This window comes from Janthinobacterium sp. PSPC3-1, from assembly GCF_049896105.1.
GTDB lineage: Bacteria > Pseudomonadota > Gammaproteobacteria > Burkholderiales > Burkholderiaceae_D > Janthinobacterium.
Genome location: NZ_JAFCTQ010000028.1, coordinates 1 through 57,671 on the forward strand (window position 1 = coordinate 1; position 57,671 = coordinate 57,671).

The 57,671-nt window shown below is 62.3% G+C and carries 50 protein-coding genes; 8 read left to right on the top strand and 42 right to left on the bottom strand.

Annotated features, from left to right (window positions below; all coding sequences use genetic code 11):
- Positions 1-119 precede the first annotated feature (119 nt).
- The 16 genes from ACP7B7_RS23295 to ndk all read right to left on the bottom strand — a co-directional run bounded on the left by ACP7B7_RS23295 (position 120) and on the right by ndk (position 16,948).
- Entirely contained in the window at positions 120-665 is a 546-nt protein-coding gene (locus tag ACP7B7_RS23295; protein ID WP_308925303.1) for a phosphoribosyltransferase, read from the bottom strand.
- 64 nt (positions 666-729) lie between these two features.
- Complete coding sequence (locus ACP7B7_RS23300) at positions 730-2,043, bottom strand: adenylosuccinate synthase (protein WP_308925302.1); 1,314 nt, start codon at positions 2,041-2,043, stop codon at positions 730-732.
- 3 nt (positions 2,044-2,046) lie between these two features.
- Positions 2,047-3,207 carry an ATP phosphoribosyltransferase regulatory subunit gene (locus ACP7B7_RS23305; RefSeq protein ID WP_426078276.1) on the bottom strand — a complete coding sequence of 387 codons (1,161 nt, stop codon included), beginning with the start codon at positions 3,205-3,207 and terminating at the stop codon, positions 2,047-2,049.
- A gap of 241 nt (positions 3,208-3,448) precedes the next feature.
- A complete protein-coding gene (hflC, locus tag ACP7B7_RS23310; protein WP_426078277.1) occupies positions 3,449-4,345 on the bottom strand; it encodes a protease modulator HflC in 897 nt (298 codons plus the stop codon).
- Positions 4,345-5,631, bottom strand: a complete 1,287-nt coding sequence (gene hflK, locus ACP7B7_RS23315) for an FtsH protease activity modulator HflK (RefSeq protein ID WP_426078278.1) — start codon at positions 5,629-5,631, stop codon at positions 4,345-4,347. The genes hflC and hflK overlap by 1 nt, the downstream gene beginning before the upstream one ends.
- Positions 5,632-5,633: 2 nt before the next feature.
- The gene (gene hflX / locus ACP7B7_RS23320; protein WP_426078279.1) at positions 5,634-6,875 is read right to left on the bottom strand and encodes a GTPase HflX; all 1,242 of its coding nucleotides are present in this window, start codon (positions 6,873-6,875) and stop codon (positions 5,634-5,636) included.
- Positions 6,876-6,983: 108 nt separating this feature from the next.
- On the bottom strand, positions 6,984-7,220 hold the full coding sequence (hfq, locus tag ACP7B7_RS23325; protein WP_008450615.1) for an RNA chaperone Hfq: 237 nt from the start codon (positions 7,218-7,220) through the stop codon (positions 6,984-6,986).
- 250 nt (positions 7,221-7,470) lie between these two features.
- On the bottom strand, positions 7,471-8,817 hold the full coding sequence (gene der / locus ACP7B7_RS23330) for a ribosome biogenesis GTPase Der (RefSeq protein WP_034752028.1): 1,347 nt from the start codon (positions 8,815-8,817) through the stop codon (positions 7,471-7,473).
- 5 nt (positions 8,818-8,822) lie between these two features.
- Positions 8,823-9,968: an outer membrane protein assembly factor BamB gene (bamB, locus tag ACP7B7_RS23335; protein ID WP_426078280.1), complete on the bottom strand. Its 1,146-nt coding sequence runs from the start codon at positions 9,966-9,968 to the stop codon at positions 8,823-8,825.
- Between the two features lie 39 nt (positions 9,969-10,007).
- Positions 10,008-10,676, bottom strand: coding sequence for a tetratricopeptide repeat protein (locus ACP7B7_RS23340; RefSeq protein WP_426078281.1), 669 nt, complete (start codon positions 10,674-10,676; stop codon positions 10,008-10,010).
- 69 nt (positions 10,677-10,745) lie between these two features.
- The gene (hisS, locus tag ACP7B7_RS23345; protein ID WP_426078282.1) at positions 10,746-12,107 is read right to left on the bottom strand and encodes a histidine--tRNA ligase; all 1,362 of its coding nucleotides are present in this window, start codon (positions 12,105-12,107) and stop codon (positions 10,746-10,748) included.
- Between the two features lie 65 nt (positions 12,108-12,172).
- Complete coding sequence (ispG, locus tag ACP7B7_RS23350; RefSeq protein ID WP_426078283.1) at positions 12,173-13,447, bottom strand: flavodoxin-dependent (E)-4-hydroxy-3-methylbut-2-enyl-diphosphate synthase; 1,275 nt, start codon at positions 13,445-13,447, stop codon at positions 12,173-12,175.
- 40 nt (positions 13,448-13,487) lie between these two features.
- On the bottom strand, positions 13,488-14,438 hold the full coding sequence (locus tag ACP7B7_RS23355; RefSeq protein WP_426078284.1) for a helix-turn-helix domain-containing protein: 951 nt from the start codon (positions 14,436-14,438) through the stop codon (positions 13,488-13,490).
- A 13-nt stretch (positions 14,439-14,451) separates the two neighbouring features.
- The gene (gene pilW, locus ACP7B7_RS23360) at positions 14,452-15,228 is read right to left on the bottom strand and encodes a type IV pilus biogenesis/stability protein PilW (RefSeq protein WP_426078285.1); all 777 of its coding nucleotides are present in this window, start codon (positions 15,226-15,228) and stop codon (positions 14,452-14,454) included.
- A gap of 11 nt (positions 15,229-15,239) precedes the next feature.
- Positions 15,240-16,415 carry a 23S rRNA (adenine(2503)-C(2))-methyltransferase RlmN gene (rlmN, locus tag ACP7B7_RS23365; RefSeq protein ID WP_308925291.1) on the bottom strand — a complete coding sequence of 392 codons (1,176 nt, stop codon included), beginning with the start codon at positions 16,413-16,415 and terminating at the stop codon, positions 15,240-15,242.
- 116 nt (positions 16,416-16,531) lie between these two features.
- Positions 16,532-16,948 carry a nucleoside-diphosphate kinase gene (gene ndk, locus ACP7B7_RS23370; protein WP_426078286.1) on the bottom strand — a complete coding sequence of 139 codons (417 nt, stop codon included), beginning with the start codon at positions 16,946-16,948 and terminating at the stop codon, positions 16,532-16,534.
- A gap of 231 nt (positions 16,949-17,179) precedes the next feature.
- Between ndk and ACP7B7_RS23375 the strand changes: the two genes are divergently transcribed.
- Complete coding sequence (locus ACP7B7_RS23375; protein ID WP_374694269.1) at positions 17,180-17,854, top strand: Bax inhibitor-1/YccA family protein; 675 nt, start codon at positions 17,180-17,182, stop codon at positions 17,852-17,854.
- Between the two features lie 364 nt (positions 17,855-18,218).
- Here the strand turns inward: ACP7B7_RS23375 and rlmD are convergent, their stop codons facing one another.
- The 22 genes from rlmD to ACP7B7_RS23485 form a co-directional block, all read right to left on the bottom strand.
- Entirely contained in the window at positions 18,219-19,562 is a 1,344-nt protein-coding gene (rlmD, locus tag ACP7B7_RS23380) for a 23S rRNA (uracil(1939)-C(5))-methyltransferase RlmD (protein WP_426078287.1), read from the bottom strand.
- Between the two features lie 142 nt (positions 19,563-19,704).
- On the bottom strand, positions 19,705-20,727 hold the full coding sequence (gene rpoS / locus ACP7B7_RS23385; RefSeq protein ID WP_426078288.1) for an RNA polymerase sigma factor RpoS: 1,023 nt from the start codon (positions 20,725-20,727) through the stop codon (positions 19,705-19,707).
- An 8-nt stretch (positions 20,728-20,735) separates the two neighbouring features.
- Positions 20,736-21,674 carry a peptidoglycan DD-metalloendopeptidase family protein gene (locus tag ACP7B7_RS23390; RefSeq protein WP_426078289.1) on the bottom strand — a complete coding sequence of 313 codons (939 nt, stop codon included), beginning with the start codon at positions 21,672-21,674 and terminating at the stop codon, positions 20,736-20,738.
- Between the two features lie 42 nt (positions 21,675-21,716).
- Complete coding sequence (locus tag ACP7B7_RS23395) at positions 21,717-22,583, bottom strand: protein-L-isoaspartate(D-aspartate) O-methyltransferase (RefSeq protein ID WP_426078290.1); 867 nt, start codon at positions 22,581-22,583, stop codon at positions 21,717-21,719.
- Entirely contained in the window at positions 22,580-23,317 is a 738-nt protein-coding gene (surE, locus tag ACP7B7_RS23400; RefSeq protein ID WP_426078291.1) for a 5'/3'-nucleotidase SurE, read from the bottom strand. Before surE ends, ACP7B7_RS23395 begins: the two co-directional genes overlap by 4 nt.
- Before the next feature lie 86 nt (positions 23,318-23,403).
- Positions 23,404-25,737: a tetratricopeptide repeat protein gene (locus tag ACP7B7_RS23405; protein WP_426078292.1), complete on the bottom strand. Its 2,334-nt coding sequence runs from the start codon at positions 25,735-25,737 to the stop codon at positions 23,404-23,406.
- 11 nt (positions 25,738-25,748) lie between these two features.
- The gene (locus ACP7B7_RS23410; RefSeq protein WP_426078293.1) at positions 25,749-26,354 is read right to left on the bottom strand and encodes a toll/interleukin-1 receptor domain-containing protein; all 606 of its coding nucleotides are present in this window, start codon (positions 26,352-26,354) and stop codon (positions 25,749-25,751) included.
- Between the two features lie 266 nt (positions 26,355-26,620).
- Entirely contained in the window at positions 26,621-28,642 is a 2,022-nt protein-coding gene (locus ACP7B7_RS23415) for an ATP-dependent DNA helicase (RefSeq protein ID WP_426078294.1), read from the bottom strand.
- 61 nt (positions 28,643-28,703) lie between these two features.
- Positions 28,704-28,904, bottom strand: coding sequence for a YdcH family protein (locus ACP7B7_RS23420; protein WP_065310554.1), 201 nt, complete (start codon positions 28,902-28,904; stop codon positions 28,704-28,706).
- A gap of 157 nt (positions 28,905-29,061) precedes the next feature.
- Positions 29,062-29,766 carry a hypothetical protein gene (locus tag ACP7B7_RS23425; RefSeq protein ID WP_426078295.1) on the bottom strand — a complete coding sequence of 235 codons (705 nt, stop codon included), beginning with the start codon at positions 29,764-29,766 and terminating at the stop codon, positions 29,062-29,064.
- 23 nt (positions 29,767-29,789) lie between these two features.
- A complete protein-coding gene (gene zapE, locus ACP7B7_RS23430) occupies positions 29,790-30,887 on the bottom strand; it encodes a cell division protein ZapE (RefSeq protein ID WP_426078296.1) in 1,098 nt (365 codons plus the stop codon).
- Between the two features lie 69 nt (positions 30,888-30,956).
- Positions 30,957-32,387, bottom strand: coding sequence for a dihydrolipoyl dehydrogenase (lpdA, locus tag ACP7B7_RS23435; protein ID WP_308925278.1), 1,431 nt, complete (start codon positions 32,385-32,387; stop codon positions 30,957-30,959).
- Positions 32,377-32,748: a PspC domain-containing protein gene (locus ACP7B7_RS23440; RefSeq protein WP_308925277.1), complete on the bottom strand. Its 372-nt coding sequence runs from the start codon at positions 32,746-32,748 to the stop codon at positions 32,377-32,379. Before ACP7B7_RS23440 ends, lpdA begins: the two co-directional genes overlap by 11 nt.
- Positions 32,749-32,851: 103 nt before the next feature.
- Positions 32,852-34,111 (bottom strand): 2-oxoglutarate dehydrogenase complex dihydrolipoyllysine-residue succinyltransferase, encoded by a 1,260-nt coding sequence (gene odhB, locus ACP7B7_RS23445; protein ID WP_426078297.1) that lies wholly within the window; start codon positions 34,109-34,111, stop codon positions 32,852-32,854.
- Positions 34,112-34,190: 79 nt separating this feature from the next.
- Positions 34,191-37,043 carry a 2-oxoglutarate dehydrogenase E1 component gene (locus ACP7B7_RS23450; RefSeq protein ID WP_426078298.1) on the bottom strand — a complete coding sequence of 951 codons (2,853 nt, stop codon included), beginning with the start codon at positions 37,041-37,043 and terminating at the stop codon, positions 34,191-34,193.
- 333 nt (positions 37,044-37,376) lie between these two features.
- Positions 37,377-38,681: a citrate synthase gene (gltA, locus tag ACP7B7_RS23455; protein ID WP_426078299.1), complete on the bottom strand. Its 1,305-nt coding sequence runs from the start codon at positions 38,679-38,681 to the stop codon at positions 37,377-37,379.
- Positions 38,682-38,802: 121 nt separating this feature from the next.
- Positions 38,803-39,084 (bottom strand): succinate dehydrogenase assembly factor 2, encoded by a 282-nt coding sequence (locus ACP7B7_RS23460; RefSeq protein WP_034752073.1) that lies wholly within the window; start codon positions 39,082-39,084, stop codon positions 38,803-38,805.
- A gap of 126 nt (positions 39,085-39,210) precedes the next feature.
- Entirely contained in the window at positions 39,211-39,921 is a 711-nt protein-coding gene (locus ACP7B7_RS23465) for a succinate dehydrogenase iron-sulfur subunit (RefSeq protein ID WP_426078300.1), read from the bottom strand.
- Positions 39,922-39,930: 9 nt separating this feature from the next.
- Positions 39,931-41,712 (bottom strand): succinate dehydrogenase flavoprotein subunit, encoded by a 1,782-nt coding sequence (gene sdhA / locus ACP7B7_RS23470; RefSeq protein ID WP_426078301.1) that lies wholly within the window; start codon positions 41,710-41,712, stop codon positions 39,931-39,933.
- A gap of 2 nt (positions 41,713-41,714) precedes the next feature.
- The gene (gene sdhD, locus ACP7B7_RS23475) at positions 41,715-42,080 is read right to left on the bottom strand and encodes a succinate dehydrogenase, hydrophobic membrane anchor protein (RefSeq protein ID WP_312436282.1); all 366 of its coding nucleotides are present in this window, start codon (positions 42,078-42,080) and stop codon (positions 41,715-41,717) included.
- A 2-nt stretch (positions 42,081-42,082) separates the two neighbouring features.
- Positions 42,083-42,505, bottom strand: coding sequence for a succinate dehydrogenase, cytochrome b556 subunit (gene sdhC, locus ACP7B7_RS23480; RefSeq protein WP_426078302.1), 423 nt, complete (start codon positions 42,503-42,505; stop codon positions 42,083-42,085).
- A 315-nt stretch (positions 42,506-42,820) separates the two neighbouring features.
- Positions 42,821-43,690 carry a GntR family transcriptional regulator gene (locus tag ACP7B7_RS23485; RefSeq protein WP_426078303.1) on the bottom strand — a complete coding sequence of 290 codons (870 nt, stop codon included), beginning with the start codon at positions 43,688-43,690 and terminating at the stop codon, positions 42,821-42,823.
- A 305-nt stretch (positions 43,691-43,995) separates the two neighbouring features.
- On the opposite strand from ACP7B7_RS23485, the gene ACP7B7_RS23490 reads away from it, so the two are divergent.
- The 5 genes from ACP7B7_RS23490 (at position 43,996) to ACP7B7_RS23510 (ending at position 50,947) form a co-directional block, all read left to right on the top strand.
- Entirely contained in the window at positions 43,996-44,985 is a 990-nt protein-coding gene (locus ACP7B7_RS23490; RefSeq protein ID WP_426078304.1) for a malate dehydrogenase, read from the top strand.
- Between the two features lie 121 nt (positions 44,986-45,106).
- Entirely contained in the window at positions 45,107-46,105 is a 999-nt protein-coding gene (locus tag ACP7B7_RS23495) for an HpcH/HpaI aldolase/citrate lyase family protein (RefSeq protein WP_426078305.1), read from the top strand.
- A 13-nt stretch (positions 46,106-46,118) separates the two neighbouring features.
- Positions 46,119-46,670, top strand: coding sequence for a hypothetical protein (locus ACP7B7_RS23500; protein WP_426078306.1), 552 nt, complete (start codon positions 46,119-46,121; stop codon positions 46,668-46,670).
- A 90-nt stretch (positions 46,671-46,760) separates the two neighbouring features.
- Positions 46,761-49,481: an aconitate hydratase AcnA gene (acnA, locus tag ACP7B7_RS23505; protein ID WP_426078307.1), complete on the top strand. Its 2,721-nt coding sequence runs from the start codon at positions 46,761-46,763 to the stop codon at positions 49,479-49,481.
- Between the two features lie 212 nt (positions 49,482-49,693).
- The gene (locus ACP7B7_RS23510; protein WP_426078308.1) at positions 49,694-50,947 is read left to right on the top strand and encodes a DUF2863 family protein; all 1,254 of its coding nucleotides are present in this window, start codon (positions 49,694-49,696) and stop codon (positions 50,945-50,947) included.
- Between the two features lie 170 nt (positions 50,948-51,117).
- On the opposite strand, the gene ACP7B7_RS23515 is transcribed toward ACP7B7_RS23510, so the two are convergent.
- Positions 51,118-51,582, bottom strand: coding sequence for a CYTH domain-containing protein (locus tag ACP7B7_RS23515; protein WP_426078309.1), 465 nt, complete (start codon positions 51,580-51,582; stop codon positions 51,118-51,120).
- A gap of 10 nt (positions 51,583-51,592) precedes the next feature.
- Complete coding sequence (locus tag ACP7B7_RS23520) at positions 51,593-52,714, bottom strand: M14 family metallopeptidase (RefSeq protein ID WP_426078310.1); 1,122 nt, start codon at positions 52,712-52,714, stop codon at positions 51,593-51,595.
- 310 nt (positions 52,715-53,024) lie between these two features.
- On the opposite strand from ACP7B7_RS23520, the gene ACP7B7_RS23525 reads away from it, so the two are divergent.
- The gene (locus ACP7B7_RS23525) at positions 53,025-53,660 is read left to right on the top strand and encodes a TetR/AcrR family transcriptional regulator (protein WP_426078311.1); all 636 of its coding nucleotides are present in this window, start codon (positions 53,025-53,027) and stop codon (positions 53,658-53,660) included.
- A 12-nt stretch (positions 53,661-53,672) separates the two neighbouring features.
- Here the strand turns inward: ACP7B7_RS23525 and ACP7B7_RS23530 are convergent, their stop codons facing one another.
- Positions 53,673-55,166, bottom strand: coding sequence for a succinate CoA transferase (locus tag ACP7B7_RS23530; RefSeq protein WP_426078312.1), 1,494 nt, complete (start codon positions 55,164-55,166; stop codon positions 53,673-53,675).
- A 151-nt stretch (positions 55,167-55,317) separates the two neighbouring features.
- Between ACP7B7_RS23530 and ACP7B7_RS23535 the strand changes: the two genes are divergently transcribed.
- On the top strand, positions 55,318-56,211 hold the full coding sequence (locus ACP7B7_RS23535) for a LysR substrate-binding domain-containing protein (RefSeq protein ID WP_426078313.1): 894 nt from the start codon (positions 55,318-55,320) through the stop codon (positions 56,209-56,211).
- Between the two features lie 107 nt (positions 56,212-56,318).
- On the opposite strand, the gene fucP is transcribed toward ACP7B7_RS23535, so the two are convergent.
- Entirely contained in the window at positions 56,319-57,626 is a 1,308-nt protein-coding gene (fucP, locus tag ACP7B7_RS23540) for an L-fucose:H+ symporter permease (protein ID WP_426078314.1), read from the bottom strand.
- Positions 57,627-57,671: the final 45 nt, after the last annotated feature.

The following is a 57,671-nucleotide window of genomic DNA, read 5'->3' on the forward strand; positions in this document are numbered from 1 at the left end:
CATGCGACCTTGGACAGCAACGCGCTTCAATAGTGCCCGCGGGAGAGGTAAGCAGAATGTGCCGCCCTAGAAAAAAAGACGATACACGATCGTCTTTTTTTAAGCTACACGAAAGGGAATTACTTGCCCGTTTCGCCTTTCTTGATCCATGCCGCCAGCTGGTGCGGGCGCAGGCCGTCGTAGTCTTCGAACGGCTGGTGGATCCACGGGTTGTGCGGCAGCTCTTCCAGGAAGTAGTCGGGACGCACGACGGAGCAGCCTTTCAGCCAGATCACGGCCGATTTGACTTCGGTCACGCCCGGGAAATTGTCTTTCAGGTGACGCGTGACCTTGTCGAGCGTGACGCCCGAATCGGCCAAATCATCGACCAGCAGGATGCGGCCGGCCAGCGGGCCCTTGGTCATCGTCATGTATTTGGCGATATCGAGGTCGCCCTGGGTCGTGCCCTTGTCTTCGCGGTAGGAGCTGGTCGACAGGATCGCCAGCGGCAGGTCGAAAATGCGCGAGAACACGTCGCCGGGGCGCACGCCGCCGCGCGCCAGGCACAGCACCTGGTCAAACTTCCAGCCCGATTCATGGACCTTGAGCGCCAGGCGCTCGATCAGGCGGTGGTATTCTTCCCAGTTCACCCACAGGTGCTGGTCATTGCTTTGTGGCGTAGTCATGATGTTCTGTCTTTATTCGTTGCTTGAAAAAATCCGCCTTGCGGCGGATTGGGGTGCTACGCGTTTATTCGAACGGGTGGCGCAGGACGATCGTTTCTTCGCGATCCGGACCGGTCGAAACCATGTCCACCGGCACGCCGACCAGCTCTTCGATGCGCTTGATGTAAGCGCGCGCCGTCGCCGGCAGGGCCGCCAGCGATTTCGCGCCGACCGTGCTTTCGGTCCAGCCTGGCATCTCTTCGTACACCGGCACGCAGCGGGCCGCTTCTTCGGCGCCCGACGGGAAGATGTCGACCGACACGCCATCGATGGTGTAGCCGGTGCACAGCTTCAGCGTTTCGATACCGTCCAGCACGTCCAGCTTGGTCAGGCACATGCCCGACACGCCGTTGATCTGCACCGAGCGGCGCAGCAAGGCGGCGTCGAACCAGCCGCAGCGGCGGGCACGGCCCGTCACGGTGCCGAATTCATGGCCCACTTGCGCCAGGTGGTGACCGACGCCGGCATCGGTCGGCAGTTCCGACGGGAATGGGCCGGAGCCGACGCGCGTGGTGTAGGCCTTGGTGATGCCCATGATGTAATGCAGCATGCCGGGACCGACACCCGAACCGGCGGCGGCATTGCCGGCCACGCAGTTCGACGAGGTGACGAACGGGTAGGTGCCGTGGTCGACGTCGAGCAGCGAACCCTGAGCGCCTTCGAACAGCAGGTTGGCGCCGGCCTTGTGCGCCGCGTACAGCGCGCTCGACACGTCGGTCACCATCGGACGCAGGCGCGGCACGTAGGCCAGCGCGTCGTCGAGGGTCTTCTGATAGTCGACTTTCGGCGCCTTCAGGTAGTTTTCCAGCACGAAGTTATGGTAATCGAGGTTCTCGGCCAGTTTCTCGGCAAAGCGCTTCTCGTTCAGCAGGTCGGCGATGCGGATCGCGCGGCGTGCAACCTTGTCTTCGTAGGCCGGGCCGATGCCCTTGCCGGTGGTGCCGATCTTCGCATCGCCACGCTTGGCTTCACGCGCCAGGTCGATCGCGGTGTGGTAAGGCAGGATCACGGGCGCCGCGTCCGACACTTTCAGGCGCGAGGCGACTTCGACGCCGATCGCTTCGAGCTTGTCGATTTCGCGCAGCACGTCCGGCACCGACACCACCACACCGTTACCGATGTAGCAGGCCACGCCTGGACGCATGATGCCCGAAGGGATCAGTTGCAGCGCGGTTTTCACGCCGCCGATGACCAGCGTGTGGCCTGCATTGTGGCCGCCCTGGAAGCGCACCACACCCTGGGCGTGATCGGTCAACCAATCGACGATCTTGCCTTTACCTTCATCGCCCCATTGGGTGCCGATGACAACGACGTTCTTTGCCATAATTTTCTTTGACATCACTCAACCTAAGTTTTTAAGAATCCAGCTACTACCATTATCGGCAAGTACCAGCACGCGATCGCACTCGAACTCGTCTTGTTCATTACTGTGACCCGGCAAACTCTGGATCACGACCTCGCCCGCCTTGCGCAACTCGGCGATTTTTTCCTTCAATTCTGGCGCGCTGCCCCACGGCGCGCGGATCGAATGCTTGCGCTCCGCGGTCGGCAACAGGCGCGCCAGTTCGCGCAAATCGAGCGAGAAGCCGGTCGCGGGACGAGCCCGGCCGAACGCTTCGCCGACGTGGTCATAACGGCCGCCGCGCGCAACCGCGTTCGGCAAGCCAGGTACATACAGCGCAAACATCGCGCCGCTTTCATATTGGTAGCCGCGCAGGTCGGCCAGGTCGATCGCCACTTCGGCGCGGCCCAGTGCCGAGCCCGCCAGCGCGGCCAGTTCGGCCAGCGCCTTGAGCACGCCCGGCAATGGCGGCAGCACCTCGCGCGCACGCGCCAGCACATCGATGTCGCCGTACAGGTTCGGCAAGGCCAGCAGCGCGTCGCGCGTGACCGCATCGTAGGAGGCCGTCAGGGCGCGCAAGCCTGGCGCATCTTTCGCGCGCAGCAGGCTGTACAGGGCGGCTTCGTCGCGGCCAGCCGCGTCATCCTGCGCAATAATAGCGCGCAACAGGCCGACGTGCGACAGATCGAGGCGCACGCTGTCAAAGCCGGCCAGTGCCAGCGAGGCCAGCGCCAGTTCCTGGATTTCGGCGTCCGCTTCCAGGCCGGCATGGCCATAGATTTCGGCGCCGATCTGCAGCGGCTCGCGCGTCGCATGCAAGCCCGACGGACGGGTATGCAGCACGCTGCCGGCATAGCACAGGCGGGTGACGGTGGCGCGGTTGAGCAGATGGGCGTCGATACGGGCCACTTGCGTGGTCATGTCGGCGCGCAGGCCGAGCATGCGACCCGACAGCTGGTCCACCAGCTTGAAGGTGCGCAGATCGGTATCCTTGCCGGCGCCGGTCATCAGCGACTCCAGATATTCGAGCAGCGGCGGCATCACCAGTTCATATCCGTACAGACGGAAATTATCCAGCATGAGGCGGCGCAGCTCTTCGATCTTGCGCGCTTCCGACGGCAACACATCGGCAATATTTTCGGGCAAAAGCCAATTCGGCATGAGGGAGCGAGATACGGAAGAAAGTTGAAAAATGCATCAGGCGAGGCAGCGGCGGGCGCGCCAGGCAAGAGGCCGAACCTGATATTTTACGCGAAAAAGTATGGCTTTAGGGATAAGTTGTCGCCACGGCGATAACTCAAGGCAAAAAAACCGCGCTTTTCACCGGCCCGCATGACCATCGCGGCCACAAAAAAGCGGGGCCGGCATCGCTGCCGGCCCCGCCTGAAGTACTGCCCTTGGATTACTTTTTGGCGGCGCCGGCCGAACCGGCCGAGCCATTGCCCTTGAAGTATTTGAAGAACTCCGAGCTCGAATCGACCACCATCACGTCGCCCTTGTCCTTGAACGTGGCGCGGTAGGCTTCCAGGCTGCGGTAGAACTTGTAGAACTCCGGATTGCGGCCAAACGCTTCGGCGTAGATCTGCGACGCCTTGGCGTCGCCCTCGCCGCGCAGCTTCTCGGCTTCGCGGTAGGCTTCGGCCAGGATCACGGTGCGCTGCTTGTCGGCGTCGGCGCGGATCTTCTCGGAATCGGCCGAACCGGTCGAACGCAGCTCGTTGGCCACGCGCACGCGCTCGGATTTCATCCGTTCATACACCGAGTTGTTGATCTGTTCGACGTAGTCGACGCGTTTCAGGCGCACGTCGATGATCTCGACACCGATGGCTTTCGCTTCGGCCGAGACCTTGGCCAGGATCGCTTCCATCACCTTGCCGCGCTGGCCAGAGATCACTTCGCGCACGGTGCGCTTGGTGATTTCGTCGTTCAAGGCGGCCTTGACGATCTGCGACATGCGGTTGCGGGCCGGATTTTCATCGCCGCCGAAGCTGCGGAAATACAGCAGCGGATCACCGATGCGCCATTTCACATAGGCGTCGACCAGGATGTTTTTCTTCTCGGCCGTGATGAAGCGTTCCGGCTCCGGCGTGTCCAGGGTCAGGATGCGCTTGTCCAGGTACAGCACGTTCTGGAACGGCGGCGGCAGCTTGAAGTACAAGCCCGGCTCGCGTATCACTTCCTTGACTTCACCGAGGGCGAAGACGACCGCATATTTACGCTGGTCGACCACGAACACGGTCGAGGAGAGGAGCATGATCGCGATAAAGCCCGCGATCAGGGCGGCTACGATACGGTTCATTAGCGGCTCTCCCGTTCACGCGAAGAGCGGCGCGTATTGACTTCGACTGTCGGCATGGCGTCCTGTGGCAAAACAGTGGTGGTGGCAGGGGCGGCGGCACGCGCGGCAGCGGCGCTGGCGTCGGTCGCGGCCGTCTGGGCGATCAGCTTGTCGAGCGGCAGGTACAGCAGGTTGCTGCCGCTTTTCGCGTCAACCATGACCTTGCTGGCGCTGCTGAACACGGTCTGCATGGTTTCCAGATACATGCGGTCGCGCGTGACGGCCGGCGCTTTCTGGTATTCCACCAGCACCTGCTTGAAGCGCGAGGCATTACCGGCGGCGTTCTCGGTCACCATGGCGCTGTACGCTTCGGCTTCTTCCATCAGGCGGAAGGCGGCGCCGCGCGCTTTCGGAATCACGTCGTTGGCATAGGCCTGGCCTTCGTTCTTCTGGCGCTCGCGGTCCTGGCCCGCTTTCACGGCATCGTCAAACGCGGCCTGCACCTGCTCCGGCGGCTGCACCGCCTGCATCGTCACGTTGGTGATCAATGCGCCCAGCTTGTAGCGGTCGACGATCTGCTGCATCAGCTTCTGGGTTTCGTAGGCCACTTTTTCGCGGCCTTCGTACAGCACGAAGTCCATCTTGCTGCGGCCGACCACTTCGCGGATCGCCGTTTCGGCGACCTGGCGCAAGGTGTCTTCCTGGTCGCGGTTCTGGAACAGCCAGTCGACCGGTCCTTTCAGCGTGTATTGCACGGCGAACTGGATGTCGATGATGTTTTCATCGTCGGTCAGCATCAGCGACTCGTTGGCCTGCTTGTTGCGCAGCGACTGGCGGTAACCGACTTCGACCGTGCGCACCTGCGAGACATTGACGGTTTCGTCGGTCTGGAACGGATACGGCCAGCGCCAGTTGAGGCCGGCCGGTGCGGTACGCGTGTACTTGCCGAACGTCATGACGACGCCGTTCTGCCCCTCTTGCACGATAAAGGCGCCGCTGGCCAGCCAGATGAAGACGGCGATCACGCCCACCACGCCGGCGGTGATGCCGGCGCCCTTCATGTCCGGACGCGGGCCGCCACCGTTGTTGTTGCCGCCGTTATTGCCGCCGTTGTCGGGACGGTTCTTCTGGCCGAAGAAGGCGTTCAGGCGCTGATTGAAATCGCGCCACAGCTGATCGAGATCCGGCGGACCTTCGCCGGGCTTTTTGCCTTCTTGGGCTTTCTTGCCGTCGTCCTTGTTGTTGCCCCAGCGGGGGTCATTCAGGGACAACTTCAAGCCTGTTTTTTTGAGTAGGGAGACAAGCATAACTATCGTGTTCCGACTTTGGAGTGGGTGGAAATACCATCGTCCGGGCCAGTTTCTTCGGCCTGGTCCCGGGCGGCGCCATCGTGCTGGCCAGCGTGATCGTCTTGCTCTTCCTGCTCGTCGATCAACTGGCCGTCCTGTGCTGCATCGTACTGATAGAGGTGGGCCGAACGCGGCGCGCTCTTGGCCATCTCGACGATGGCCTCGCGCAACAGGTCCAGCCCGCTGCCCTTGTGCGCGCTGACGAATACGCGGCTGAGCGTGCCATTTTCATCGCGCTCCACCGAAGGCTCCAGCCCGGCCGCGTCGATCTTGTTCCACACCAGAATTTGCGGAATATGATCGGCGCCGATCTCTTGCAAGACCAGGTTGACCTGCTCGATCTGCTCCATGCGCACCGGCGACGAAGCGTCGACGACGTGCAGCAGCAGATCGGCATGGATGGTTTCTTCCAGCGTGGCGCGAAACGCCGCCACCAGCTGGTGCGGCAATTCGCGCACGAAACCCACCGTGTCCGAGATCACCACATTGCCCACTTCCTGGCCGAGATAGACCCGGCGCGAGGTGGTGTCGAGCGTGGCGAACAGCTGGTCGGCCACATACACGCCGGCCTTGGTTACGGCGTTGAACAGGGTCGACTTGCCGGCATTGGTATAGCCGACCAGCGAGACTGAAAACGTGTGATTGCGGCCACGCGCGCGGCGTTGCGTTTCGCGTTGCTTGTGCAGTTTTTCCAGCCGTGCGCGCAGCGCCTTGACCCTGTCGCCGATCAGGCGGCGGTCGGTCTCGAGCTGCGTCTCGCCGGGGCCGCGCAGGCCGATACCGCCCTTTTGCCGCTCAAGGTGAGTCCAGCCGCGGATCAGGCGCGTGGCCAGATGCTGCAGCTGGGCCAGCTCGACCTGCAGCTTGCCCTCGTGGCTTTGCGCGCGTTGCGCAAAGATGTCGAGGATCAGGCTGGTACGGTCGAGCACGCGCACATTCAGGCGCTTTTCCAGATTGCGCTGCTGTGCGGGCGAGAGGGCATGGTTGAAGATGACGATTTCCAGGCCATCGTTGACGACGGCGTCACCGATCTCGTCCGCCTTGCCGCTGCCGACGAAATAGGCGGAATCGGGACTGGAACGCTTGGCGGTGATGGTGGAAATCGGGTCGGCGCCAGCCGAGCGCGACAACAGCATCAGTTCCTCCATGCTGGCGGCAAAGTCGCTGTGACCGAAGTCAACTCCGACTAGTGCCGCGCGCATGATGGCAACAGACAGGTTGTCGCGAGCGCCGATGCGGATGCATCAACGCCGCTGGCACGGACGCAGGCGATGGAAGGTGAAAGGCGCGGGGCCGTCAAGCTCAACGCTTTACTCCGCTTCGGATTCAATATTGAGATTGACGGCACGGGCCGGCACCACTGTCGAGATGGCATGCTTGTACACCATCTGTGTCACCGTATTGCGCAGCAATACGACATATTGATCGAACGATTCGATATGGCCCTGCAATTTAATGCCATTGACCAGGTAGATCGAGACAGGAACATGCTCTTTGCGTAATGCATTGAGGAATGGGTCTTGTAACAGTTGCCCTTTGTTGCTCATAACAGCTCCGTTTGTTTATGTTGTTGTGTAAGAATTGGAGGCGACTCGCTTGATTTCAAGTGCTCTCACACCTCTCTCGCAGAGAAAGATGCTTCACAGCTACTGTAACCTGTTTTCGCGATCGCTGTCGCGCAGGGTGCATTAACAGATTATTATTCTGGCGTTAATGCCCACGAATGGCAATCTTATTTGCTATCGGCGCCGCATTATTACCGCGGCGCCTTAATTAACGCTTAATGTTGCGCCGGATTTATTTGCTCGGCGTGCGCGCAAACGGATTTTTACCGGTGCGCAGTTCGATCCGCAATGGCGTGCCGACCAGCGCAAAAGTATCGCGGAAATGTTTTTCCAGATAGCGTTTGTACGGGTCGCCCACGGCGTCGAGCGCATTGCCGTGGATCACGATCACCGGCGGGTTCATGCCGCCCTGGTGGGCGTAGCGCAGCTTCGGACGGATCGAGCCCTTGCGGCGCGGCTCCTGCTTCTCCACCGCTTCGATCAGGGCCCGCGTCAGCTTCGGCGTCGACAGGTCGCACATGGCGGCCGCATAGGCGGCGTTGAGCGACTTCATCAGCGGACCGATGTTGGTGCCCTTCAGCGCCGAAATGAAATGCATCTGCGCGAACGACAGAAAGTCGAGCTTGCGGTCGATATCGATCTTGATCTCGTCGCGTTCGTGCGATTGCAGGCCGTCCCACTTGTTGACGGCCACCACCAGCGCGCGGCCCGATTCCAGAATAAAGCCGGCGATATGCGCGTCCTGTTCCGAAATATCCTGCTGTGCGTCGAGCATCAGCACCACCACGTTGGCTTCCGAAATCGACTGCAGCGTTTTGACCACCGAGAATTTCTCGATCGCTTCGAACACCTTGCCGCGGCGGCGGATACCGGCCGTGTCGATCAGCGTATATTGCTGGCCGTCGCGTTCGAACGGGATTTCGATCGAGTCGCGCGTCGTGCCCGGCATGTCGAAGGCGATCACGCGCTCTTCGCCCAGCAGGGTGTTGATGAGGGTCGACTTGCCCACGTTCGGACGGCCGACCAGGGCGATCTTGATGCCGCGATCGGTTTTTTCCAGCTCTTCCGGTTCATCCGGACGCTGCGCGAAGGCCAGGTCCAGCATCACTTCGACCAGGTCGTTGACGCCGTCGCCGTGCGCGGACGAGATCGCATACGGATCGCCCATGCCCAGTTCATAGAACTCGGACACCACGGCCGTATAGCGCATGCCTTCGCTCTTGTTGACCACCAGCAGAACGGGACGACCGCTCTTGCGCAGGAAGTCGACGATGGTCTTGTCATGCGGCGTCAGGCCCTGGCGGCCGTCGACGATGAACACCACCACGTCGGCCTCGGCCACGGCCTGCTTGGTCTGCAGTGCCATCTGGTGCATGATGCCTTCCTTGGCGACGGGTTCGAAACCACCCGTATCGATGACCAGGAAGGGACGTTCGCCGACACGGCCTTCGCCATAGTGACGATCGCGCGTCAACCCAGGCAAATCCGCCACCAGCGCATCGCGCGAGCGGGTCAGACGATTGAATAAAGTCGATTTCCCAACATTGGGTCGACCTACTAGTGCAATTACCGGCTTCATTTGTATTACTCGACCGCGAGAGCGGTCACTGTCCCTGATTGGGTTTGAAAAATCAAATTCGAACCTGCGACCACCGGCACCGAGACGATCGGGCTGCCGTCGGTGCTGACCCGACCTATTAATGCGCCATCTTCCCGTGACAGGAAGTGGATGTAACCTTGATAGTCGCCGATGGCCACGCTGCGGCCATACGATGCGGGCGTGGACAGGCGGCGGCGCGCCAGCGCCTCGTTCTTCCAGGCGCCCTGCCCGCCTTCGCGGGCGAATGCCAGCACGGTGCCCTGGTCATCGGCGGTAAACACGAAACGCTGGTCGACCGCCACGCCCACATCGGACGAGACCGGCTTGGTCCAGCGCGGCACGCCCGTGGCGGCGTCGAAACAACCGGCCTTGCCCTGGTAGGTGACGGTGCACACTTCGCCTTCAAACACCACCGGCGTGCCGGCGATGTCGGAGACGCGTTCCAGTTCGGTGGCGCCACGCGGTTCGCTGACCACGGTTTCCCAGCGCACCACGCCGGTGGCCGCCGTCAGCGCCACCAGCTTGCCGCCCGGCTGGGCGACATACACGTTCGTGCCGCCGAGCACCATGCCCGGCGCATTGCGCAGGGTCAGGGCCGGTGTCGTACGCTGCACCACCCACTTGCGTTCGCCGGTCCTGGCATCGAAACCGAGGATGCGGTTGTCGACGCTGCGCACAACCACCACGCCTTCGCCGACCACCGGCGCCGTCAGCACTTCGCTTGACGCCTGGGCTTTCCACAGTTCCTTGCCATTCGCGTCAAACGCCAGGATCACGCCCTTGGCGCCGCCGACCGCCACCACGTTGCCGTCGGTGCCGGGACTGGACGTGATGTCGGCGCCGGCCTTGATGCGCCAGGTTTCACGGCCGGTGGCCGCATCGAGGCGCGCCAGCGCGCCATCGGCGTTGACCACGTACAGGCTGCCGCCGGACAGTGCCGGAGTGAACGCATACACGCCCGACTTGCCGATCGAATACTTCCATGCTTCGCGCACGGCCATGCTCGATTTTAACTCGACCAGCTTGGCCGGCTCGGTTTTCGGATCTTTCTTGGCAAACGGATTCCATGACGAGCAACCCGCCATCAAGACCAACAGGCTTGCCGCTACCAGCTTTTCAGTGAGACGCATAAATGTTATCCAACCTTTTTCTTGTACTTGTAAGGACTATCAGGCAGCCGCTGGTGCGGCCTTGGCCTTCTCTTCCGGCACGCTGCCGCCGATCGCTTCCAGTTTCACCTGGATCAGCTGGCGGCCAGGGTTGTTCTTGTCGGTCGCGGTGAACGCGGCCAGGTAGGCGGTGCGCGCATCGGCCAGCTTGTTCTGCGCGACCAGGATATCGCCCTTGCGGTCGGCCACGGCGCCGGCGAATTGCGGCACGCTGGCGCCCGACAAGGCTTTCAGGGCGTCGTCGTAGGCTTTTTCATCGAGCAGCACGCCAGCCAGGCGCAGCTTGGCGATCACCTTGTACTCTTCGCTGCCGTGCTCGGCTACCCAGGTCAGCTGGGCCTTGGCGGTTTTCAGGTCGTTCGCCTCAAAAGCCGCCTTGGCCGCGGCCAGGCCACTCATCTGTGCGTACGCCGTGCTGCCGAAGCGCGACTGCATGTCGCCGGCCGCGCGCTGGATCTTGGCGGCGTCCTTGGCGGCGATGGCGCCTTGCAGCTCATCGTACAGCTGGCCCGCCTGCGCGGCCTGGGTGCGCTGGTAGTACTGCCAGCCAGCCCAGCCGCTGTAGCCGGCCAGCGCCACGATCAGGACCCAGGAGGTCAGGTTGCCATAGCGCTTCCACCATGCCGAGAGGGATGCCAGTTGTTCTTGCTCTTCGTGATCGTATGCCATGAGTCGTCAGTGTAATGAGTAGTGGATCGAGGGGTACGCCATGTTGCCACATTGCGGCGGCAACGTAGTTCAATGATGGTGATGCACATGGCCGCCAGGGCCGTGGTCATGACCGCAATCGTGGTCGCCGATGATCTGGTCGACCACGTAGTCGACGACATCGTCGAACGGCACCGTGTTCTGCTGCGCCGCGCCTTCGGCGTCGCGCAGCGCTTTCACGGTGGCGACGTGGTTGGCGACTTCATCGTCGCCGAGGATCACGGCAAACGAAGCGCCGCTGGCGTCGGCCTTTTTCATCTGCGTCTTGAAGCTGCCGCCGCCATTGCTGGCCGCGCAGTGCAGCACCACGTCCAGGCCCGCGTCACGGATGCGCTCGGCCAGCACGAAGGCTTGCAGGCCCGCCTGCTCGCCCTGGTGCACCAGGTAGACGTCGCACTGGGCCGGGGCTTCCGGTTCGGCCGCGTCTTTCATCAGCAGCACCAGGCGCTCGACGCCCATGCCGAAGCCGACGGCCGGGGTCGACTTGCCGCCGAACATTTCGACCATGCCGTCATAGCGGCCGCCGGCACACACCGTGCCTTGCGCGCCCAGCTTGTCGCTGACCCACTCGAACACCGTGCGGTTGTAGTAGTCGAGGCCGCGCACCAGGCGTGGATTGATGGTGAACGGAATATTGTTGTGATTCAAAATCTTCTGCAGGCCGTGGAAGTGGGCCAGCGATTCTTCGCCCAGGTAGTCCAGCAGCTTGGGCGCGCCATTTACCAGTTCCTGCATGGCAGGGTTCTTGGTGTCCAGGATGCGCAGCGGATTGCTGTGCAGGCGGCGCTTGGCTTCTTCGTCGAGCAGCTCGCTGTGGCTTTCCAGGTAGGTGATCAGGTCGGCGCGGTGGCGCAGGCGCTCGGCCGCGTCGCCGATCGAATTGAGTTCCAGGCGGATGCCTTCCAGGCCCAGGTCATCCCACAGGCGGCGCGACAGCATGATGATTTCGGCGTCGATATCCGGGCCGGTGAATCCAATCGCCTCCACGCCGAACTGGTGGAACTGGCGGTAGCGGCCCTTCTGCGGGCGCTCGTGGCGGAACATCTGGCCCTTGTACCACAGGCGTTTCGGGCCTTCGTAGACCAGATTGTGTTCGACCACGGCGCGTACCACGCCGGCCGTGCCTTCAGGGCGCAGGGTCAGGTTGTCGCCGTTCATCGAATCGGTGAACGAATACATTTCCTTTTCGACGATATCGGTGACGGCGCCGATGGCGCGCGCGAACAATTTGGTTTCTTCCACGATCGGCGTGCGGATCTGCTGGAAGCCATAGCTTTGCAGCACCGACTGGGCCGTGTTTTCAAACAATTCCCACAGCGGCGCATCGGCCGGCAGCACGTCGTTCATGCCTTTGACGGCGGTGATTTTATCGGCTTTTTTATTTTCGGACATATGTGTTCTTCTTTACTTTTTGCTTTACCTGAGTTGTCGGATTACGCCCGGAGGGCTAATCCGACCTACGCCGTTACCGTGGCGGCAGCGCCATAATGGCTTTTTACATACTTCAGGACGATGTCCTGGAATTCTTCGACGATGCGCTCGCCACGCAGGGTGACGACTTTTTCGCCATCGACAAACACCGGCGCGGCCGGCGATTCGCCGGTGCCGGGCAGGCTGATGCCGATATTCGCATGCTTCGATTCGCCAGGGCCGTTGACGATGCAGCCCATCACGGCCACGTTCATCGCTTCCACGCCCGGATACAATTTTTTCCATTCCGGCATCTGCTCGCGCAGATAGGTCTGGATATTGTCGGCCAGTTCCTGGAAGGTGGTGGACGTCGTGCGGCCGCAACCGGGGCAAGCGATCACCATCGGCGCGAACTTGCGCAGGCCCATGGTCTGCAAAATTTCCTGTCCGACGATCACTTCGCGCGTGCGGTCGCCACCCGGTTCGGGCGTGAGCGAAATGCGGATGGTGTCGCCGATGCCCTCTTGCAGCAATACCGACAGCGCCGCCGTGGATGCCACGATGCCCTTGCTGCCCATGCCCGCTTCGGTCAGGCCCAGGTGCAGCGGATAGTCGCAGCGTTTGGCCAGCTCGCGGTAGACGGCGATCAGGTCCTGCACGCCGGACACCTTGCACGACAGGATGATCTTGTCGCGCGCCAGGCCCAGCTCTTCGGCGCGCACGGCGTTTTCGATCGCCGACGTGACCAGCGCTTCGTACATCACCGCCTGCGCCGGCCATGGCTCGGCGCGGCCCGCGTTTTCATCCATGATGCGCGCCAGCAGGGCCTGGTCCAGGCTGCCCCAGTTCACGCCGATGCGCACCGGCTTGTCGTAGCGGCAGGCCGCTTCGATCATCTGCGCGTATTGCGTGTCGCGCTTGGCGCCCTTGCCGACGTTGCCCGGATTGATACGGTACTTCGACAGCGCGCGTGCGCAATCGGGATAGTCGTTCAGCAGAGTGTGGCCGTTATAGTGAAAGTCCCCTACCAGCGGCACGTCGATGCCCATCTTGTCGAGCTGGTCGCGGATATACGGCACGGCCATCGCCGCTTCGGGCCGGTCCACCGTCAAGCGCACCAGTTCCGAACCGGCACGCGCCAGTTCCTTGATCTGGATCGCCGTGCCGATGGCGTCGGCGGTATCGGTATTGGTCATCGACTGCACCACCACGGGGGCGTCGCCGCCCACCCAGATCTGGCGCTGGCCGTGGGCGACCAACACCTTGCGGCTGTCGCGCCGGCCGGACGGGCCGGAGCCGATCGCTGTATTCGAGGTAGCCATATTCATAGTCTTGTCTTGTTGAACGAGTTACTTGACGCCGTTACTTGATATTGACGCGGGAAATCGTGCCGCCCGAAATGGTCGGCAGGTCCAGCCTGGCGCCACGCAGGGTGGCCTGCACCACGTCAGGCTTGCCCACCACCAGCACGGCCGGGCCGGTGATATCAAACGTTTCCGTGCTGCCCGCCTTGACCAGGCGCGAAATCAGCGGCGTGCTGCCGGGGCGGCGAATTTCAACCCAGGAATCCTGTTCCACCTTCAGGACCAGCGCATTGGCGCTGGCGACGGCCGGCGCTGCCGCTGGCGTCTCGGCGGCCGGCGCCGGCACGGTGGCAGGCGCTGCGGCCAGGGTGGAGGCTGGAGCGGGCGCAGGCGCGTCGTTGCTGCTACCGGCCGGTGGCGGCACGGAAATCAGCGGCACCGACGGCGTCTGCACCGGCGACAGGTCCTGGCCCGGCTTGATCAGGGTGGTTTCCACCGGCGCGGTCACGCCCGTATGCACGGCTTCCTTGTCGCCATGGGCAAACAGGGTCTCCGGCACATAACCCATTTTATAGGCGCCAAAAGCGGCGGCGGCCACCACCGCCACGGCGCCGGCGATCCAGACGCCGGAATGCGAGGAGCGTTGCGTCATTGACGGGAAGCGCGACTCGGAAAACGTGGCCGAAATATCGCGGCGCGCAGGCGCGGCCTGGTGTTCGTGCACCGGCGTCGGCGGATGAACTTCGATCATCGCCACCAACGGCGCCGCATCGAGCCGCACCACCTTGGCATAGGCGCGCACGAAACCGCGCACCACGGCCAGGTTCGGCAAGGCCGCCACATCGCCCTCTTCCAGCGCCACCACCTGGCGCGGCGCCAGCTTGAGCTGTTCAGCCACCTGCTCCACCGGCCAGCCCAGTGCTTCGCGCTGCGCCTTCAGTTGTGCGCCTGCCGACGCAAGATTGCCCTGGGGCTGCTGCTGAGGTGTTTCTGCCCGCTCTGAATTCATTGGTATCCCTGTCTCACTCATCAAACGCCCCACTTTGATAAGCAGCATATTCGGGCGAGCCGGAATGGTGGCGGCGCAATTGCGCCACCAGGCCAGCTTCCGCACCCGCATCTCCGAGCTTATGCCGCACCTTGATCGCTAGCCACAGCACATCGGCCGTCTGGCTTTCCATTATCGTTACACCGCCGAGGCGCTCGAGATAGCGCGCCGCCTGCCGGTAGTCCTGCTGTTCGTAATACGTGCGCGCCAGTCCGGCGTACGTGCTTGCCACGCCCGGCGCCAAGCGCTCCGCGCGCAGCCAGTAAGCGCTCGCACGCGCATAATCCTTCATTGCCAGGCTGCAAGCGCCGCCATTGTTCAGCGCCTTTTCCGGCGTCACGTAGGCAGCATCTTGCAGCGCGGCGTCAAAATACGCCAGCGATTGCGCCGCACGCCCGGTCTGGCACAGGAACTGGCCATAATTATTGCTCAACTCGGGATTGTGGGGCGCAAGGCGCAATGCGTAAAGAAAATCTTTTTCAGCAGGCGCGGGCTGGCGCATGGCGGCGAGGATCAGCGCGCGCATGCCGTAAGCCTGGGCCTCGCCCGGCGCCAGAGTAAGCGCCTGCTCCACCTCTTTCAAGGCAACGCCGAACTGGCCTTGTTCATAGTAGGCGCTGGCCAGTTGCAGGCGCAGCGCGGCACGTTCGCGCAAGGAGGCGGCTTGCGCCTTGTCCGCGGTGGAAGCACAGCCGGCCAGCAGCACGACCAGGCTGACAGCAGCCACGGCAAGCGCGCGAGGGTAAGCCATGCCTCCCCGCATCAGGAGCGGATCTCGACGATCTTGCCGAAATTGGCGCCGAACTTTTGCTGGTATTCCGTCATTTTTTCCATCCGCTCCTGCACCCGCGTGCGGTCCTTGACTTCGCCGGCCAACTGGCCGCAGGCCGCATCGATATCGTCGCCGCGCGTCTTGCGCACGGTGGTGATGATGCCGCCATCCATCAGCACCTGGGCAAACGCCTTGATGCGCGGGTTTTTCGAGCGGAACAGGCCCGACTCGGGAAACGGGTTGAACGGGATCAGATTGAACTTGCAGTTCACGCCGAACTCGCGGTCCTGCACCAGCGCCAGCAGTTCGCGCGCGTGCTCGTCGCTGTCGTTGACGCCGTCGAGCATGCAGTATTCGAAGGTGATGAAGTCGCGCGGCGCGAATTCCAGATAGCGCTTGCAGGCCGCCATCAGCTCCTTCAACGGATATTTCTTGTTCAGAGGAATCAAGCCATCGCGCAAGGTATCGTTCGAGGCGTGCAGCGAGACGGCCAGGGCCACCGGCACTTCCTGCGACAGCTTGTCCATCATCGGTACCACGCCCGAGGTCGACAGGGTCACGCGGCGACGCGACAGGCCGTAGGCGTTATCGTCGAGCATCAATTTGAGCGCGGTGACGGTCGGCTCGAAGTTCAGCAGCGGCTCGCCCATGCCCATCATCACCACATTGGTGATCTGGCGCTCGCCCTTCGGGCCCGGCTCGATGCCCTTGGTGCGGCGCAGTTCGAATTCCGCCATCCACAGCTGGCCGATGATCTCGCCCACGCTGAGGTTGCGGTTGAAGCCCTGCTTGCCGGTCGAGCAGAAACGGCAGTTGACGGCGCAGCCGGCCTGGGTCGAAATGCACAGGGTGCCGCGGTTTTCTTCCGGGATGAACACGGTTTCCACGGCATTGCCATTGCCCACGTCGACCAGCCACTTGCGCGTGCCGTCGGTGGAGGTATGGTCGCTGATGATGGCCGGGGCGCGCACTTCGGCGCGCGTGGCCAGCTTGTCGCGCAGCGACTTGGCCAGGTCGGTCATGGCATCGAAGTCGGAGGCGCCAAACTGGTGTATCCAACGTTGCAATTGTTTCGCACGAAACGGTTTCTCTCCCAACTCGGCGCAATAAGCGATCAGCTGCGCGGGATCGAGGTCCAGCAAGTTGGTGAGGGTAGTCGTCGTCATGATGTTGCCTATTCTAAAAATCCGTCCCCGCGCGCAGAAGAAACAAGCGCAGCGGGAACAGGGGGTGATAAAGTTATTTCACAGATAACGCCAGGAAATAACGTTATCCAAGGCGATTAGGCCTTCAATTCTGGGAAGAAGTAAGCGATTTCCACTTGAGCAGCTTCGACAGCGTCCGAACCGTGAACGGCGTTGGCATCGATCGAATCGGCGAAATCGGCGCGGATCGTGCCTTTTTCCGCTTTTTTCGGATCCGTTGCGCCCATCAGGTCACGGTGGGCCAGAACGGCGTTTTCGCCTTCCAGGGCCTGGATCATGACTGGACCGGAAACCATGAAGGTCACCAGGTCGTTGAAGAAGCCGCGCTCTTTGTGCGCTGCGTAGAAGCCTTCAGCTTGTTCGCGCGTCAGTTGGGTCATGCGGGCTGCAACGATCTTCAGGCCAGCGTTTTCGAAACGGCTGTAGATTTGGCCGATTACGTTTTTTGCAACTGCGTCTGGTTTGATGATCGACAGGGTGCGTTCGATTGCCATGTGTGAAAACTCCAATAAAAAGAAAGGTTTAAAACAATAATTGATAGTTCAATCAACCTTCGATTTTACCATACTACGCTTCATGTCACCCAGCATGACAGTCACGTTCCTGCAACCCGGCTGCGTTTAATGCAATCTTAAGCTGGTTTTTTTGCAAAAAAGCGGGTCCATGCTATCCTTGCACAAAGAAGTAAATCGATTTGACAACACGGAGGCTTTATGAATCAGAACATGCAACGCACCTTTGACCTGTCGGGAGGCATGCAACAAGTACGCCATCAGGTCTTGCGCAATACCTACTGGCTGCTGGCGCTGTCCATGATACCGACCGTGCTGGGCGCTTTCATCGGCGTGCAGATGCACCTGCCGATGCTGACCGGCGGCATGGGCTTCATCATCTTCATGGTGGTGGCGTTCGGCTTCATGTACGCGATTGAAAAAACCAAGAATTCCGGTCTCGGCGTCGCCGTGCTGCTGGGCTTCACCTTCTTCATGGGCCTGATGCTCACGCCTATCCTGACCCGCACCCTGGGCTACTCGAACGGCGGCATGCTGATCATGACAGCCTTCGGCGGCACGGCCACCATCCTGGCCGTGATGGCGACGATCGCCACGGTCTCGAAGCGCGATTTTTCGGCAATGGGCAAATGGCTGTTCGCCGGCGTGATCGTGCTGATCCTGGCGTCGGTAGCAAATATTTTCCTGGGCCTGTCGGCACTGTCGATCGTGATCTCGGTGGTGGCGATTGCGATCTTCTCGGCCTACATCCTGTATGACGTGCAGCAGATCATCAACGGCGGCGAGACCAACTACATCTCGGCCACCCTGCGCATCTACCTGGACGTGTACAACATCTTCACCAGCCTGCTGTCCCTGCTGGGCTTCGCCGGCGGCAGCCGCGATTAAGCGCAGTCGCAAAATACGTCCATGGCTGCGTTGCGGCGCCTCGCCGTACTAGCGTACTGCCTTCGGCGCCACGCCTTGCCCTGAACGTTTTTGCGAAGCACTTATAATTGGAATGATGCAGCAACAAAAAAACCGGCCTAGGCCGGTTTTTTTACGTCCATCAAATCGCATCGCCAAAAACAAGCTCATCAGCAAGGCTCGTTAGAACCCCCGTCCCCTGCACAGGCTATCCGGGCCAAGCGGGCCCGAAAAATGTCGAGGGCAAGGCGCAGCGACGCAGACAGTACGACTGTACGACAAGGAGCTGCAACGCAGCCATCGGCATTTTCTCGGGCCCGCGTCTCCGGCCCGCCGTTTTTATGACTTACGCAATCAGATCAAACACCGCCATCGACTCCACATGCGAAGTGTGCGGAAACATATTAACCACACCCGCCTTGGACAGCTTGTAACCCGCCTCCAGCACCAGAATGCCGGCATCGCGCGCCAGGGTCGAGGGGCTGCACGAAACGTAGACGATACGTTTCGGCAGCATGTCCGGGCGCGTTTGCGCCAGTCCGACCAGCGCCTGGCACAGGGCCATGGCGCCGTCGCGCGGCGGGTCGACCAGGATGCGGTCGAACTTGCCCAGGGCGATCAGGTCGTCGGTGGTGACTTCGAACAGGTTGCGCGTCGAGAACGAGGTTTTTTCCGACAAGCCATTGGCCAGCGCGTTTTCCAGCGCGCGCTCGGTCAGGGTGGTGCTGCCTTCGATGCCGACCACTTCGCTGCCCTGCGTCGCCAGCGGCAGGGTGAAATTGCCCAGGCCGCAGAACAGGTCGGCCACGCGGTCGGTCGGTTGCACTTCCAAGAGGCGCAGCGCTTTCGACACCAGCACGCGGTTGATATGGTGGTTCACCTGGGTAAAGTCGACCGGCTTGAACGGCATGCGCACGTTGAATTCCGGCAGCAGATAATGCAGCTGCTTGTCGAGCGGATAGAACGGCACCGCCGTCTCCGGCCCTTTTACCTGCAGCCACCATTGCACGCCGTATTCGTCGGCAAACGCTTTCAGCCTGGTTTCATCGTCCGCGGTCAACGGCGCCATGATGCGCAGCACCATGGCGGTAACGTCTTCGCCGATGGCCAGCTCGATCTGCGGCATCTGGTCGAAGATGGACAGCGAACCGATCAGCGCGCGCAGCGGCAGCAGCATGGCGGAGATATGCGGCGGCAGGATTTCGCAGCTGTCGATATCGGCGACAAAGGCCGATTTCTTTTCATGGAAACCGACCAGCACCGTCTCTTTTTTCTTTACGTGGCGCACCGACAGGCGCGCGCGGTAGCGGTAGCCCCAGGTCGGGCCGTACATCGGGCGCATGATGTTCTCGGCGCGCACCTTGCCGATATGCCAGAGGTTGTCTTCCAGCACACGCTGCTTGATGGCGACCTGGGCCGATGGCTCCAGGTGCTGCATCGAGCAGCCGCCGCAGTAATCGAAATGCTTGCACTTGGGCGTGACGCGCAGCGACGACTCGCGGTGCAGCGCCGTCATGCGGGCCGCTTCCCAGTTCTTCTTCTTCTTGAACGTCACGAAGCTGACCCGTTCGCCCGGCAAGGCGCCTTCGACGAACACGACCTTGCCCGGCGAGCCGTCTTCATTCTCGATATGGCCGACGCCGCGCGCGTCCATGTCGAGCGATTTGATTTCGATGATATTTTCTTGCATAGCGATCAATAGGTAAAAGTGGGCCAGGACGCAGGGCCGCGCTGAAACTTGAAGGAGAACAGGGAAAGGTCAGGCGCCGCGAGCGGGGCGTATGATAGCAGATGCAGGCCCCGAATAGCCGGGCCAGCCTGTGTTGGAACAGTCAGAGCAAGGAGTCGCGCACCACGCCGCGTGCCGCCATGGCCCGTTTCAATTTGATCAGGGCCTCCTGCTGGATCTGGCGTACCCGTTCGCGCGTGACGCCCATTTCCTCGGCCAGGGTTTCCAGGGTGGCCGGATCGTCGTTGTCGAGACCGAAGCGGCGCATGATCACCACGCGCTGCTTGTCGGGCAGTTTGCTCAGCCAGTCGCGCACCAGCACCGTCATTTCATGGTGTTCGGCGCGCGCGTCGGGACTGTCTTCGCTGGCGCCGGGCAGCATGTCCATCAGGGAAGATTGCGGATCGTTGTCGAGCGGGGCGTCGAGCGAGGTGGCGTGTTCGGACAGCGCCAGGATATCCTGCACCTCCTCCACCGGCCGCCCCACCAGGTGGGCGATGTCTTCGGCCGACGCATCCTTGCCGTCGTGGTGCTGCGCTTCGAGGTGGTATTTGCCGCGCAGGATCTGATTCAGTTCGCGCACCATGTGCACCGGCAGGCGCACCGTGCGCGCCTGGTTCATGATGGCGCGCTCGATGCTCTGGCGTATCCACCAGGTGGCGTAGGTAGAAAAACGGAAACCGCGCTCGGGCTCGAACTTGTCGATGGCACGCATCAGGCCGATGTTGCCTTCCTCGATCATGTCGAGCAGCACCACGCCGCGGTTGATGTAATGCTTGGCGATCGACACGACCAGGCGCAGGTTGTGCTCGATCATGGTTTGCCGCGCTTCGAAATTGCCCTGCTTGGCCAGGGTCGCGTAATGCACTTCCTGCGGCGCCGTCAGCAGCGGACGCGTGCCGATCTGGTTCAGGTAGTGCTGGGTGGTATCGGTCGACAGTTCGGCCGCCAGCACTTTTTTCAATTCGTCGACGCTGTCGACCACCACGGTGGCAACCACCGCGTCACCGGCCCCGGCCGGATCTATGCCGTCGAGCTCGCCGTCATCATCAGTCAGTACCTCGTCCGCCACTTCGTCGTGCGGGTCCGGTTCGTCATCATGCGGATCGTGCGGCGCGTTTTTCATTGCTTTACCTAACGGTTAGGCAGGAACTTGGACGGATCGACAGGCTTGCCCTGCTGGCGGATTTCAAAGTGGAGCTTGACCCGGTCGGCATCGGAATCGCCCATTTCGGCGATGGCCTGGCCCTTGTTGACGCTCTGCCCTTCCTTCACCAGAATGCTGCGGTTATGCGCGTAAGCCGACAATAAACTGTTACTGTGCTTCACGATAACAAGGTTACCATAACCTCGGATGCCGCTGCCAGCGTACATTACTTTTCCGGCGCCGGCGGCCACCACTTGCTGGCCGGCCTTGCCGGCGATATCGACGCCCTTGTTCTTGCCTTCGTCGAAGGTACCGATCACCTTGCCTTCGGACGGCCACATCCAGCTGAGCTTTTCATCGCCGGCGGCGACCACGGCGGCGGCCGGCGCGCCGGTCCCGCTGGTGGCCACGGCGGCTTTGGCCGGCACGGCCAGCGGCGCCGCCGGCGGGGCCGCTGGCGGGGACTCGGCCACGCCGGCATCGCTGCGCAGTTCGGCCAGGGTGGCATCGGAATACGGCCGCTTCTCGCCGCGCGGACCGTTCTTTTTCGGCACCACCGGCGCGGCGGGGCGCACTTCGGTAATGGCCGGCATGACGACGGCCGAGGTCTGGGCGCCGCCCGTGTCGCCGGTCGGCGGCAGCACGCGCAATACCTGGTCGACCTTGATGTCGTTTACATCGCTGATGTTATTCCATGCCGCCAGGTCGCGGTAGTTCTGGCCATGTTCAAGCGCGATGCGCAACAGGGTGTCGCCGCGTTTGACGGTGTAGAGGGCCGGATCGCGGTCACGCGCCTCGCTGGCCGAGGCCGTGCCTGGCGTATGCTGGCGTTCGACCACGGGCGCCTGCACGCCGGTGGTGCCGCAAGCGCTGAGCAGCATGGCCAGCGTGATGGCGCTGAGGAGTACCTTGGTTTGTTTCATCATTCGCATGTCGTTATCTGTCCTGCTTGCTGGCTGATCCGCGGATCAGATGGTGCCCGGGCGCAAAGGCACGAAATGGCAGTCTTCCAGCGCTGCGCTGGTCCACTCCATTTTTCCTACCCGGGTAATGAGTTGTAAATGCTGCAATTTGTCGCCCACCGGCGCCACCAGGCGCCCGCCTATCGTCAATTGCTCCAACAGGGCTTGCGGCACTTCCAGGCCGGCTGCGGCAAGGATGATCCCGTCAAAGGGTGCCGCCTGCGGCAGACCGAGCATACCATCTCCGTACTGCAAACGCAGGTTCGGCACGCGCAGCGGGCGCAAGTTGGCCTTGGCCAGCTCGTGCAGCGGCTTGATGCGCTCGATGGAAAACACCTCTTTCGCCACCCGCGACAGCACCGTCGCCTGGTAGCCGCAGCCGGTGCCGATCTCGAGCACGCGCTGCAGGGCGCCGCCATTGCGCATCACTTCGATCATGCGCGCCACGATATACGGTTGGGAAATGGTTTGCTGGTGGCCGATCGGCAAGGACGCGTCGATATACGCCTGCGAGGCGAACGCCTCGTCCATGAACAGATGGCGCGGCACGGCCTGCATGGCGTCGAGCACCAGCTGGTCCTTGACGCCCTGCTTGACGATGCGCGCCACCATGGCCCGCCGCACCGCGTCCGAGACCAGCGGATTTTGCCTGGGCGCCGCCGCCGGCAAGGGCTGCGCGCGCGACGGCGTGATGCCGTTGGGCGCGCCATAGGCGGGCGCAGCGCCGCGCACGGCGTTTTGCGCCTTGTTCTGGGTCGCCGTTTGCGGCGTGGCGATGCGCGACTGGGCCAGCGTGGGCGCCGCGCCCTGGCGCGACGGCTTGCCGGCCAGCGCATCGAGCGACAAAGGGAAACTGCGCGGCTTGTCGCTCATGCCAGGCCTTTCGACAGCGCGTCGAGTTGCGTCACATGGGTCAGGTCGATCTGCAGCGGCGTGATCGACACCTGCCCTTGCGCCACCGCATGAAAGTCGGTGCCGGGACCGGCTTCGCGGGTCGCGCCCACCGGACCGATCCAGAAAATTTCGCGGCCGCGCGGATCGAGCGCGCGGATCACCGGCTCGGCCGAATGGCGCTTGCCCAGCCGGGTGGCGGCCATGCCCTGCAGCTGCTCGTATGGAATGGCAGGAATATTCACGTTCAGCAGATACGGCTTTTGCAATTCGTCGAAGCGGCGCTCGACGATGTCGCGCGCCACGCGCGCGGCCGCATCGAGATTGACCCAGCCATACTCGGCCTGCGAGAAGGCGATCGCCGGGATGCCGAACAGATAGCCTTCCGTGGCGGCCGCCACCGTTCCCGAATACAGGGTGTCGTCGCCCATGTTGGGGCCGTTGTTGATGCCAGACACCACCAGGTCGGGCCGCTCCAGCATCATGCCGGTCAGCGCCACGTGCACGCAGTCGGTCGGCGTGCCGTTGACATAATAAAAGCCGTTGCCGGCCTTGTGCACCGACAGCGGCCGGTCCAGCGACAGGGAATTGGACGCGCCCGAGCGATTGCTGTCGGGCGCCACCACCACGATCTCGGCGATCGGCGCCAAGGCATCGGCCAGGGCGGCCAGACCCGGCGCCAGGTAGCCATCGTCATTACTGATTAAAATTCTCATGCCGAGATTTTACCCGAAGCAACGCTTCTGCTGCGCGTGGACGACGATGCAATACGGCATTTTTTTGCATTACAGACAACCCCGATTCAACGCTGTTCGATACCCGCTTCCGACAACGCCCCCTCCAGCGCCTGCACTTCATCTTCCTGCAGCGCAAACAGCGCGTCGAGGTCACCTTGCAGCTTGTACAGGTGCTTGAGCTGGGCCATGCCGCGCTTGCGCAGCTTGCCCGGTACGCCGGGGCGCAGCAGGCAGGACTTCAGGTGTTCGGCCAGTTCGCCGGCCTGGCGATATTGCTCGCGCTCGATCATGCCCTGCAGCATGGCGATCATGCTGGCCAGGCTCTCCGGCGCATCCGTATCGGACACGCCGTGGTCGGCCAGGATGGCTTGCTGCTGCATGGTGCCGGCCAGTTGCTTGCGGCTGTGCAAGGTATCGAGATGATGCTCGCCCAGCACGCGCGCATGCACTTCCAGCACCTGCTCCTGCACGCTGCGGGCGGCCTCGAGTTCGCCGCGCCGCAGCAGCGCCTCGGCCAGCTTGCGCTGGCTCATCAGCGTTTCAGGATGATCGAGTCCGCGCGTGCGCTCGCGCGCCGCCACCTGGTTTTCATGCAGCAGGCGCGCACCGGCCCAGTCGCCCAGCCCGGACACGATATCGGCCAGGCGATCGCGCGTGGCCAGGGTGGCAGGATGGTCGAGGCCCAGGGTGCGTTCCTGCGCCTGCAATATGGTGTCGAGCAACTGGCGCGCACCGTCCAGGTCGCCCTGCCGGCCCAGCACCTGGGCCAGCGCCAGCTTGCTGTGCAGGGTGTCGCCATGCTCGGCGCCAAACAGGCGCGCGCGCGCGGCCACCACGGTGTCCAGCAATTGCCGCGCCTCGTCCAGGCTGCCCATGTGCAACAAGGTGGTGGCGCGGCAGTCCATCGCGCTCAGGGTGCGGGGATGCTCATTGCCCAGCTGGCGCAACTGGCTGGCCAGCACCGCATCCTGCAGGGCCAGCGCGGCCGCATAATCGCCCTGGCGCATCAGGGTCTGCGCCAGGCAGGCCTTGGCGGCCAGGGTATCGGCATGTTCGGCGCCCTGCAGCCGCTCGCGTGCCTCGGCCACGTCTTCTTCCAGCTGGCGCGCTTCGCCCAGGCTGCCCAGCTGGCGCAGCAGGCGCGCCATGCCGCTCTTGCCGGCCAGGGTATCGATATGCTCGCCACCCAATATGCGGGTGCGGATCTCGACGCTTTGCCGGAAGGCGTCGAGCGCCTGTTCCGGCCGGCCGTCTTTGCGGTACAGCTCGCCCAGCCGGGCCAGGTCGCGCGCCAGCGGCAGGGCCACGGCGCGGCCCGGTTCGAGCTGCAGCGCCCGCCGTGCCTCGTCGATGGCGGCCAGCAGGCCGATCTCGCGGCTCGACTGCCACGGAAAATAGCCGCCCGTCAGCCATTGCAGAAAGGCTTCGAAGGTGCGCGTCAGCGAAAAACGGTCGCCGCCCTGGTCGATGCGCACGGCCAGCTGCTCGCCATAGGCGAAGGTCTTGGTCTGCTGCAGCTGGACTTCATCGAAATAGCTGTCGAGCGCGATCTGCGACAGGCCGTACGAGGTACGCAGCAGGCGCTCGAACATCGGCTGGTAGCCGGCGATACCCTTGTAGCTGTCGCCGCGGCGCCATTCCGCACGCTGTGCGCCGTCGCCCATTTCGATGCGCGACGGCAGCGGATACACCAGCAGCTGGCGTTGTTCATCTTCATGACTGCGCCGGTATTCGATGGCGCGCGTCACCAGCGCATCGACGCCTTCCAGGCTTTGCCGGTTCGGCGTGAAGACCACCACCAGTTTCCTGGGCAGCAAGGTGGTGCAGATGCCGGCGCTGTCGGTGCGGCCGGTGCGCGAATCGACCAGCACGTAGCGGAAGTGCCGCGCCAGGGTATCGGCAAAGCAGCGAAACAGCGCCGGGCAGGCGTCGAACAACTGATCCCAGCGCATCTGCGCCAGCCGTTCGCTGTAGCTGGCGTCGAAACGCCCGGCGCGCATCAGGTACAAGGGACTGCCCTGGTCGACCCGCACCACGTATTGCTGCCAGTCGATGGCGTCGAGCACGCGCTCGGCCAGCGCCGCATAGTCCTGCTCGCCGCCCGGCCCGTGGCCCGCCGGATGCATGGCGCCCAGGCGTTCGAGCTGTTCGCGGCAAGCCTCGAAGAACTCCAGCACGCCAGGACACTCCTCGTGCTGCTCGAAATAATGGTGCAGGCCGGGCGCTTCCATGTCCCAGTCCAGCATCAGCACCGGCACGCTGGCGTTGTCGCGGCGCGCCAGCAGCACCGCGATATTCGACAGGGCCATGGTGCGGCCGGTACCGCCCTTGTAGGAATAAAAGGTGACGACTTCACCAGGGGCGCTCAAAGGCGGCAGGGACAGGCGTGGGCATTCCATGGCGGGGACCTTTAACGTGGGAAGTGAGGGGGCGGCACCGCGCGCCACTGCGGCGGGATATCCGGCAGGACGAAGCGGCTGCAATCATGGCCCGGCGGTGTCGAGCGCTTGAGCAATTGATAATGCCTGGCGATGCGCTGCACGATTTTCTTGATATCGGGCAGATACTGCGGATTCGATTTCAGGTCGCCGCTGGCCAGCGTGTAGGCGGAAAAATCGACATACAAACCGGGACCGGCAATTTGCGCCGGCAGGCCATCGGGGTGCTGCGTCATGATGATGGGGATGATCAAATGGCTGGGCAGTTCGTACCAGTTGCGGCGCTCCTGCTCGATCAATTGCATGGCGGCAAACTCGCGCCGCGTATAGCCATGGGCTTCATATTTGGGCGTGTACAGCACGATCATGCACACGCTCTCGCACATGGCGCGCGCCACGCGACGGTCGAGGTCATCGCCGCCGCCGAGCTGTTCGCTGTCGATGAACAGGGCGTCTTCGCGGTCGAGGTGGGGTTCCAGGTAGCACGACAGGGCTTCCACAAGATCGTTCTTGAACTTGTTCATGAAAGCGAAATTTCCGTGCGCATAGCTTAAGAAACAGCCGTAGCGGATATCCATGGCATCCCCCCTGTTCCCGGTACACCCTCCCGTCACCGCATGTTGATCGACAAGGACTGCGTCCACTGTAAACCGCTGAGCACGTCCATATTTGCGCACGCACAAACATCGTCACGTCAGGCATCGACGCCGAAATATGCCAAAATCCAGCCTGAATACGCCAGTTATTGGCATGCCAGGCCCGCAGGCAAGCCGCGCGCCCATGCGCCAGGTACTTGATTAAAAAGGGAAAATGGCCGGCGCGGACGCGCCGGCCAGGAAAAGGGTCAGAACTTGGCCGGCAGGTTGCGGAAAAACTCGATCACCTCGGCCGTGTCGCGCGTGCGCTTGAACGGCGGCAGGCTTTGCCAGATGCGCTTGCCATACGGCTTGGAAATCAATCGCGGATCGCAGATCATCAGCACGCCGCGGTCACCTTCGTCGCGGATCAGGCGGCCGGCACCCTGCTTCAGGTTGATGATGGCTTCCGGCAGCGAATGGTGCATGAAACCGTTCTTGCCCTGCTTTTCCATCACCTCGATGCGCGCCGCCAATACCGGATCGTCGGGTGGCGCGAACGGCAGCTTGTCGATGATCACCAGCGACAAGGCGTCGCCGCGCACGTCGACGCCTTCCCAGAAACTCTGACTGCCGATCAGCACGCCATTGCCGGCCGCGCGGAACTGGTCCAGCAATTCGGTGCGGCCACGGTCGCCCTGCACGAACAGCGGGAAGTCCAGGCCGCGCTGCTTGAATTCGTCGGCCAGCCGTTCGGCCGCCCGTTTCACGGCGCGCAAGGTGGTGCACAGGAAGAAGGTGCGCCCGCCGGCCGCCTCGATGATCGGCAAGGCGCAGTCGATGACGGCGTCGGTATAGCCCAGCGAATTGGGCTGCGGCAGGTTTTGCGGCACGAACAGCAAACCCTGCTGGCCGTAGTCAAAGGGACTTGGCCAGGTATGCGACGGTTCGCCCGTCAGCCCCATCTGTTCGGAAAAATGCTTGAAGTCGTTTTTCACGGCCAGGGTGGCGGATGTAAAAATCCAGCTGCGCGGCGTGCCTTCGCGCTGGTTATTGAAAATTGGCGCGATCGACAGCGGCGTCTTGTGCAATTGCAAGGAACTGGAAAAGGCCTCGACCCAGAACACGGCTTCTTCGCCGGCGGCAATCTTCGCCTTCGGGTCGAACTTCCAGCTGCTCAGCTGCTGCGCCAGTTCCACGCCGCGCACGCGGCACTGTTCCAGCGTTTCGGCCCGTTCGGCCTGGGTCTCGAGCACGGCCACCATGCCGTCGAGCTCGTCCTTGAGAGTCTCCAGCGCAGGAAAGAAATCGCTCGACGGCGCGATTTGCGGCAAGGACAGGCGCACGATATCTTGCGGGAAGGTCAGGCGCAGGTCGCGCGCGGCCTTTTCCACCACCGTCACCGTCTTGGCCCAGTCGATGCCGCGCGCATGGGCCAGCCCTTCGGCCAGCACGTCGCGGCACAGTTCCAGGATTTGCGAGGTCGAGACGGTATTGCCAAAGAACAAAGTGGCGGTATCGGGCAGCTGGTGCGCCTCATCGAAGATGATGGTGTTGGCCGACGGCAGCAGTTCGGCCACGCCGGTGTCTTTCAGCGCCACGTCGGCAAAGAACAGGTGATGGTTGACCACCACCACGTCGGCCTGCTGGGCTTCCTTGCGCGCCTTCATCACGAAGCAATCCTGGTAATACTGGCATTCGGCGCCCATGCAGGTATCGCGCGTGGACGTGACCAGGTTCCAGATCATGGCGTTCTCGGGCACCTTGGCCAGCTCGGCCTTGTCGCCGGAACTGGTCATTTTCAGGAAGCGTGAAATCTCGCGCAGATGGCCCACGTCGTCGCGCGAGGTCATGCGGCCGTTCTGCAAGGTGCGTTCCAGGTGGTAATGGCAGACGTAGTTCGAGCGGCCCTTCAGCAGGGCCACCGAGACCGGCGCCTGCAGCGCGGCGCGCACGGTCGGGATATCGCGCAGGAACAATTGATCCTGCAAGTTCTTGGTGCCGGTGGAGACAATCGTCTTGCCACCCCACATCAGGGCCGGCACCAGGTAGGCAAAGGTCTTGCCGGTGCCCGTGCCCGCCTCGGCAATCAGGGTGGTCTGGCTGTCGATGGCGTGGGCGATGGCCTTGGCCATCTCGGTTTGCGAGCGGCGCGGCTTGTAGCTGCCCACCGCCGGGCCCAGCGGGCCACCGGCGCCGAACAGGCGTTCGATGTCGGCGTCGTGCTTGCCGGGTTCGGCTGCCACGACGTCGGCTGGCTCGGGCGGCAAGCCGTCTTGGCTGGCAGGCAATAATTGGTGATCGGTCAAAATAAACTTAGGTAAGGACTGGGCCGGACGCTACTGGCGTCCCTCAGGCGGGCACATCGGGCACCAATTGCATTTTCAGCAAGGTGATATGGTCTTTCAATTGCAATTTGCGCTTTTTCAGGCGCCGCAGTTGCAACTCGTCATGATGGCCATCGAGCACCAGCAACTCGATGACGGCATCGAGGTCGCGGTGTTCGACGTCCAGTTCAATCAGGCGCCGCTGTATATGCTGTGCATCGCTCATGTGTTGCGTTCCAGATAATGAGGGAGTAAACGGGCGCAGGCGTGGCGCGCCTGCGCTGACTCTGCGCCGGCATCACCGGCAAGGCCGTAGTTTAACCTGCCGCGCGCGATACGGCACGCCATTTCAGGGCCAGCCATTGCGGCCGGCCATGGCCAATTCAGTTATCGCCGATCGGCGGTGGCGGCGCACTGGCGGCAGCGGCCGCGCGGGCGGCCTTGGCGGCGGCGGCTTTCTCGCGCTCGGCCAGGCGCTTGGCGACTCTTTCCTGGCGTTTCACCGCTTCGGCCTGCTTGCGCGCAAAATTGGCCTCGCGCGCGGCGCGCTGCGGCGCCTCGGCGGCATCTTGCGCAGCCTGTTGTTTCACGTCAGCGGCGTGCTGGGCCTGGCGCTCGGCCAGGGTCGGCCCGGCCGGCTTGGCTGGCCTGGCTTCCGGCGTGACCACTTTCACGGCCTTCGACGTGGCGACGGTGCGCTCGGCCAGCTCGTCGCGCGCATCCTGTTGCGTGCGCGCCAGGTCGGCGTCACGCAGGCGCACCGATTCGGCCCGCTGGAAATGGCTGGCTTCGGCTTCGATGGCGCGCAGGCGCATCAGGGTGATACGACGCGTTTCCTTGGCCTGGTCCAGGCAGTTGTTCACAAAGAAACGGTCATAGCACACCAGTTCGCGCGCCGCATAGACGCTCTCGGCGGCGGCTCGTTCGCTGGAGACCTGCTTGAGCTTGGCGTCAGCCTCGGCCATCGTCACGGTGGGCGGCACCTGCGGCATGCCCACCTCATCCATGGCTGCCTTGTTCTGCACGGCGCAAGCCGACAGCAGCAGCGCCAGGCCCAATGCCATGCCCAACTTGATTCTTGCCATCATTTTCATCCTTTGCCTGCCTTGTTTCAAACGATCGCGTCGGCCGCGCCGCGCTGTTCTTTTTCCATGTATTCGCGCGATTGCATTTCGACGATGCGCGAGACGGTACGGTGAAATTCATTGGCCAGCATGCCGTTCGTATACAGCTGCTCGGGGGACACTTCGGCCGACATGATCAGTTTCACCTTCTGGTCATAAAACACGTCGATCAGCCAGGTGAAGCGGCGCGCCTCGGACGACTGCGCCGCCGACATGGCCGGTATTGCCGACAATATCACTGTATGAAAGCGGCTGGCGATTTCAAGATAATCATTTTGCGAGCGGGGTCCGCCGCACAGGGTGGCGAAATCGAACCAGATGATGCCGCCGGCGCGGCGCAGGCAGTGGATTTCACGGCTCTCGATGCGGATGCGCGCGTCTTCGTCGGCCGTCTCGGCGATGCGCGTGTACGCGTCACGCAGCGCCTTGTCGGTGGCCGCGCCCAGTGGCGTGTAGTAGCTGTCGACCTGTTCCAGCGCACGGCCGCGGTAGTCGACGCCGGCGTCGACGTTCATGACGTCGAGCTTGGCCTTGAGCAGCGCGATGGTCGGCAGCATGCGGTCGCGGTGCAGGCCGTCCGGGTACAACAGGTCGGGATCGTAATTCGAGGTCATGATGAAGGACACGCCGTTGTCGAACAGGGCCGACAGCAGGTTGTACAGGATCATCGCGTCGGCGATGTCGGAGACGTGGAATTCATCGAAGCAGATCAATCGGTATTTCTTGGCGATCCGTTTGGCCACCTCGTCCAGCGGGTCGGCCACGCCTTTGAGTTCATCGAGCTGCTGGTGCACGCCGCGCATGAACTCATGGAAGTGCAGGCGCGTCTTGCGCACCAGTGGCACCACCGAATAAAAACTGTCCATCAAGAAGGACTTGCCGCGCCCTACCCCGCCCCACATGTACACGCCCTTCGGCACTTGAGGGCGATTGATCAGGCGCTTGAAGGTGCTCGAGCGCTGGCCCTTGTAGGCCACCCATTCGTCATAGCACAGTTGCAGGCGGTCGACGGCGCGGCGCTGTGCCGCGTCGGCCTTGAAATCGCGCTGCTGCAACGCGTTCTGGTAAAACTCTTCTACGTTCATGGGGCTCGATTCAACGCGCAGGGGCGCTGGCGGCCAACACCGCGAGCGCCCCTGTAAGACTAACTACGATTAAAAGTTCAAGGTACGCTTGTCAACCGCCAGCGCCGCTTCCTTGGTCGCTTCCGACAGGGACGGGTGAGCGTGACAGATGCGCGCGATGTCTTCGGCCGAAGCCTTGAATTCCATCGCCACCACGGCTTCCGAAATCAGCTCGGAGGCCATCGGACCGACGATGTGCACGCCGAGGATCTCATCGGTGGTCGCATCGGCCAGGAACTTGACCATGCCGGACGTATCGCCCAGCGCGCGCGCACGGCCGTTGGCCAGGAACGGGAAGCTGCCGGCCTTGTAGGCGATGCCTTCGGCTTTCAGCGTCTGCTCGGTCTTGCCGACCCATGCAATTTCCGGCGAGGTGTAGATCACCCACGGAATCGTGTTGAAGTTGGTGTGGCCATGCTGGCCGGCGATACGCTCGGCCACGGCAACGCCTTCTTCTTCGGCCTTGTGCGCCAGCATCGGACCGCGCACCACGTCGCCCACCGCCCACACGTTCGGCAGGTTGGTCTTGCAATCGCCGTCGACGGCGATGAAGCCGCGTTCGTCCAGTTGCAGGCCCACCTTATCGGCAGCCAGGCCGTTGGTGTTCGGCGTACGGCCGATCGAGATGATCAGCTTGTCGAACACGGCGGTGACGGCCTCGCCCTTGGCATCGACGTATTCCACGCTGACGTCTTTCTTGCCCGGCGTGATGGTGCCGATCTTGCAGCCCAGGCTGATCTTCAGGCCTTGCTTGGCAAACAGCTTGCCCGCTTCCTTGGCGATCTGCTCGTCGACCGCGCCCAGCAAGACTGGCAGGCCTTCGAGGATGGTCACGTCGGAACCCAGGCGGCGCCATACGCTGCCCATTTCCAGGCCGATCACGCCGGCGCCGATCACGCCCAGCTTGGCCGGTACGGCGTCGATCGCCAGTGCGCCGGTGTTCGACAGTATCAGTTTCTCGTCGAATGGCGCGCCCGGCAGTTCGCGTGCGTTGGAACCGGTGGCGATGATGACGTGCTTGGTCGTCAACGTTTCGTTGGCGGCGCCCACCACGCTGATCTCATAGCCTTCGCCAGCGGCGCCGGCGAACGATGCGCGGCCGTGGAAGAAGGCGATCTTGTTCTTCTTGAACAGGTACAGGATGCCGTCGTTGTTCTGCTTGACGACAGTATCCTTGCGCTTCAACATCTGGCCCAGGTTCAGTTTCAGGCCGGCAACATCGATACCGTGCTCGGCGAAGCTGTGGCCCGCGTGTTCGAAATGCTCGGACGATTGCAGCAGCGCTTTCGACGGAATGCAGCCGACGTTGGTGCAGGTACCGCCGGGAGCGGCGCCGCCCTTGGCGTTCGACCACTCGTCGACGCAAGCGACGGTAAAGCCCAGCTGGGCGGCGCGGATGGCGGCGATGTAGCCGCCAGGGCCGGCGCCGATGACGACGACGTCAAATTGTTTAGTACTCATGTTTTGTTATTCCAATCTCTTCGTCCGGGACGAAAATCCACAATAGAAGGTAAATCACCACGCCAAAGCCGAAGGTCAGCGTAAACAGCACGAACACCAGGCGCCAGATCCACGCTTCCATGCCGGAAGCGCGGCCCAGGCCGCCACATACACCGCCCAGCCAGCGGTCGCCGCGCGAGCGGCGCAGCCGGCTGAACTCTTGTACCAGGTCGTTCGCGGGACCGTCACCGAACGTGTTGTCCGGTTTGTCCAGGTTGATGCCGCCCAATAGCTTGGCCTTGGCTTGCGCAAATTCGCTATCGCTTAATGCGCCAGCCAGGTGTAACTCATGCAGACGCTTGATTTCTTCAGAGACGTTCATGGGAATCCTCTTTGAGTTGAGATCAGCCAGCTGCGTCTTCTGGCACGGGGTACAACGGTACTGCTTGCACTGCCCCGGCGGCCGCGCCGGGGCGAACGTGGTATTACAGGTCCAGCAGCAGGCGTGCCGGATCTTCCAGCGCTTCCTTCATCGCGACCAGGCCCAGCACGGCTTCGCGGCCGTCGATGATGCGGTGATCGTACGACATGGCCAGGTAGTTCATCGGACGCACGACGATCTGGCCGTTTTCCACGACAGCACGGTCCTTGGTCGCATGCACGCCCAGGATGGCCGATTGTGGCGGGTTGATGATCGGGGTCGACAGCATCGAACCGAAGGTGCCGCCGTTCGAGATCGAGAAGGTGCCGCCGGTCAGGTCGTCCAGGGTCAGCTTGCCTTCTTTGGCCTTGGCGCCGAATTCGCCGATTTTCTTTTCGATCTCGGCGATCGACATCTGGTCGGCGTTGCGCAGGATAGGCACCACCAGGCCGCGTGGCGAACCGACCGCGATGCCGATGTCGAAGTAGCCGTGGTAGACGATGTCATTGCCATCGACCGAGGCGTTGATGATCGGGTACTTTTTCAGGGCGGCGACGGCGGCCTTGACGAAGAACGACATGAAGCCCAGCTTGACGCCATGCTCTTTCTCGAACTTGTCCTTGTACTTGTTGCGCAGTTCCATCACGGGCGCCATGTTCACTTCATTGAACGTGGTCAGGATGGCGTTGGTCGATTGCGATTGCAGCAGGCGCTCGGCGATACGGGCACGCAGGCGGCTCATCGGCACGCGCTCTTCCGGACGGTCGCCCAGGCTGGCGGCGCCAGGTGCGGCAACTTGTTGCAGGGCCGGCTTGGCGGCCACTGGCGCAGGCGCGGCGGCGGCAGGCTTGGCGGCAGCGGCCAGGGCGTCGCCCTTGGTCACGCGGCCGTCTTTGCCGGAACCGGCGACGTCGCCAGCGGCCAGGCCTTTTTCGGACAGGATCTTGGCGGCGGCAGGCATGGCCACGTCACCCTTGGTGGCGGCTGCGGCAGGCGCCGAGGCGGTCGCGGTTTCTTGCGCGGCGGCGGCCAGCGCTGGCGCAGGGATGGACGACACTTCCAGCGGGCTGACCTTGGCCGAACCTTCGGTATCGATGATGGCGATGACTTCGCCGGCGACCACGGTGGCGCCGTTGTCCTTGATGATTTGCACGATCACGCCAGCGGCTGGTGCCGGCAATTCCAGTACCACTTTATCGGTTTCGATATCGATCATGTTTTCGTCGCGCGCGACTGGCTCGCCGACTTTTTTATGCCATGCCAACAGGGTTGCTTCCGCAACCGATTCCGACAACTGGGGTACTTTGACTTCGATTTGTGCCATGTAAAACTCCGTTTATTTTGTTATTGCGGCGCCGCCGCTGCGTAGCAGTGGCGGCGCTCCGTGACAAGTTGCCGACCGCTTATTTGGTCAGAATAAAGCCCTTCAGCTTCGAGAATGCCGTTTCCAGCAGATCTTTTTGCTGGGCGTAGTGCTTGTCATAGTAACCGACAGCCGGCGATGCCGAAGCAGGACGGCCGGCGTAGGCCAGGCGTTGACCGGCTTCCAGGCCTTCGAAGATGTTGTGCTGGATCTGGAACCAGGCGCCCTGGTTTTGCGGCTCGTCCTGGGTCCATACCACTTCGACCAGGTTCGGGAACTTTTTCAGTTCCGCAGCGAACGACTTGTGCGGGAACGGATACAGCTGTTCCAGGCGCACGATGGCCGTGTCGGTCTGGCCGCGCGTCTTGCGTGCGTTGACCAGGTCGTAGTAGACCTTGCCCGAGCAGGCGATCACGCGCTTGACCTTCTTGGCGTCGATTTTCTCGTCGACTTCGCCGATCACGGTCTGGAAGTTGCCCTTGGCCAGGTCGGTCAGCGGCGAACCGGCGTCCTTGTTACGCAGCAGCGACTTCGGCGTCATGATCACCAGAGGCTTGCGGAACTGGCGCACCATCTGGCGGCGCAGCAGGTGGAAGATCTGCGCGGCCGTGGTCGGCTGCACGACTTGCATGTTGTTGTCAGCGCACAGCTGCAGGAAACGCTCCGGACGGGCGGACGAGTGTTCCGGACCCTGGCCTTCGTAACCGTGCGGCAGCATCATGACCAGGCCCGAAGCGCGGCCCCATTTCACTTCGCCGGAGCTGATGAACTGGTCGATCACGACTTGCGCGCCATTGGCGAAGTCGCCGAACTGGGCTTCCCAGATCGTCAGCGTGTTCGGCTCGGCGGTCGAGTAGCCGTATTCGAAGGCCAGTACGGCTTCTTCGGACAGGACCGAGTCGATGACGGTGAACGGCGCCTGGCTGTCGGACACGTTTTGCAGCGGAATGTAGGTGCCCGCATCCCAGCGCTCGCGGTTCTGGTCGTGCAGCACGGCGTGGCGGTGCACGAACGTGCCGCGGCCGGCGTCCTGGCCGGTCAGGCGGATCGCGTAGCCGGACGAGACCAGCGACGCGTAGGCCAGGTGTTCGCCCATGCCCCAGTCCAGGTTCATTTCGCCACGACCCATGGTGCCACGGTCGCCCAGCACTTTTTCAACCAGCGAGTGGACCTTGAAGTCTTCCGGCACGGTGGTGATACGGGTGGCCAGGCGTTTCAGTTCGGTCATCGGCACGGCGGTGTCGGCCGAATCGGTCCATTTCTTGTTCAGGAACGGCAGCCAGTCGACCGCGTACTTGTTCTTGAAGTTCGAGATGACCGGGTCGACCGTGTGCTTGCCGGCGTCCATGGCGTCGCGGAAGGCGGCCACCATCTTGTCGCCGCCATCGGCAGGAATCACGCCCTGGGCCACCAGCTTGTCCGCGTACAGCTTGCGGGTGCCTGGATGCTGGCCGATCTTCTTGTACATCAAAGGCTGGGTCAGCGCAGGGGTATCCTGTTCGTTGTGGCCCAGTTTGCGGTAGCAGATGATGTCGAGGACGATGTCCTTCTTGAATTCCATGCGGTAGTCGAGCGCGATCTGCGTCGCCAGCACCACCGCTTCAGGATCGTCGGCATTGATGTGCAGTACCGGCGCTTCGATCATTTTCACGACGTCCGAGCAGTACAGGGTCGAACGCGCATCGCGCGGATCGGAAGTGGTGAAACCGATCTGGTTGTTGATGACGATATGCACGGTACCACCGGTGTGGTAGCCGCGCGTCTGCGCCAGGTTCAAGGTTTCCATGACCACGCCCTGGCCGGCGAAAGCGGCATCGCCGTGCACCAGGATCGGCAGCACTTGCGCGCCTTGCGCGTCGCCGCGGCGGTCCATGCGGGCCTTGACGGAGCCTTCGACCACCGGGTTGACGATTTCCAGGTGCGACGGGTTGAACGCCAGCGACAGGTGGACCGGGCCGCCTGCGGTGGAGATGTCGGACGAGAAGCCCTGGTGGTATTTCACGTCGCCGGCGGGCAGGTCGTCGCCGTGCTTGCCTTCGAATTCTTCGAACAGTTCCTGCGGCGCCTTGCCCAGGGTGTTCACCAGCACGTTCAGGCGGCCGCGGTGGGCCATGCCGATGACGATTTCCTGCACGCCTTTTTCGCCGGCGCGCTGGATGGTTTCATCCATCGAGGCGATAAAGGTTTCGCCGCCTTCGAGCGAGAAGCGCTTCTGACCGACGTAGCGGGTGTGCAGATAGCGTTCCAGGCCCTCGGCTGCCGTCAGGCGGTCCAGGATGTGGACTTTTTTCTCGGCACTGAAATTCGGGGTGGAGCGGATCGATTCGAGTTTCTCTTGCAGCCAGCGCTTTTCGGCCGGGTCGGAGATGTACATGAATTCGGCGCCGATCGAGCGCGTGTAGGTGTCGCGCAGGTAGTTCAGCAGATCGCGCAGGGTGGCGGTCTCGGGGCCAAAATAGGTGTTGCTGATGTTGAACACGGTGTCCATGTCGGCATCGTTGAAACCGTAGAAGCTCGGTTCCAGTTCCGGGATCATCGGACGTTCCTGGCGTTGCAGCGGGTCCAGGTTGGCCCAGTGCGAACCGAGGTAGCGGTAAGCGGCGATCAGCTGGGTGGCGGCGACGCGCTTGCGGCCCATTTCGGCATCGAACGAGGCGGTCACGGTGCGGATCGGGCCGGCCTTGGCGCGCTCGGCGAACGAGGCCACCACGGAAGCGTGGGCGACGTCGGGCTTGTTGGTACCGTCGACGGCAGGCACGTGCTGCATCGCGTCGAAGTAGGCACGCCAGTTGTCAGGTACCGAGCCGGGATTGTTCAGATACGCTTCGTACAGGTCTTCCACGTACGGAGCATTCCCACCGAACAGGTAGGAGTTGGTCGTTAATTGCTGCATATATTGCTCACCTCTCTTCGCGTTTCGCGAGGAATTAGCGGGTTAATCTAACCTTCCGCGACACGGCCTGACCGGTTAGCGGATTGCACATCAAGTTGTGGGGAAGGGCTTGTTTATTGCACCAGCATTCTGCATACCGTCATTTAGAATAGCACGCGGTATTGTAACGCAACAACCGCCGCCTGACTTTTATTTGGCAAGCAAATGTAAGCTTTGCGGGGCTGCCGGGGTCTCAGTGTTGCGCCTTGACGATAGCGGGCACGGCCAATTGCGCCGGCCATAAAAAAAGCGAACCCGAGGGCCCGCTTTTTTGCTTGTTACATGCGCATGATATTAAGCGCGCTGGTCCAGCGGCTTGACTTCACGCGTGGTCGAACCGACGAACAACTGACGCGGACGGCCGATTTTCTGTTCCGGGTCGGCGATCATTTCGTTCCATTGGGCGATCCAGCCGATCGTACGGGCCATGGCGAAGATACCGGTGAACAGCGATACCGGGATGCCCAGTGCGGACTGCACGATGCCCGAGTAGAAGTCGACGTTCGGGTACAGTTTGCGCGAGACGAAGTATTCGTCGTTCAGTGCAATCTTTTCCAGTTCCATCGCCAGCTTGAACAGCGGGTCGTCCTGCAGGCCCAGCTCTTCCAGCACTTCGTAGCAGGTTTCACGCATCAGCTTGGCGCGCGGGTCGAAGTTCTTGTACACGCGGTGGCCAAAGCCCATCAGCTTGACGCCCGAGTTCTTGTCCTTGACCTGTTCGATGAAGGCAGGGATGTTCTCGACGGTGCCGATTTCCTTCAGCATGTTCAGTGCCGCCTCGTTGGCGCCGCCGTGGGCAGGACCCCACAGGCAGGCGATACCGGCAGCGATACAGGCGAACGGGTTGGCGCCCGACGAACCGGCCAGGCGGACGGTCGAGGTCGAAGCGTTCTGCTCGTGATCCGCATGCAGGATCAGGATGCGGTCCAGGGCGCGCACCAGCACGTCGTTGACCTTGTAGTCTTCGCACGGGTTGGCAAACATCATGTGCATGAAGTTGGCGCTGTACGACAGGTCGTTGCGTGGGTAGGTGAACGGCTGGCCGATCGAGTACTTGTAGGTCATCGCGACCAGGGTCGGCATCTTGGCGATCAGGCGGATGGCCGACACTTCGCGGTGACGCGGGTCGTTGATGTCCAGCGAATCATGGTAGAACGAGGCCAGCGCGCCGACGGTGCCGACCAAAATCGACATCGGGTGCGCGTCGCGGCGGAAGCCACGGAAGAAGAATTGCATCTGCTCGTGCACCATGGTGTGCTTGGTGACGGTGTCGACGAACTTGGCTTTTTCTGCGGCGTTCGGCAGTTCGCCGTTCAGCAGCAGGTAGCACGATTCCATGAAGTCGGCGTTGACGGCCAGCTGTTCGATCGGGTAACCACGGTACAGCAGTTCGCCCTTGTCGCCATCGATGTAGGTGATCGACGAATTGCACGAGGCGGTCGACATAAAGCCTGGGTCGTAGGTGAACTTGCCGCTACCGGCGTACAGCTTGCGGATGTCGATGACGTCCGGGCCGACGGTGCCTTTGTAGATCGGAAATTCAAGCGATGGGCTGCCATCGGAGAACGACAGGGTAGCTTTTGTGTCAGAGGTATTCATGGGCTCTTCCTTCTCGGGAGTGAGTCGAAATTAAAATCAAAAATTCTGGCTGCAATTCGCCCCGCGTCTTGCGGAGCTACAGCGCGCCACTCGCACCGTTTGCAATATATCGCCCAGGCGTCTAGGCAATGCGCAGTCGTTGCAGCAGTGCGCGCACGTGCGGCAGATCGACTTCGCCTTCCGGCTCTTTACGGGCCAGTACCAGATCCATTAACGCATTGTCCGACAAATCGAGCAAACGCGTCAGCGCGTCGACTTCTTCGTCGGTCAATTCGGTTTCATACGCATCGAGAAAACGGGTCAGGATAATGTCGTTTTCCAGCAGGCCACGGCGCGAGCGCCAGCGCAGGCGGGCGCGGTTGGCCGGGTCGGCCTGATGCGAGGACAAAATTGATTCTGTCATTGGGTTTTACCATCTTGCGCGTGTCGTCAAAAACGGCACGGTACTGCTTTGCCGGCGCCACCCGGCAGGACAGGGGCCACTCCCCTGCCCTGCCGGGGCGGCGCCGGCGGGATACGTTCTGAACGATCAGATCGCGCGGCGTACCATCAATTCCTTGATCTTGCCGATCGCCTTGTTCGGGTTCAGGCCTTTCGGGCAAACGTCGACACAGTTCATGATCGAATGGCAGCGGAACAGACGGTACGGATCTTCCAGGTTGTCCAGGCGCGCGCCGGTGGCTTCATCGCGCGAATCGGCGATGAAACGGTAGGCTTGCAACAGGCCGGCTGGCCCCACGAATTTGTCCGGATTCCACCAGAACGACGGGCACGACGTGGAGCAGCATGCGCAGAGAATGCACTCGTACAGGCCATCGAGCTCTTCGCGCTGTTCCGGCGACTGCAGGCGCTCTTTTTCAGGCGGGATCGATTCGTTGATCAGGAACGGCTTGATCGAATCGTACTGCTTGAAGAATTGCGTCATGTCGACGATCAGGTCGCGGATCACCGGCAGGCCTGGCAGCGGACGCAGCACGATAGGCTCGGTCAGCTCGTTCAGGTTGGTGGTGCAGGCCAGGCCGTTCTTGCCGTTGATGTTCATCGCGTCCGAACCGCACACGCCTTCGCGGCACGAGCGGCGCAGGGCCAGCGAGTCATCGACGTCCGCCTTGATGCGCTGCAGTGCGTCGAGCAGCATCTTGTCGGTGTCTTTCAGTTCGACCGTCAGGTCTTGCATGTACGGCTTGGCATCCTGGTCGGGATCGTAGCGGTAGATTTTGAATTTGAGAGTACGTGCCATGGTATAGCCTTAGAAAGTACGTGGTTTCGGTTTGAAGGTATCTACCGTCAGCGGCTTGGTCACGACCGGCTTGTATTCCAGTCGGTTGCCTTCCGAATACCACAGTGTGTGCTTCATCCAGTTGTCGTCGTCGCGGGTCGGGTGATCGTCCTGGGCGTGGGCGCCGCGCGATTCCTTGCGCGCCGCGGCCGAGACGATGGTCGCTTTCGCCGTTTCGATCAGGTTGTCCAGTTCCAGCGCTTCCACGCGGGCGGTGTTGAACACCATCGACTTGTCCTTGAACGAGACGTTCTTGCGGCGCTCGTCGAGCTTCATGATCTCAACCACGCCCTGGTCGAGCATGGCGTCGGTCCGGAACACGCCACAGTATTTCTGCATGGTGGCGCGAATCTCGTTCGCCACGCCCTGCACAGTTTCCGTGCCGGTCGAGTTTTCCAGGCGCGCCAGGCGGCCCATCGCAAACTCGGCGGCGTCGGCTGGCAAGGGTTTGTTTTCCCTGGCTTTCAGGCCGCTGTTGACGATATGGTTGCCGGCCGCGCGGCCGAACACCACCAGGTCCAGCAGCGAGTTGGTGCCCAGGCGGTTGGCGCCGTGCACCGAGACGCAGGCGCATTCGCCGATCGCGTACAGGCCGTTGACGACCTTGGCCGAGTTATCAGGACCGGTCGGGGTGACGACCTGGCCATGGATATTGGTCGGGATGCCGCCCATCTGGTAGTGAATCGTCGGCACGACAGGAATCGGTTCCTTGGTGGCGTCGACGTTGGCGAACTTGTGGCCGATTTCCAGGATCGACGGCAGGCGCTTGGCGATGGTGTCGGCGCCGATATGGCGCAGGTCCAGCATCACGTGGTCCTTGTTCGGACCGCAGCCGCGGCCTTCCTTGATTTCCTGGTCCATCGAACGCGACACGAAATCGCGCGGCGCCAGATCCTTCAGGGTTGGCGCATAGCGCTCCATGAAGCGTTCGCCTTCCGAGTTGATCAGGATGCCGCCTTCGCCGCGCACGCCTTCGGTGATCAGGACGCCCGCGCCGGCCACGCCGGTCGGGTGGAACTGCCAGAATTCCATGTCCTGCAGCGGCAGGCCGGCGCGTGCCGCCATGCCCATGCCGTCACCGGTGTTGATGAAGGCATTGGTCGACGCGGCGAAAATACGGCCCGCACCGCCGGTGGCCATCACGGTGGTTTTTGCTTCCAGGATCATGCATTCGCCGGTTTCCATTTCCAGCGCGACCACGCCGATCACGTCGCCGTCGGCGTCGCGGATCAGGTCCAGCGCCATCCATTCGACGAAGAAGTGGGTACGTGCGCGCACATTGCGCTGGTACAGCGTGTGCAGCAGGGCGTGACCGGTACGGTCGGCCGCCGCGCAGGCGCGCTGCACCGGCTTTTCGCCGAAATGGGCCGTGTGGCCGCCGAACGGACGCTGGTAAATGGTGCCGTCAGGGTTGCGGTCGAACGGCATGCCGAAGTGTTCCAGTTCGTACACGACTTTTGGTGCTTCACGGCACATGAATTCGATGGCATCCTGGTCGCCCAGATAGTCGCCACCCTTGACGGTGTCGAACATGTGCCAGAACCAGTTGTCTTCGGCCATGTTGCCGAGCGACGCGCCGATACCGCCCTGCGCCGCCACGGTGTGCGAGCGGGTCGGGAAAACTTTCGAGAGTACAGCGACGTTCAGGCCGGCTTCGGCCAGTTGCAACGACGCGCGCATGCCGGAACCGCCGGCGCCAACGATCACCGCATCAAAGCGGCGGGTAGGAATTGCAGATTTATATGCTGCCACGATTACACACTCCAGAGTATCTGTACCGTCCAGCCGGCACAAGCGATCAACCACAGCATGGTGGCAATTTGCAGGGTCAAACGGAGGCCAGCGCTTTTCACGTAGTCCATCCAGATGTCGCGTACGCCGACCCATGCGTGGTAAAACAGCGCCAGGAAGGTGACCAGGCTGAATAATTTGAACCATTGCTGCGCGAACAGACCCGCCCAGCCTTCATAGCTGAAGTTCTGGCCGGTCAGGAACGAGACCAGCAGGATGGCGACATAGGCCACCATGACGATGGCGGTGACGCGTTGCGCCAGCCAGTCGCGCAAGCCGTAATGGGCACCGACGACGAGGCGTTTCGGTCCGATGTTATTGTCTGCCATGTTTAAAATACTCCAAACAGTTTCAAAGCGACCAGGGCGGTCAGCACCAGGCTCACCACCAGCACCGTCGAGGCGGTCTTGCGGGCCGAGTCTTTTTCGATGGCGACGTGCACGTCCATGAACAGGTGGCGGATGCCGGCGCAGAAGTGGTGCAGGAAGGCCCAGACCAGGCCCAGCGTGATCAGCTTGACGAACCAGTGCGAGGCGATGCCCTGGAAGTAAGCGTAGGACATTTCGGAACGCAGGCTCAGTTCCAGCATGTACAGGATGCACGGCAGCAGGGCGAAAATGATGAATCCGCTGATACGATGCAGGATCGAGACGATGGCGCCAACCGCCATGCGGTAGTTCGACAATTCGGTAACATGAATGTTACGGAATTGCGGCCGTTCTTTTTTTGGTACTTCTTTTACGGCTTCAGACATAACAAAAACCTCCCCTTTGAACTGAACTAAATATTGGAAGCCGCGATTTTCGCCGATTTTCGCAAGCCATACCACTATCTATTGTTACATATAACCAAAATGGTTTTTTACTACACAATCCCGCGCTACTTTCCGTAGTTCACGTAATTTAATTACAGAAACGCTGGCAAAAAACGACCCGCCGGTGGCGTACGCCTGGCGGGCCGCGCTTTGCCTGCGATTTCTGCTGTCTCCAATGCCCGCCTCGCGGTGGACACTTTTCAAACGATGGACGTCAGCCTGTCCGCTTGTTCGGGCGCCAGGCGCCCCGCAGCTTCAGCTGAGTTCATTCTGATAATGGTGGCGGCTGGTCAGGTACAGGCCGCGGCGCAATTCCACCGGCTTGTCGCCATACGTAAACGACACGCGCTCGGAACTGAGCAATGGTGTACCCGCCTCGACATTCAACAAATGGGCCGCGCCCGCATCGGCGCAGACGGCGCGGATCTGCTCGGAGGCACGGATCATGCGCGTGCCGAATTCGGTTTCGAACAGGCCGTACATCGGCCCCTTGTATTCCACCAGGCGCTCGGCCGTCAGGCCCTTGAAGATCAGGCCGGGCAGCCACAGCTCTTCCAGTACGGTCGGCACGCCGTCGAAATACTGCACCCGCTTGATGAAGATGACGGCGTCGCCCGATTTCAGCTCCATCAGGCGCGCCACATCGGCCGGCGCGCGCACGCGCTTGACCTCGATGAACTTGCTTTCGGGGTAATGCGGCACGCCTTCGTCCGGCACCAGGCGCAGGAAGCGGAAATGCGCGCGCGCCTCGTGGTGGGTCGACACGAACGTGCCCTTGCCCTGGCGGCGCATGACGAGGTTTTCGGCGGCCAGCTCATCGATCGCCTTGCGCACCGTGCCCTGGCTGACCTTGAAACGGCCGGCCAGTTCGACTTCGCTGGGGATCAGTTCGCCCGGCTTCCACTCGCCCGATTGCAGGCTTTGCGTGATCAGCGCCTTGATCTGCTGATACAAAGGACTGAAGGTGGGCGAGGCGGCGGTGGCGGCGGGCGTGGGCGCTGGCGCGGCAGCCATCGTGGCGGCAGCGGCAGGCGGATTCGATGGGACCGGTGCGTCCGCGGTCGGACTGACCGCCCCGCTTGCAGCAGTGGCATTGTTGGTCAGATTGGACGAGGCGGAATTCATAGTCCGACATTTCAACACAAATCACTGCCCGCGTCCAGTAAAAACCCGCTGGTTATCTGTCTTATATAAGACATAAGATAGGATTGACAGATGCAAATCGGAAGCCTACACTGCGCCCGACAAACTGATGGTTTCATACCAGTGCGTTGTTGGCCAGCCACTCTGGCCTGAAACAACAAGGGCGCGACGGCGCGCACCACAGGCAATTCGGTGGCAGCAGCCGGTTTTGGTATCATTACAGTTTTTCCGAACAAGCGTAAGCCCAGCTTCAAGCCCGTTTTCTTTCCCATTTTTGGAGATTCATCATGGCAAAAACCCCTATGCGTGTTGCAGTGACCGGCGCCGCCGGCCAGATCGGCTACGCCCTGTTGTTCCGCATCGCCAATGGCGACATGCTCGGCAAGGACCAGCCTGTTATCTTGCAATTGCTTGAAATCGCGGACGAAAAGGCCCAGAAAGCGCTCAAGGGCGTGATGATGGAAATCGACGATTGCGCCTTCCCGCTGCTGACGGAAATGACCGCTCATTCCGATCCGTTGACCGCCTTCAAGGATGTCGACGTGGCCGTACTGGTCGGCGCGCGTCCACGTGGCCCGGGCATGGAACGCAAGGACCTGCTGGAAGCCAATGCCCAGATCTTCACCGTGCAAGGCAAGGCGCTCGACGCCGTCGCTTCGCGCAACGTGAAAGTGCTGGTGGTTGGCAACCCGGCCAACACCAATGCCTATATCGCCATGAAATCGGCGCCATCGCTGCCAGCGAAAAACTTCACCGCCATGCTGCGCCTGGACCACAACCGCGCGCTGTCGCAAGTTGCCGCCAAGACCGGCACCGCCGTCAAGGATATCGAAAAGCTGACCGTGTGGGGCAATCACTCGCCAACCATGTATGCTGACTACCGTTTCGCCACCGTCAACGGCAAGGCCGTGAAAGACCTGATCAACGACCAGGAATGGAACGCCAACACCTTCCTGCCGACCGTTGGCAAGCGCGGCGCGGCCATCATCGAAGCGCGCGGCCTGTCGTCGGCAGCATCGGCAGCGAACGCCGCCATCGACCACGTGCATGACTGGGTGCTGGGCACCGCCGGCAAGTGGACCACCATGGGTGTGCCATCGGACGGTTCGTACGGCATCCCTGAAGGTACCGTGTTCGGTTTCCCTGTCACCACGGAAAACGGCGAATACACCATCGTTCAAGGCCTGGAAATCGATGCATTCTCGCAAGAGCGCATCAACCTGACCCTGAAAGAACTGACCGAAGAGCGCGAAGGCGTGAAACACCTGCTGGCGTAATTCCCAGTCCAGTTCCGGCGGCGCAGCGTACACTGTGCCGTCCGCCCTCAAGGCCGCACCGCGTTTATCGCGGCGCGGCTGTTTCAGTAATGAGTTCTTATCTACAAAGATGTCTTAAAGCATGCACCCTTCCGAGGTTTTATTCCAGGGCAAACGCCAGCCGCTGTTGCTCGCCGCTTGCGACCACTACGCCGGCTCTGAAAAGCTGATGCGTAAATCGATTGCTTTGCAACAAGAGCTTGGTCCTTTGTTCGACATCACGTTCGATTGCGAAGACGGCGCCAGCGCCGGCAATGAAGAAGCCCATGCGCAGATGGTGGCCGAACTGCTGGCCAGCGATGGCAACCAGTTCAACCGCATCGGCGTGCGCGTGCACGACGTCGACAGCCCGTTTTTCGCGCGCGACGTGGAAATCGTCTGCGCTGCCGCCCAGCGCATCGCCTATATCGCCGTGCCGAAAGTCAACAGCGTGCAGGACGCCATGCTGGCGATCGAACTGATCAACCTGCATGCGCGCCGCGCCGGCCGCGACAACCTGCCGGTGCACATCCTGATCGAGACCCACGGCGCGCTGCGCGACGCGTATGCGATCGCCGCCCTGCCCCAGGTCGAATGCCTGTCGTTCGGCATCATGGATTTTGTCTCGTCCCACTACGGCGCCGTGCCGGCCGCGGCCATGCGCACGCCGGGCCAGTTCACGCATCCGCTGGTGGTGCGCGCCAAGCTGGAAGTGGCGGCCGCCTGCCACGCCCATGGCAAGGTGCCGTCGCACAATGTGACCACCGATGTGCGCGATTCGGCGGTGGTGGCGAATGACGCCCAGCGCGCGACAGCCGAGTTCGGCTACACGCGCATGTGGAGCATCCACCCCGACCAGATCAAGCCCATCATCAAGGCCTTCACGCCCCGCCTGTCCGAGGTGAATGAAGCGAGCAATATCCTGAACGAAGCGCTGCGCGCCAATTGGGGACCGATCGCGCAGAATGGCCGCTTGCATGACCGCGCCAGCTACCGATATTATTGGACCGTTTTGCAACGCGCCAAGCTGGCGGGCCTGGGCCTGCCCGAGGCGGCTGCTGCATTACTGAATCCGCCCTCGACCAGCACCACCGAAAACTGACAGGAATACCACGATGTCCCTCTCCAAATTAGCCCTGGCCTGCAGCGTCGCGCTGGGCGCCATGACGCTGGCCCTGGCGCCGGCCAGCTACGCCGCCACCGATACCAAGGCCCCCGCCAAAGCCAAGACCGCCAAAGCCGTGAAGACCACCAAGGCCAAGGCAAAAGCGCCGGCCAAGGCCGTGAAACCGGTCGCCATGCCGGCCGAGCCGAACGAGGAAGCCGACGAACCGGACACCACCGGTTCGGCCACCACCGAATTCAATTGCGAACTTGGCAACAAGATCACCATCTACAGCAATGCGACCGATGACTCGCATATCGCCCTGCGCTGGCAGAAGCGGCTGCACCGCCTGAGCCGTGTCGGCACCACCACCGGCGCCCACCGTTTTGAAAATCGCTTGTACGGACTGATCTGGATCGGCATTCCGGCCAAAGGCATGCTGCTCGATTCCAAGCAGAACCGCCAGCTGGCCAATGAATGCAAGGATGCGGAGCAGGCCAAACCGACGCTGGCGACCGAAGCGCCGGTGTCGCTGGGTGTAGTCAAGCCTGCCGGCGGCTGATGTGCGCGGCAAGAGTCCCCGGCCGGGGCCTCTGTCATGTTTTGTACCCCGAATAATCAATCAACAGACGATACCCAACAAGGAGAGGTCATGTCCCGCAACACTTTGAACACGCTCAAGGACTTTAATATTTCAGCCAGCAAAAAGGGACAGCTCTACTCCCTGCCGGCACTGGAAAAAAGCCTGGGCATTAATGTCTCGCGCCTGCCGGTGTCGATCCGCATCGTGCTCGAATCGGTGCTGCGCAACTGCGACGGCAAGAAGGTCACCGAAGAACACGTCAAGCAATTGGCGAGCTGGGGCCCGACCGCCGAACGCACCGACGAGATCCCGTTCGTGGTGGCGCGCGTGGTGCTGCAGGACTTCACCGGCGTGCCGCTGCTGGCCGACCTGGCCGCGATGCGCAACGTGGCCGCCAAGATGGGTATCGACGCCAAGAAGATCGAGCCTCTGGTGCCGGTCGACCTGGTGGTCGACCACTCGGTGACCATCGATCACTACCGCGAAAAGAAAGCGCTGGACCTGAACATGAAGCTGGAATTTTCGCGCAATAACGAGCGCTACCAGTTCATGAAATGGGGCATGCAGGCCTTCGACACCTTCGGCGTGGTGCCACCGGGCTTCGGCATCGTGCACCAGGTCAACCTGGAATACCTGGCGCGCGGCGTGCACAGCACCGGCAAGAAAGCCGGCGACGTGTACTACCCGGACACCCTGGTCGGCACCGACTCGCACACCACCATGATCAACGGCATCGGCGTGGTCGGCTGGGGCGTGGGCGGCATCGAGGCGGAAGCCGGCATGCTGGGCCAGCCAGTCTACTTCCTGACGCCGGACGTGATCGGCGTGAACCTGTCGGGCGCGCTGCGCGAAGGCTGCACCGCCACCGACCTGGTGCTGACGATTACCGAACTGCTGCGCAAAGAGAAAGTCGTCGGCAAGTTCGTCGAGTTCTTCGGCGAGGGCACCGAATCGCTGACCCTGACCGACCGCGCCACGATCGCCAACATGGCACCGGAATACGGCGCCACCATGGGCTTTTTCCCGGTCGACGACGCCACCATCGACTACTTCAAGGGCACCGGCCGCAGCAAGGCTGAAATCGACGCATTCCAGGGCTACTTCAAGGCGCAGAACCTGTACGGCGTGCCAAAAGCCGGCGAGATCGACTACACCCGCGTGGTGGAGCTGGACCTGGCCTCGGTCGCCCCGTCGCTGGCCGGCCCGAAACGCCCGCAAGACCGTATCGAAATCGGCAACGTGAAAGCGAACTTCGCCGAACTGTTCGCCAAGCCGACCACCGAAAACGGCTTCAACAAGAACCCAAACGACCTGGCCGCCGTATACGAAACCACCAATGGCGTGAAAGTGTCGAACGGCGACGTGCTGATCGCCGCCATCACCTCGTGCACCAACACCTCGAATCCGAGCGTGATGCTGGCCGCCGGCCTGCTGGCGAAAAAAGCCGTCGAAGCGGGCCTGAAAGTCGCGCCCCACATCAAGACCTCGCTGGCGCCCGGCTCGCGCGTCGTGACCGAATACCTGACCGCCGCCGGCCTGCTGCCCTACCTGGAAAAACTGGGCTTCGGCGTGACCGCCTACGGCTGCACCACCTGCATCGGCAATGCCGGCGACCTGACGCCGGAACTGAACGCGGCCATCGCCACGCACGACATCGTCGCTTCGGCCGTGTTGTCGGGCAACCGCAACTTCGAAGCCCGCATCCACCCGAACATCCGTTCGAACTTCCTCGCTTCGCCACCGCTGGTCGTGGCCTACGCCATCGCCGGCAACATGACACGCGACCTGATGACGGAACCGGTCGGCAAGGGCAAGGGCGGCAAGGATGTCTACCTGGGCGACATCTGGCCAACTTCGGCCGAAGTATCGGCCATGATGAAGTTCGCCATGAACGCCAAGGTGTTCAAGGACAACTACGCCGACGTCAAGGGCGCGCCAGGCAAGCTGTGGGAAAAAGTCACCACCGTGTCGGGCCAGGTCTACAACTGGCCGAAATCGACGTATATCGCGGAACCACCGTTCTTCGACAATTTCTCGATGACGCCAGCGGCCGTGGCCACCGGCATCGAAGGCGCGCGCGCACTGGGCGTGTTCGGCGACTCGATCACCACCGACCACATCTCGCCAGCCGGCTCGATCCAGGAAAACGGCCCGGCCGGCAAATGGCTGAAGGAAAACGGCGTCCTGAAAGCGGACTTCAACTCCTACGGCTCGCGCCGCGGCAACCATGAAATCATGATGCGCGGCACCTTTGCCAACGTGCGCATCAAGAACCGCATGATCCCTGCCAAGGCGGACGGCTCGGCGGTCGAAGGCGGCATCACGATCCACCAGCCTTCCGGCGAACAGATGTCGATCTACGACGCGGCCATGAAGTATGTGGCCGAAGGCACGCCAACCATGGTGTTCGGCGGCGAAGAGTACGGCACCGGCTCGTCGCGCGACTGGGCGGCAAAAGGCACCCAGCTGCTGGGCGTGAAAGCCGTGATCACCCGCTCGTTCGAGCGTATCCACCGCTCGAACCTGGTCGGCATGGGCGTGTTGCCGCTGCAATTCATCGGCGACGACAGCGTGCAGACCCTGGGCATCACCGGCCAGGAAACGTTCGATCTGAAGGGCCTGGAAGGCGAGATCAAGCCGCAGCAACTGGCGACCCTGGTGATCCACCGCGCCGACGGCAGTTCGCAGGAAGTGGCCGTGCTGCTGCGTATCGACACCCCGATCGAAGTCGATTACTACAAGCACGGCGGCATCCTGCCATTCGTGCTGCGCCAATTGCTGGCCGAGTAATCACTCAGCTCTAGCGTCATAAGCAAAACGCCGGTCTCGCCCGGCGTTTTTTTTCGCCTGTTTTATCCGCGCCAGGGTTGAAATTGCCGCAAGCGCCATGATCTGCATTCTGCTTGTGCATCCGTGTGGCCTTATCCTCTACAATACGGTTATAAGGGTTATCATTGTTTGACTGATCCATTTTTTTCACTTTCCGAGACTCTTATCCCGCTATGCGTCGTCCTTCCAAAGATTCATCCCATAAACTGACTGCCGACAGCCAGCGCCTGGTCACCTTTGCCCAGGCGATCGTCCAGGCAGCGAGCCGTCTCGAAGAGCGGTCCTGGGAACACAGCCTGGATACGCATCTCCAGAAGTTACTCAAGACCGGCCACCAGGACACCATCGACAACACGCTGGGCAACCTGTTCAAGGAAGACCTGAACGCCTATGACGTACTGATGGACGGCGTCGAAGCCGTCAGCGAATCGACCGTCATCATCCATGAAGACGTGCGCTACGACGCGCTGCTGGTGGCTGTGCCTATCCTGGCCTGGACGCGCTTTTCGATCGCCTCCGGCCCGATGGCCGGCGACGCGCACGGCGTGCTGTCCGCCCACTTTGCCGCCCATCTGCTGGCCGACGGCACCAAAATGGCGATGGCGCCCACCCTTTATTCGATCGACCAATTGCCGCGCAGTCATGTCGAAACCTATGCCAAGACGCAAAAGCTGGCGCAGGCGGCCCTGAAGGGTTCGACCCTCAAGCCATCGACGAAAGAGCCGGAAACGGCGCCGTTCCTGGCCGATACACGCTACCTGCTGGTGGCCGTGGTGGCCCCTGCGGGCGCGCCGCTGTTCCGCTGGCAGGTGCCGGCGCTGCAGAACGACTTCATCGTCGAACGCAGCGCGGCCCTGGACCAATGGCGCACGCAGGCGACGCCGACCATCGCCCGCCTGCTGCCCGGCTGCGGCCTGGAGCTGCTGCTGCCGGAAGCGTATTACGTGGCCTGCCGCGAAGCGGACAAGCTGATCCGTCCGGTCTCGGTGCGCGCCGCCGTGCACTACCTGACGCATACGCTGGCGATCGAGCCGTCGGAACTGCGCGCCGTGATCGCCGGCTTCGGCGAAGAGTCGGCCGACGGCCAGGTCGACGAATACCGCATCGCGTTCACCCTGCGCCAGGCACCGGAAGTGATCTACGGCATCGTCTGGCCGCTGTATGGCCAGGAAGACGAGGACGGCACGCCGATCGAAGGCCTGATCCAGGTCGGCATCGCCGCGCTCGACAAGCAGAAGACACCGGTCGATGAAATCATCGAGCACCTGAACGCGGCCGGCATCACGCAGATCAAGCGCCATGCCGAACGCTACGTGGGTGAATACTGCGACGACTGCGGCGCGCCGCTGTTTGCCGACCCGGTCGGCGAATTGGCGCATGCCGAAATGCCGGAAGATACGCCGCAAGGGACCGAGCATTTTCATTGATGTTGGCCGAGGCCGACAATGTTGTCGGATTACGCGCTGCGCGCTAATCCGACCTACCATTCTCACGGAGGTGGCGTAGGTCGGATTAGCGCAGCGTAATCCGACAACACCACCAGCACATGAAAAAAAGGCAGAACCTCGGTTCTGCCTTTTTGCATGTCAAACCCGCATCACCACTGCGAATACGGATGCCGTATCAGGTTGGCGTTGTAATAGCGCGCGTCATCCGACACTTCCACGCCGATCCAGTCCGGCTTTTCAAACGGCTGGTCTTCCGAGTGCAGTTCGATCTCGGCCACCACCAGGCCGGCATTGGCGCCCAGGAACTCGTCGACCTCCCACACCATGCCCGCATACATGATGCGGCGCCGGTATTTCTCGATCAGGGGCTGCTCGCACAGGCTGTCGAGCAGTTCGTTGGCGTCCGCCAGCGGAATCGGATACTCCCATTCGCCACGGCTGTTACCCACGTTCGCGCCCTTGATGGTCAGCATGGCGTGGTGTCCCTCGATGCGCACGCGCACCACGCGCTCGCGCGTCGACGACAGATAGCCCTGGCGCAGCAGTTCCGGGTCGGCCAGCTGGCGCCAGCCGTCATTGGCGAGCAGGAATTTACGTTCGATCTCGACGCCCATGATCACGTCCTCAATCGAGCGACAGCAGGATCGGCTGCAGCATGGCCGCACCCAATGCCGCGCTGCGAGCGCCGTTCCAGCCCACGGCCGGGTCGGGCAGGTCGGCGTTTTCCTTGAACGGCATTTCCAGGGTCAGCGCCAGGCACTGGAAATGGTGACCGATGTATTTCGACGCCAGGGTCAGCATGTCGGACTTGTACTTGCTGGCGGCATAGCCGAACTTGTCCTGGAAGTCGGGGCTGGCCTGCTTGTAGCGCTCGATGAAGGCCTTCTGGTGCGCGGCTTGCTCCGGCGTGAAGTTTTCCAGCATCTCGTTGCCGGCCACAAAGTTGTACGGCAGCGCTTCGTCGCCGTGGATGTCGAAGAACATGTCGACACCCGTTTCGTGGATCTTGTTTTTCACGCACAGCACTTCCGGGCTGGACTCGAGCGACGGCGTCATCCATTCGCGGTTCAGGTTGGCGCCGGCCGCATTGGTGCGCAGGTTGCCGCGGATCGAGCCATCGGGATTCATGTTCGGCACGATGTGGAACACGGCGCGTTGCAACAACTTGCGCGCGATCGGGTTGGCGTCGTCCAGCAGCGAGTCGATCAGGCCTTCGACAAACCATTCGGCCATCGATTCACCGGGGTGCTGGCGGGCGATGATCCAGATTTTCTTTTCCGCCTGTGGGTTGCCGATGGTGACCAGGTTCATGTCGCGGCCATCGACCGTACTGCCCAGGTCGGCTACGCGCGCCAGCGGATGCTCGGCCACTTCGCCCAGCAGGCGCAGATGGCGTTCCCACGAATACGGCTCGAAGTAGGCGTAATAGACGCTGTCGAGTTCCGGCGTATGCGTGATCGTCATCACCTGGCCGTCGAAGGCGGTCGGCACGCGGAACCAGTTTTCGCTGTCGTAGCTGGCCACGGCCTGGTAGCCCTCGTAGCCGGCCGGATAGGTCGCCTGGCCGGCGTTCAGGAAGCGCAGGGTGCAGGCCTGGCCGCGCGCGCCTTGCAGGCGGAAATGGAACCACTGGTGGATGTCGGCGTGGCTGTCCTTGCGCAACTTCAGGTCGATGGCGCCGGCGCTGGCGGCGTTCACCACCTCGATGGCGCCGGAGTCGAAGTTCTGGCTGATTTTAATGGTCATGTAACGATCCCGTAGAGATATAAAGGCGTTGTCAGTGCCACGGCGCGCTCTGCTGGAGCGCGCCGCAACGGCAAAAACGCAGTGTAAGCGATCCCGCCATTTTCCGCCCTTTGCCCCCATTCGCAAAGCCTGGCCGGCGATTTTTTGCACCATTCAGGGGCATTGTCGGCAAACTGCTTGGCCGGGCCGCAAAAAAACGGCCAGCGATGGCATCAACCGTATAAAAAAATGATTTGTAACAAGACTGGAAACATTCCAGGCCCCTGCCGCGCCCTATAATTCCTTTTTTTAGTGATCATCAGGAAAGAGTGTGGATAAGAAGTTAAGCAATATCCAGGAAAGAAAACTGCGCGAAGCGCAGGCACGCCGCGAACATATCATCGCCGTGGTCAAGGACCTCATCAAGAAAGGCGGCGCGCGCGCCGTCTCGATCCGCAAGGTGGCGGAAGCGGCCGGTTTTTCCACCACCGTGGTGTACGCCCTGTTCCGCGACAAGGCCACCCTGATCGGCCAGGCAATGGACAAGGACTTGCTGGCCCTGGTGCACACCATGCGCAGCGCCAGCGATGCCGGCACCGGCGCCTGGGAACGCATCGCCCTGGTAGGGCGCGCCTATGTGCAGTACGGCCTGCGCCACCGCGACGAATACGCGCTGCTGTTCATGGAACTGCGCCCGCACGCCGCCATCGCCGCGGTGGAGGTCGAGCACGGCAATATCGAGCAGGACCCGTACGCCTACGCGCTGCACCTGTTCGGCGAACTGGCGCACAGCGGCCAGGTCCGCGCGGACGAGGCGGCGCTGCACACGATGACGCAGATCTTCTGGCAGGCGCTGCACGGCCTGGTGTCGCTGCGCATCGTGATGGAGCACATGCAACCGGACAGCCACCTGGACGACTTGCTGGCGGTAGTCACGGAAGGCATACGGCTGCGGTTCCAGCCCTAGCCTTCCTGGCGTTCATGCCTCCAGCATGCTGCCGCTTTGCTGGTAGCGCGCGTGCCATGACAGCGCCTGCTCCAGGAGATGCGGCGTATGGCCGCCACGCTGGCAGGCCGCGTCGTAATAAGCGCGCAACTGGTCCCGGTAATCCGGATGCGTGCAGCGCTCGATGATCAGGGGCGCCCGTTCACGCGGCGCCAGGCCGCGCAGGTCGGCATAACCCCATTCCGTCACCAGCACATCGACATCGTGTTCCGTATGGTCCACATGCGAGACCATCGGCACCACGCTCGACACCCTCCCGCCCTTGGCGGCCGACTTGCTGACAAACATCGAGACCTGTCCGTTGCGCGCAAAGTCGCCCGAGCCGCCGATGCCGTTCATCATGTGCGTGCCGCACACATGGGTGGAATTGACGTTGCCGTAGATATCGAACTCCAGCGCCGTGTTCAGGGCGATGATGCCGAGCCGGCGCACGATCTCGGGGTGGTTGCTGATCTCCTGCGGGCGCAGCACGATTTTTGACCGGTAATGGTCGATATTGTCCATCAGCTTCTGATGCACGGCGGCCGACAGGGTGATCGACGAGGCCGACGCAAACGCCAGCTGGCCCGAGTCCAGCAGCTCGATGGCGCTGTCCTGCAGCACTTCCGAGTACATCGTCATGTTGCGGAAGGGCGAGCCGATCAGGCCATGCAGCACCGCGTTGGCAATCGTGCCGATGCCGGCCTGCAAGGGCAGCAGTTCCGGCCCCATGCGCCCGGCCGCCACTTCGCCTTCCAGGAAGGCGATCACATGGCCCGCGATGGCCTGGGTTTCGGCGTCGGGCGGCAAGGCGTTTGACGGGCTGTCCGGGCTGTCGGTGATGACGATGGCGGCGATGCGGGCCGGATCGATGGCGATCGCCGTGCCGCCCAGGCGCTGGTCGACGCGCGTGAGCGGAATCGGTTCGCGGCCCGGCAGGGTCTGTGGAATATAGATGTCGTGCAAGCCTTCCAGCGCCAGCGGCGTCGACAGGTTGATCTCGATGATCACTTGGGCCGCTTGCTGGGCGAACGCGGCGGAATTACCGACCGACATGGTCGGAATGATGGCGCCGGCAGCGGTGATCGCGGTCGCCTCGATGACGGCGATATCGACGGCGGCCAGGTTGCCCGAGCGCAGCTGTTCGGCCGTTTCCGACAGGTGCTGGTCGATGAACATCACCTCGCCCTGGTTGATCTTGCCGCGCAAGACCGGGTCGACCTGGAACGGCATGCGGCGCGCCAGCACGCCGGCCTCGGCCATCAGGCCGTCGCTGCCGTTGCCCAGCGAGGCGCCGGTAATCAAGGTCAGGCTCAACGGTTCCTGGCGGGCGCGCTCGGCCAGCGCGCGCGGCAGGGCCTTGGCGTCGCCGGCGCGCGTAAAGCCGCTCATGCCGACACGCATGCCATTCTGGAACAAGGTGGCTGCCTGGTCGGCGCTCATGATTTTATCGAGCAAGCCCGGGTGGCGTATACGATCCTGGTACATCGAAAGACTCCTGGTTATTCTTGAAATACATGGCGGTCATACATGCGCGCCATAAGTGGCTTCAGTATAAAATCCGGGATACATGGATGGCATGAATTAATAGCGACATATCCAGTCGCAATTTTCATGCTTTGACAAAGCGATACTTATCTTGGATATCCGTTCCCTGCGCTATTTCGTGGAAACCGTACGCCTGTCGAGCTTTACGCAGGCGGCCGAATCGCTGCACCTGACGCAATCGACGATCAGCAAGATGGTGCGCCAGCTCGAAGACGAGGTCGGCGCCCAGCTGCTGGTGCGCGACGGGCGCAAGCTGAGCCTGACCGACACCGGCCGCATCGTCTACCAGCACGGCCAGCAGATGCTGGCCAGCATGCGCCAGCTGACCCTGGAAGTGCGCGACACGCAGGCGCTGGCGCGCGGCAGCCTGACTGTCGGCATCCCGCCGATGATCAATGTCCTGTTCACGCCCGTGCTGAAAGCCTTCCGCGCGCGCCATCCGCAGGTCAAGCTGACCCTGCAGGAAGACACGGGCCAGCAGATCGAGCGCAAGGTAGCGGCCGGCGAGCTGGAAATCGGCATGACGGTGCTGCCGGCCGACCCCGAACTGGAGCTGGTGACGGTGCAGGTCGCCAGCTACCCGATCTGGGCGCTGGCCGAGCCGGGCACCTTCCAGCAGCAGCGCACCAGCCTGCCGTTCAAGGCGCTGGCCGACTTGCCGCTGGTGCTGTTAAAGGATGATTTTGCCCTGACGCGCAGCCTGCGCCAGCATTTTGCGCAGGCCGGTTTCGAACCGGTCATCGCCGCCCAGAGCGGCCAGTGGGACTGGCTGGTCGCAATGGCTTCCGCAGGCCTCGGCGTGGCGCTGCTGCCCGAACCGTTCATCCACCGCCTGGCTGGTGTACCGCTGGCGGCGGTACGCATCGTCGAGCCGGACCTGGCGTGGCAGGTGGCGCATATCTGGAACGGACATTACCTGTCGCACGCGGCGCGCGCCTGGCTGGCCGTGTGCCAGGACGTGCTGGGCACGCGGTTCGTGCCCTGAATGCAAAAAAGGTGGCCGAGGCCACCTTTTTTTGATCAAGCTGAAGTGGTGATGTCGGATTACGGCCCGAAGGGCCTCGGCGGCCCCGCCTAATCCGACCTACGGGCTTATTTCACAGCCGCATCGTTGTTGTACATGCCCGCATATTTCAGGCCGAAGTACAGGATGAAGGTGTAGCACAGGGCCGGCACGATGAACGACACTTGCAAGTTCATGTGATCGGCCAGGAAACCCTGGATGAACGGCACGATGGCACCGCCGACGATGGCCATGCACAGGATGCCGGACCCCTGGCCGGTTTGCGCGCCCAGCTTGTTGAGCGCCATGCTGAAGATGGTCGGGAACATGATGGAATTGAACAGGCCGACGGCGATCAGGGCCCACATGGCGGTGTGGCCGGTGCCGAACACGGCGACCAGGATCAGCGCGATCACGATGGCGGCGTTGAAGGCCAGGGTCTTGCCCGGGCTGACATAGCGCATCACGGCAAAACCGACGAAACGGCCGACCATTGCGCCACCCCAGTAGTAGCTGACGAAATGCGCGGCGTCGGCCGGCGTCAGGCCGGCGATATGGCTCTCGCCCAGGAAGTTGATCAGGAAGCTGCCGATGCTTACTTCGCCGCCCACGTACAGGAAGATGGCCAGCGCGCCCAGCACCAGGTGGCGGTGCGACCAGATCGAGACCTTGTGGCCATCGCTCGACAGCTTGACGTCATCGTCCGCATGCGAAATCGTCGGCAGCTTGGCCAGCGCAAACAGCACCGCCAGCACCACCAGCGTGGCGGCCAGCGCCAGGTATGGACCTTGCACGGCGGCTGCTTCCTTGGCGCGGTAGGCCAACTGCTCGGCGGCCGGCAACAGGTCGAACTGCTGCACCGTCAATACCGTGCCCGACAGGATCAGGATGCCGCCCAGGGTCGGCGCCACCGTGGTGCCCAGCGAGTTGAACGCTTGCGTCAGGGTCAGGCGGCTCGACGCCGTTTGCGGGTCGCCCAGTTCGGTCACATACGGATTGGCGGCCACCTGCAGCACCGTGATGCCGGCCGCCAGGATGAAGAAGGCCAGCAGGAACAGCGCGTAGCTGCCGGTCGAGGCCGGATAGAACATGGCGCAGCCGGCGGCCGCGATCAGCAGGCCGGCGACGACGCCGCGCTGGTAGCCGATGCGCTTGATCAGCGCGCCGGCCGGCATGGAAACGATGGCGTAGGCGCCAAAGAAACAGAATTGCACCAGCATCGCCTGCACATAGGTCAGCGTGTAGATCGAGCGCAAGTGGGGAATCAGCACATCATTCAACGATGTCAGCAGTCCCCACATGAAAAACAGCACCGTGACAATGATCAGGGCGCCCGTATTGTTTTGCGTGCCGGCCTGCGGGGCGCGCGCGCCTTGGCCTTGCTTTACGTATTCCATACCTTCTCCATTTTCAATTCCAAGAGTTGTGTTGTCTTGCCTTAT

What these genes read in the sequence shown, in the direction of transcription:
- ACP7B7_RS23340 (WP_426078281.1), bottom strand. Translation starts at nt 10,676, where the DNA reads ATGGCATACGATCACGAAGAGCAAGAACAACTGGCATCCCTCTCGGCA.
- ACP7B7_RS23460 (WP_034752073.1), bottom strand. Translation starts at nt 39,084, where the DNA reads ATGACAGAATCAATTTTGTCCTCGCATCAGGCCGACCCGGCCAACCGC.
- ACP7B7_RS23500 (WP_426078306.1), top strand. Translation starts at nt 46,119, where the DNA reads ATGTCCCTCTCCAAATTAGCCCTGGCCTGCAGCGTCGCGCTGGGCGCC.
- rpoS (WP_426078288.1), bottom strand. Translation starts at nt 20,727, where the DNA reads ATGAAAAACGCGCCGCACGATCCGCATGATGACGAACCGGACCCGCAC.
- ndk (WP_426078286.1), bottom strand. Translation starts at nt 16,948, where the DNA reads ATGGCAATCGAACGCACCCTGTCGATCATCAAACCAGACGCAGTTGCA.
- ACP7B7_RS23295 (WP_308925303.1), bottom strand. Translation starts at nt 665, where the DNA reads ATGACTACGCCACAAAGCAATGACCAGCACCTGTGGGTGAACTGGGAA.
- ACP7B7_RS23440 (WP_308925277.1), bottom strand. Translation starts at nt 32,748, where the DNA reads ATGAACGTCTCTGAAGAAATCAAGCGTCTGCATGAGTTACACCTGGCT.
- ACP7B7_RS23485 (WP_426078303.1), bottom strand. Translation starts at nt 43,690, where the DNA reads ATGAATTCCGCCTCGTCCAATCTGACCAACAATGCCACTGCTGCAAGC.
- ACP7B7_RS23515 (WP_426078309.1), bottom strand. Translation starts at nt 51,582, where the DNA reads ATGGGCGTCGAGATCGAACGTAAATTCCTGCTCGCCAATGACGGCTGG.
- sdhC (WP_426078302.1), bottom strand. Translation starts at nt 42,505, where the DNA reads ATGTCTGAAGCCGTAAAAGAAGTACCAAAAAAAGAACGGCCGCAATTC.
- pilW (WP_426078285.1), bottom strand. Translation starts at nt 15,228, where the DNA reads ATGGCTTACCCTCGCGCGCTTGCCGTGGCTGCTGTCAGCCTGGTCGTG.
- rlmD (WP_426078287.1), bottom strand. Translation starts at nt 19,562, where the DNA reads ATGCAAGAAAATATCATCGAAATCAAATCGCTCGACATGGACGCGCGC.
- ACP7B7_RS23300 (WP_308925302.1), bottom strand. Translation starts at nt 2,043, where the DNA reads ATGTCAAAGAAAATTATGGCAAAGAACGTCGTTGTCATCGGCACCCAA.
- sdhD (WP_312436282.1), bottom strand. Translation starts at nt 42,080, where the DNA reads ATGGCAGACAATAACATCGGACCGAAACGCCTCGTCGTCGGTGCCCAT.
- ACP7B7_RS23375 (WP_374694269.1), top strand. Translation starts at nt 17,180, where the DNA reads ATGCAACGCACCTTTGACCTGTCGGGAGGCATGCAACAAGTACGCCAT.
- hflX (WP_426078279.1), bottom strand. Translation starts at nt 6,875, where the DNA reads ATGCGCGCGGCACTAGTCGGAGTTGACTTCGGTCACAGCGACTTTGCC.
- ACP7B7_RS23420 (WP_065310554.1), bottom strand. Translation starts at nt 28,904, where the DNA reads ATGAGCGATGCACAGCATATACAGCGGCGCCTGATTGAACTGGACGTC.
- hisS (WP_426078282.1), bottom strand. Translation starts at nt 12,107, where the DNA reads ATGTCCGAAAATAAAAAAGCCGATAAAATCACCGCCGTCAAAGGCATG.
- gltA (WP_426078299.1), bottom strand. Translation starts at nt 38,681, where the DNA reads ATGAATACCTCTGACACAAAAGCTACCCTGTCGTTCTCCGATGGCAGC.
- ACP7B7_RS23405 (WP_426078292.1), bottom strand. Translation starts at nt 25,737, where the DNA reads ATGGAATGCCCACGCCTGTCCCTGCCGCCTTTGAGCGCCCCTGGTGAA.
- ACP7B7_RS23520 (WP_426078310.1), bottom strand. Translation starts at nt 52,714, where the DNA reads ATGACCATTAAAATCAGCCAGAACTTCGACTCCGGCGCCATCGAGGTG.
- zapE (WP_426078296.1), bottom strand. Translation starts at nt 30,887, where the DNA reads ATGAACGTAGAAGAGTTTTACCAGAACGCGTTGCAGCAGCGCGATTTC.
- acnA (WP_426078307.1), top strand. Translation starts at nt 46,761, where the DNA reads ATGTCCCGCAACACTTTGAACACGCTCAAGGACTTTAATATTTCAGCC.
- ACP7B7_RS23450 (WP_426078298.1), bottom strand. Translation starts at nt 37,043, where the DNA reads ATGCAGCAATTAACGACCAACTCCTACCTGTTCGGTGGGAATGCTCCG.
- ACP7B7_RS23465 (WP_426078300.1), bottom strand. Translation starts at nt 39,921, where the DNA reads ATGGCACGTACTCTCAAATTCAAAATCTACCGCTACGATCCCGACCAG.
- ACP7B7_RS23490 (WP_426078304.1), top strand. Translation starts at nt 43,996, where the DNA reads ATGGCAAAAACCCCTATGCGTGTTGCAGTGACCGGCGCCGCCGGCCAG.
- surE (WP_426078291.1), bottom strand. Translation starts at nt 23,317, where the DNA reads ATGAGAATTTTAATCAGTAATGACGATGGCTACCTGGCGCCGGGTCTG.
- hfq (WP_008450615.1), bottom strand. Translation starts at nt 7,220, where the DNA reads ATGAGCAACAAAGGGCAACTGTTACAAGACCCATTCCTCAATGCATTA.
- lpdA (WP_308925278.1), bottom strand. Translation starts at nt 32,387, where the DNA reads ATGAGTACTAAACAATTTGACGTCGTCGTCATCGGCGCCGGCCCTGGC.
- ACP7B7_RS23510 (WP_426078308.1), top strand. Translation starts at nt 49,694, where the DNA reads ATGCGTCGTCCTTCCAAAGATTCATCCCATAAACTGACTGCCGACAGC.
- odhB (WP_426078297.1), bottom strand. Translation starts at nt 34,111, where the DNA reads ATGGCACAAATCGAAGTCAAAGTACCCCAGTTGTCGGAATCGGTTGCG.
- rlmN (WP_308925291.1), bottom strand. Translation starts at nt 16,415, where the DNA reads ATGACGACGACTACCCTCACCAACTTGCTGGACCTCGATCCCGCGCAG.
- hflC (WP_426078277.1), bottom strand. Translation starts at nt 4,345, where the DNA reads ATGAACCGTATCGTAGCCGCCCTGATCGCGGGCTTTATCGCGATCATG.
- ACP7B7_RS23530 (WP_426078312.1), bottom strand. Translation starts at nt 55,166, where the DNA reads ATGTACCAGGATCGTATACGCCACCCGGGCTTGCTCGATAAAATCATG.
- ACP7B7_RS23410 (WP_426078293.1), bottom strand. Translation starts at nt 26,354, where the DNA reads ATGGATATCCGCTACGGCTGTTTCTTAAGCTATGCGCACGGAAATTTC.
- ispG (WP_426078283.1), bottom strand. Translation starts at nt 13,447, where the DNA reads ATGGCTACCTCGAATACAGCGATCGGCTCCGGCCCGTCCGGCCGGCGC.
- ACP7B7_RS23495 (WP_426078305.1), top strand. Translation starts at nt 45,107, where the DNA reads ATGCACCCTTCCGAGGTTTTATTCCAGGGCAAACGCCAGCCGCTGTTG.
- ACP7B7_RS23390 (WP_426078289.1), bottom strand. Translation starts at nt 21,674, where the DNA reads ATGATGAAACAAACCAAGGTACTCCTCAGCGCCATCACGCTGGCCATG.
- ACP7B7_RS23425 (WP_426078295.1), bottom strand. Translation starts at nt 29,766, where the DNA reads ATGATGGCAAGAATCAAGTTGGGCATGGCATTGGGCCTGGCGCTGCTG.
- ACP7B7_RS23305 (WP_426078276.1), bottom strand. Translation starts at nt 3,207, where the DNA reads ATGCCGAATTGGCTTTTGCCCGAAAATATTGCCGATGTGTTGCCGTCG.
- hflK (WP_426078278.1), bottom strand. Translation starts at nt 5,631, where the DNA reads ATGCTTGTCTCCCTACTCAAAAAAACAGGCTTGAAGTTGTCCCTGAAT.
- ACP7B7_RS23395 (WP_426078290.1), bottom strand. Translation starts at nt 22,583, where the DNA reads ATGAGCGACAAGCCGCGCAGTTTCCCTTTGTCGCTCGATGCGCTGGCC.
- ACP7B7_RS23355 (WP_426078284.1), bottom strand. Translation starts at nt 14,438, where the DNA reads ATGAATTCAGAGCGGGCAGAAACACCTCAGCAGCAGCCCCAGGGCAAT.
- fucP (WP_426078314.1), bottom strand. Translation starts at nt 57,626, where the DNA reads ATGGAATACGTAAAGCAAGGCCAAGGCGCGCGCGCCCCGCAGGCCGGC.
- der (WP_034752028.1), bottom strand. Translation starts at nt 8,817, where the DNA reads ATGAAGCCGGTAATTGCACTAGTAGGTCGACCCAATGTTGGGAAATCG.
- bamB (WP_426078280.1), bottom strand. Translation starts at nt 9,968, where the DNA reads ATGCGTCTCACTGAAAAGCTGGTAGCGGCAAGCCTGTTGGTCTTGATG.